The following is a 57,671-nucleotide window of genomic DNA, read 5'->3' as shown; positions in this document are numbered from 1 at the left end:
AAGGCGGCGACTCTGACTACTTAATGCCAGAACATCAGCCGGCAGTGAAGCGACAATTTAACCATGCTAAAGCACACATTATCGCTGGCACTGGTCACTGGTTACACGCCGAGAAACCGACAGAAGTAATGAGAGTCATTCGAAAATACATTTCGAGTTAACAAATTCGAAAAGCAACACTAGATTATTGAAATAACCCTTCTTGTAGTGCATTAACTTTACCGTTTAACAGTGGTATAGTGCGCCCAAGATTTTTCGGCATGAAGGGCTAAAATGCTTTACGACTATATGGATATGCTCGAGTCTATTGGACTCGATCTTCTTTTTGCTGCTATCTTTTTTTTCATCGGGATGGCGATAAAAGATGTGCTAAAGCAAGGCAATGTACCTGTTTTTGGTCGTCGTATTGTGTGGTTAGTCCTTTTCCTAGGCTGTGCTGGCTTTATTGCAAAAGGTGTAATTCAGCTAACTTGGGAAGGCTCAGGGTTAGGTTAAACCCTTAGTAGCATCGCCAATAACAAACAATGTAAAGGTATAGACTCTATGGCAAGTGTAGGTATCTTCTTCGGTAGCGACACAGGTAATACTGAAGCCGTTGCAAAGATGATTCAAAAGCAACTAGGTAAACATCTAGTTCACGTTCAAGACATCGCGAAAAGCAGCAAAGAAGACATTGATAACTTCGATCTTCTTCTTCTAGGTATCCCAACTTGGTACTACGGCGAAGCACAATGTGATTGGGATGACTTCTTCCCTGAGCTTGAGCAAATCGACTTCTCTACTAAGCTAGTGGCTATCTTTGGCTGTGGCGACCAAGAAGACTACGCAGAATACTTCTGTGACGCGATGGGCACAGTCCGTGATATCGTTGAATCTAAAGGCGGCACAATTCTTGGCCATACCTCGACAGAAGGCTACGAATTTGAAGCGTCTAAAGCACTTGTTGAAGGTGACGAAAGCCAATTCGTAGGTCTATGTATTGATGAAGACCGCCAACCAGAATTGACTGACGAGCGTGTTGAAAGCTGGGTTAAACAGATCTATGAAGAGATGTGTTTAGCTGAGCTAGAAGGCTAATCAAATTGAATGATGCAAAGACCTCCACTTGGAGGTCTTTTTGTATGTATTGTCACACAGCATCGGTAAGTACTTCCTCTTCGCGATACTGAGGTTTCTTTCTTACATAAAGCTTGCGTTGAACCTCTGAAACCACATTCCCCTGTTTATCTTTTACATGAGTAATAAACTCAGGAAAACACTTTTCTCCATTCCGTGTCATTTGATAAATGTTTTCCAGCATCCCTTCAGTGACCTCAAATTCTGCAAACAAATCACTTTGCCCCGGCTTAATAAAGTTAATGCTTGCCTCTTTATCCCACACATAATATTCCTCTCGTAGAATCCCCATCAGCATCAACGAGTAAATAGGATCAGTTAAAGAGAAAATACTGCCGCCATATTGGGTGCGATTGGCATTTTTATTCCACCAGCGAAGCTTTAAACGTACCTTTACAGTACGGAAGTCTTGAGAAATATGTAAGATTTTAATACCCGCCCCCCAAAAAGGAGGCCAAATATTGAGTGCGAACTTTACAATTCCTGGTTTGTATATCTTCGCTAGTCGCCTATTCATCGCTATCCCTGCCCTCTCCAAGCTTAATGTTACACAATTGTAACTGGTCAGAGCTGTAATATAATGGACCTGTTTCTAATTTACAAAAAGATTCTATTAACCCTTTGAAGTTCGTGGTTTAATGTTCCGAACGCTTATCCTATAATGGTAGGAAGATTGAATTCTGTTAAATCGCTGCAGATGATCCAACGGGAAAGTATATGTCAGATAATAATCAGGCGCTGAAGGATGCGGGTTTAAAAGTAACCCTTCCGAGGCTAAAAATTCTAGAAGTACTTCAGCAGCCAGACTGCCAGCACATCAGTGCTGAAGATTTGTACAAAAAGTTGATTGATCTAGGTGAAGAAATTGGCCTAGCAACTGTTTACCGAGTTCTAAACCAGTTCGACGATGCTGGTATTGTAACTCGTCACCACTTTGAAGGTGGAAAGTCAGTCTTCGAATTATCGACTCAACATCACCACGACCACCTAGTGTGCCTAGACTGTGGTGAGGTAATTGAATTTTCTGACGATCTTATTGAAGAACGTCAAAAAGAGATTGCAGCTAAGTACAATGTCACACTAACAAACCACAGCTTATACTTGTACGGCAAGTGTAGCGATGGTGGTTGTAAAGACAATCCAGATGCACACAAACCGAAAAAATAAGGGTTTGTTAATTTAAAAAGTAAACGCCAGCACATGCTGGCGTTTTTTGTTTCTAGAAGTAAGTACCTTAGACGTCAGCACTTTGGTTACAGAACAAAAGCTACTAAACGCCCATCTTTTTCTCCACAGTCTTGCACATCTATATAGCGCTCTGTGGGAGTAGGTATAAAAAATGCCAGCGTTTGCTGGCATTTTTTCATCATTCTCAGCATTAATCGAGATTATTGATTCTCAATTTTTGCCCAGGTATCACGTAGACCGACCGTGCGGTTGAATACTAGATTATCTGCTGAAGAGTCTTTCGAGTCTGCACAGAAGTAACCCATACGTTCAAACTGGTAACCTTTTTCTGCTTCTGCAGAAGCTAGGCTAGGCTCGACAAAGCCATTGATCACAACTAATGATTCAGGGTTGATAGTAGAAGCAAAATCTTCCGCTGCGCCTGGGTTTGGCACCGTAAATAAACGATCGTACAGACGAATTTCCGCTGGAAGAGCTTTATCAGCTGACACCCAATGAATAACGCCTTTCACTTTACGACCATCTGCTGGGTTTTTACCTAGCGTATCTGCATCGTAAGAACAGAAGATCGTTGTGATGTTGCCTTCGGCATCTTTTTCAACGCGCTCAGCTTTGATCACGTAAGCACCACGTAAACGAACTTCTTTACCTAGCACTAAACGCTTGTACTTTTTGTTCGCTTCTTCACGGAAGTCTTCACGCTCAATCCACAATTCACGCGTGAATGGCACTTCACGCACGCCCATTTCAGGTTTATTTGGGTGGTTGGCAACTGTCAAGTTTTCTACTGCGCCTGCTTCAAAGTTTTCGATAACAACTTTAACAGGATCCAGTACAGCCATTGCACGCGGAGCGTTCTCGTTTAGGTCATCACGAATACAAGATTCTAATGAACTAAACTCGATCATATTTTCTTGCTTCGTTACACCAATACGCTTACAAAACTCACGAATAGATGCAGGTGTGAAGCCACGACGACGCAGACCTGAGACAGTCGGCATACGTGGATCATCCCAACCATTAACCAGTTTTTCAGTAACTAGCTGGTTAAGCTTACGCTTAGACATCACTGTGTATTCAAGGTTTAAACGACTGAACTCGTATTGATGTGGACGGCTTTCGATCGTGATGTTGTCTAGAACCCAATCGTACAGACGACGGTTATCCATGAATTCAAGCGTACAAATAGAGTGCGTAATGCCTTCTAATGCATCAGAAATACAGTGCGTAAAGTCGTACATTGGGTAAATGCACCACTTATCACCAGTTTGGTGGTGCGTAGCAAAACGCACACGGTATAAAACTGGATCGCGCATGACCATGAATGAAGAACCCATGTCGATTTTAGCACGAAGACACGCTTTACCTTCTTCAAATTCACCAGCGCGCATTTTTTCAAACAACGCCAAGTTCTCTTCAACAGAACGGTCACGGTATGGACTTGGTTTACCTGGCGCCTTTAGTGTGCCGCGGTATTCACGAATTTGCTCTGGACTTAGCTCATCTACATACGCTAAGCCTTTGTTAATCAATTCAATTGCATATTCGTAAAGCTTATCGAAGTAGTTTGATGAGTAACATACTTCACCACTCCACTCAAAGCCCAACCAGTTTACATCTTTCTTGATAGACTCAACGTATTCGATGTCTTCTTTTTCAGGGTTTGTATCGTCGAAACGCAGATTACATTGACCCTGGTAGTCCTGAGCAATACCGAAGTTCAAACAGATAGACTTAGCATGACCGATATGCAGGTAGCCATTTGGCTCCGGCGGGAATCGAGTATGCACGCTAGTGTGTTTACCATCCGCTAGATCTTTATCAATGATCTGGCGAATAAAGTTTGATGGACGAGCATCAGCTTCACTCATCTATAGCACCTCAAAAATATTAGTATTGTCAGAGAAAACGGAACCCTGTATCCAAGTATGGTTTCACAGAGTATATTGTTCCTAATGATCCACAATTCTAAGCAATTAGACAACAAGAACTCGCTCTAAAACGACAATATTTATCGAGTTGGCGTGAAAGCAAAGCAGATTCAAAGGGCCTAAACGAAAAAAGGCCTCCTGCGGAGGCCTTTTGCGATGTTGTAGTATCAATTGTTTGCAATACCAATAACAAACAATCGCACCACTATTAAACAGTTAAGCTGGTAACTGAACACCACTTAAGTCTTCATCTTTAGATACATTCTTCATCTCACCAGCAACAATCTCTGCTAGTGGACCAAGGATAACTTGTAGGTTGTTTGTACCTAGCTTCACAACTCCCATAGCTCCAAGATCTTTCAGAGTTTTCTCATTGATAACGCTCATATCTTTCACAGAAAGGCGCAAACGAGTAATACAGGCATCGATAGAACTTAGGTTGTCATGACCGCCAAGTGCTTTCAAGTACTGACGAGCAAGCTCTGAAGAATTGCTTGATCCAGCCACGTTAGATGAAGCTTCTTCATCATCTTCACGTCCCGGTGTTTTAAGGCCAAACTTAACAATCACGGTACGGAACACGAAGTAGTAAACCGCAAAGAAACCAAGACCTTGTACAATGAGCATGTACCAGTTTACCGCTAGCGGGTTACGAGTCGACAATACTAAGTCGACTAAACCAGCAGAGAAACCGAAACCTGCAATCCACTGCATTGATGCCGCGATATAAACTGATAGACCAGTCAGCGCTGCGTGAAGAACGTACAGTCCTGGAGCAAGGAACATGAATGCAAATTCAAGTGGTTCTGTTACACCTGTAAAGAATGAAGCAAACGCAGCTGCAATCATGATAGATGCCACTTTCTCTTTATTCTTTGATTTCGCAGTATGGTACATCGCTAGAGCAGCGCCTGGTAAACCAAACATCATGATTGGGAAGAAGCCCGCTTGGTACATCCCCGTAACACCTACCGTTGCCGTGCCTTCAGCTAATGATTTCGCACCGCCAAGGAAGTTTGGAATGTCATTAATACCAGCAACATCAAACCAGAACACTGAGTTTAGTGCATGGTGCAGACCAACAGGAATTAGAAGACGGTTGAAGAATGCGTAAACACCTGCACCTGCTTCACCCATACCTTGAATGCTTTCACCAAAACTGACCAGACCGCCGTAAACTGATGGCCAAACGTACATCAGGATGAACGCAATAACGATACCAGCAAAAGACGTTAGGATCGGTACAAGACGCTTGCCAGAGAAAAACGCCAGTGCTTTGTGCAGCTCTACGTGAGAAAAACGGTTGTACAACTCAGCAGAAACAATACCAACCAAGATACCGACGAACTGGTTATTGATTTTACCAAATGCAGCAGGTACTTCACTTGGGTCAATGCCTTGAATTTGTGATACTGCACCAGGGGCCAAAAGCGTTGTGACAACTAAGAAGCCCACGAAGCCTGAAAGTGCAGCGGCGCCATCTTTGTCTTTAGACATTCCGTAAGCAACACCAACAGCGAACAATACTGACATGTTGTCAATGATCGCTGCACCAGCTTTAATAAGAAATGCAGCAAGTGCACTGTTTGCGCCCCAGCCATTTGGGTCGATCCAGTAGCCAATACCCATGAGTATTGCTGCTGCAGGAAGTGTGGCAACCGGCACCATAAGCGCCTTACCCACCTTCTGGAAGTATCCGAGAATGTTCACCTTAAGTTCCCCCTATAGGATTAGATGTTATGTTGAATGACTTATTTCAGCCGTCCAATTTAGTCATCCTAAGTTTATGATATTAATTTTGCTCCGCAAATTAAAAGCTCACCGTTTGTGATCATAATCACCACAATTTGCCCTTTCGGAAGGTTTTTGCTAGCGAGATCATAAAACTTATTTTATTATACGAAAAAATGGCGTTTTAAAGATAATATTCTCGCACTTTATGCAAGGCAGAATCAGTGTTATTTTGGTATCTAGGCGGGTAAATCACTGTAACTTTGCTCTGAAAAAGAATCATAAAAAACCATACAATTATTACTTTTCAGTTAGTTACTATGACAATAACATCGATAAAACGCGACTTGCTGTATGTGACTCGTTATCTAATTCAGTGATACAAACTAAGTACCCATATGACTGAAGCAGTCTCTACTTAGATAACGATATAGAAATTGAATTCTCATCTATAAGGACTAGCTGACTATGTACGCGCTAAGTAACTGTAAAATTTATACCGGTAGTGATGTTCTTACCGATCATGCGGTCATCATCGAAAACGATCTTATTCAATCTATTGTGCCGGTTTCTGAGCTACCTCAAAGCATCGAAGTAAAAGACCTTGCAGGCGCTAATCTAAGTCCAGGCTTTATCGATCTGCAGTTGAACGGTTGTGGCGGTGTAATGCTAAACGATGCAATTACCCCTAAAACCATGCAAATCATGCACCAGGCAAACCTCAAATCTGGCTGTACTAGCTTCCTGCCAACACTCATTACGTCATCTGATGAAGATATGCGAACTGCAATTGCCGCAGCTCGTGAGTACCACAACAAGTATCAAAATCAATCGCTTGGTTTACACCTCGAAGGTCCTTACCTTAACGTCGCGAAAAAAGGCATCCATAACGTCGATTTTATTCGCCCATCAGACGAAAGCATGATCGACCTTATCTGCGCAAACGCCGATATCGTAGCGAAAGTAACACTAGCACCTGAGCATAACGACCCAGAGCATATTGCGCGATTAAATGCTGCTGGCATCGTGGTTTCAATTGGCCATACAAATGCAACCTACGCCGAAGCACGTAAAAGCTTTGAAGCAGGCATTACTTTTGCTACACACCTCTTTAATGCAATGACACCAATGGTTGGTCGTGAACCAGGAGTTGTTGGTGCAATTTACGATACTCCTGACGTATACGCTGGCATTATTGCTGATGGTTTTCACGTCGACTACGCAAACATCCGAATTGCTCATAAAATCAAAGGTGACAAGCTTGTTTTGGTGACGGATGCCACAGCTCCAGCAGGTGCTAACATTGATCACTTTATTTTTGTCGGTAAGAAAGTATATTACCGAGATGGTAAGTGTGTTGATGAAAATGGCACGCTAGGCGGCTCAGCTTTGACAATGATTGAAGCAGTTCAGAATTCAGTTGAGCACGCGGGGATCGCTTTAGACGAAGCTCTACGAATGGCCACGTTATACCCAGCAACAGCAATTGGTGTTGAGGATCGCCTTGGCCGAGTTCGAAAAGGGATGGTTGCAAACCTGACTATTTTCGATCGTGACTTTAAAGTAAAAGCGACGGTTGTTAACGGACAATACGAGCAAAATTAAGCATGAATGGCGGACAGATTGGTAATGTAGATTTAGTAAAACAGCTTAACAGCGCTGCGGTATATAGGCTGATTGATCAGCAAGGTCCTATCTCCCGTATTCAAGTCGCGGACGTGAGTCAGCTCGCGCCTGCTAGTGTTACCAAAATAACCCGCCAACTTTTAGAGCGCGGCCTTATTAAGGAGGTCGCCCAACAAGCTTCAACTGGTGGTCGTCGTGCGATCTCTTTGACTACTGAAGTCAAACCTTTTCATTCGATTGCCGTTCGCTTAGGTCGAGATTACGTACAGTTCAGTTTATACGATTTAGGTGGCACCGCGCTGGCAGAAGATCAGCATGAATTGCACTACACTAACCAAGCAGACTTAATCGCAGGGCTTATCGATTTATTAAAAGATTTCGTAAGCCGTTGCGAAGACAAAATTGATCAACTCATCGCTATCGGCATCACTTTACCGGGCCTTGTTAACCCAACAACTGGCGTGGTCGAATACATGCCTAATACCGATATCGATAATCTTGCTCTCGGTGAAATTGTTGGAGAGAAGTTTAATACAGCATGCTTTGTTGGCAACGACGTACGTGGCATGGCGTTGGCTGAGCACTACTTTGGAGCAAGCCAAGACTGCCAGGATTCTATTTTGGTTAGCGTCCACCGCGGTACTGGCGCAGGTATTATCGTTAACGGCCAGGTTTTTCTTGGTTTTAACCGCAACGTCGGTGAAATTGGTCATATCCAAATTGACCCGCTTGGTGAGCAATGCCAATGTGGAAACTTTGGCTGTTTAGAAACCGTAGCTGCAAACCCAGCGATTATTCAACGAGTGAAGCAACTGATTACTCAAGGATACGAATCAAGCTTAACCGACCTTGAAAACATCACAATTGAAGCGGTATGTCAGCACGCAATGAATGGTGATGAACTTGCGAAACAGAGTTTAGTGCGAGTGGGCAACCAGCTAGGTAAAGCGATTGCGATTACGGTTAACTTATTTAATCCACAGAAAATTGTAATTGCTGGCGATATTACTGCAGCACAAGATATTGTTTTCCCTGCAATTCAACGCAATGTAGAGAATCAATCTCTTAAAACTTTCCATAACGACCTCCCTATCGTGGCTTCTCACATTGATAAGCAGCCAACGATGGGCGCATTTGCGATGATTAAACGCGCTATGCTGAACGGAGTTTTGTTACAAAAGTTACTGGAAGACTAAGTTTATACAACCAATTGAGTTACAATCTCGGGCTGTGTTTTCACAGCCCGTTTTTGTATATCAGGAATACAGCTTAACAGTATGGAAATTATTCTAATTACAGCCGCTTTTTTAGCTGGTTTTATTGCGCTTAAATGCAGCCTCCCTCCCCTCGTTGGTTTTCTACTAGCTGGATTTGGCTTGCATGCATTTGGTTACCAAAGCAATGACGTTATCGTCACTCTCGCAGATCTTGGTGTTACTCTTCTTCTGTTTACTATTGGACTCAAACTCGATGTAAAAACCCTGCTGTCCAAAGAAATATGGGGAGGGGCAACCGCCCACAACATACTCTCTACCGCTTTTTTTGCCCTAGCGTTATCCGGCTTAAAACTACTGGGCTTGACTTCGCTAGCCAGTATGGACGGCAGCCAAATCCTGCTTTTAGCTTTTGCACTATCGTTCTCTAGTACCGTTTTTGCCGTAAAAGCATTGCAAGAAAAAGGCGAAATGAACGCGACCTACGGCACACTCGCGATCGGTATCTTGGTTATGCAAGATATTTTTGCCGTAGTATTCCTGACTGCTTCAACCGGAAAAGTCCCAGAATGGTATGCCATCGGTTTGTTCGCACTGCCTTTCCTTCGTCCTCTATTCTATAAGCTGCTCGATAAAGTTGGCCACGGCGAAATGCTAGTGCTATTCGGTATTTTCTTCGCGCTTGTTATCGGTGCTGGGCTATTCGAGTTGGTCGGGATGAAACCAGACTTGGGCGCGCTAATTTTAGGCATGCTACTCGCAGGTCACCCAAAAGCCTCAGAACTATCCAAGTCATTATTCAATATGAAGGAGCTCTTTTTAGTCTGCTTCTTTTTAAACATTGGTTTATCCGCCTCATTGAGCGTGAATGGCGTCGTTCTCGCCCTGCTATTTATCTTACTGCTACCAATCAAAGGACTCTTGTACTTCGTTACTATTAATCATTTTAAGTTTCGAGTACGTACCTCTTTGCTCGCCTCTTTATCACTATTTAACTACAGTGAGTTTGGTCTTATTGTTGCAGGGTTGGCCTATAAAATGGGCTGGATGCCAAGTGATATGCTTGCTGCGATTGCGGTTGCGGTGTCGGTATCCTTTGTAATTTCCGCGCCACTTAACCGCCTTAGCCATAAAATTTATCAACATTCAGGTAAGTGGCTGCAAGAGACAGCGGTAGAAAAGCTCAATCAACGCGACCAACTCATCAACCCAGGTCATGCCCAAGTATTGATCTTAGGTATGGGGCGTATTGGGACGGGCGCTTATGATGAGCTACGCTCACGCTATGGCAAAATTTCATTGGGTATAGAAATTCGTGAAGACGCTGCACATCATCATCGTTCAGAAGGAAGAAATGTTATTTCTGGTGATGCCACCGACCCGGATTTCTGGGAGCGAATTTTAGATACAGGTCATGTAAAACTGGTTCTGCTTGCAATGCCACATCATCAAGGTAACCAAACAGCACTTGAGCAGCTTAAACGCAGAAAATATAAGGGGCAAATTGCCGCTATCGCCGAATACCCAGATCAATTGGAAGGCTTACTTGAAAATGGCGTTGACGCAGCATTCAATATTTATAGTGAAGCTGGTAGCGGTTTTGCTCGACACGTCTGTAAACAACTTCAACCTAAATTCACACCAATTAAATAAGCAACAGCACTGATATTTTTCGGAAGGCTTTCTATTGATAGAAAGCCTTTTTTGTATAGTTTTTATACCAAACCTTGATCTCATTCACCAAAACAACGGTTGAGTTAAATGTTTTCCATACAACAAGGCCTTTTATTATTTTTTTAATCACAAAACGTTGCTTTTTTTATTAGTAATGGCAAATTTAAACCATACCGATTAGAAATTGTTTAGTTTAGTAAGGATGTAGTATGTGTTCAGTATTTGGCATTTTAGACATTAAAAGCGATGCAGCCGCATTGCGCCCTATCGCATTAGAGATGTCGAAAAAACTTCGTCACCGTGGCCCAGACTGGTCTGGGATTTACTCTTCAGAGCGTGCTATTTTAGCGCACGAGCGCTTGGCGATTGTTGGTCTAAATAGTGGTGCACAGCCGCTATACAGCCCTGATAAGAAGCTCATCCTTGCCGTCAATGGTGAAATCTACAACCATAAAGAAATTCGTGCTCGTTACGAAGGAAAGTACGAATTTCAAACCGATTCAGACTGTGAAGTCATTCTTGCACTTTACCAAGATATGGGTGCAGATCTCCTTGAAGAACTAAACGGTATTTTCGCTTTTGTGCTCTACGACGAAGAAAAAGATGAGTATTTAGTCGGCCGTGACCATATTGGTATTATCCCTCTTTATCAAGGTCACGATGAGCATGGTAACTACTATGTGGCATCAGAGATGAAGGCTCTTGTTCCAGTATGTAAAACAGTAAGTGAATTCCCTCCTGGTAGCTACTACAGCTCTAAAGATACTGAGCCAACACGTTACTATGTTCGTGACTGGAACGAGTACGCAGCAGTACAAGGTAACAGCACTAGCAAAGAAGAATTGACTGAAGCGCTAGAAGCGGCTGTTAAACGCCAACTAATGACTGACGTGCCTTACGGTGTACTTCTTTCAGGCGGTCTAGATTCTTCTATTACATCTGCGGTAGCAAAACGCTTTGCAGCGATGCGTATTGAAGATGATGAAAAGTCTGAAGCTTGGTGGCCTCAACTGCACTCTTTTGCTGTTGGCCTAGAAGGCGCGCCTGACCTGAAAGCAGCTCGCGAAGTTGCCGACCAAATTGGTACCGTTCACCACGAAATGACGTACACGATTCAAGAAGGTTTGGACGCGATTCGTGACGTGATTTACCACATTGAAACGTATGACGTGACGACTATCCGCGCATCAACACCTATGTTCTTAATGGGTCGTAAGATCAAAGCGATGGGTATCAAGATGGTATTGTCTGGTGAGGGCGCTGACGAAATCTTTGGTGGCTACCTTTACTTCCACAAAGCGCCAAACGCGAAAGAGTTCCACGAGGAGACAGTGCGTAAACTGCTTGCTCTGAACATGTTCGACTGTGCTCGTGCTAACAAGTCGCTGGCAGCATGGGGAGTTGAAGGACGCGTACCTTTCCTAGATAAAGAGTTCATTGATGTAGCAATGCGCTTGAACCCAGCAGACAAGATGTGTGGCAACGGTAAAATGGAGAAACACATCCTTCGTGAGTGCTTCGAGCACTACCTGCCAGAATCGATCGCATGGCGTCAAAAAGAGCAGTTCTCTGATGGCGTTGGCTACAGCTGGATCGATACGCTGAAAGAAGTAGCAGAACAGAAAGTGACAGACCAGCAGATGGAAACAGCTCAATATCGATTCCCATACAACACGCCAACGACAAAAGAAGGCTACGTGTACCGTGAAATCTTTGAAGAGTTATTCCCACTTCCATCAGCAGCAGAGTGTGTACCAGGAGGCCCTTCAGTAGCGTGTTCTTCAGCGAAGGCGATTGAATGGGATGAATCGTTCCAAAACTGTGTTGACCCATCAGGTCGTGCAGTACAGACCGTTCACAACGACTCATACTAATTCTCTACGATAAAGATAAGGGTCGGTTCGTCCAACCCTTTTAAAACAGACAAAAAATTAGATACGATCAAAAAGAGGTGCTTTTGCACCTCTTTTTATGTTTGATGGAATTAGGCTATTTTAAATCTAAATCACTATTGTCTATGCTGACAGGCACACGCTTGGTGATCATCTGAACTAGCATAATTGAGCGTTTCTCACCATCTTGTTCTTGGAATATGGCATCTATGCCCGCAAATTGACCGCTTTTAACTCTAATTTGATCGCCTGGTTTTGGCATGCATTCAGAAACGGTATTGTCATTACAACACTTTTCTAGCTTCATCAATTCGAAGACCAAATCACCTTGAACTTCTTTCGGTTGAGCACCAAAACGCACAAAGTCAACAACACCTCGAGTAGAGCGGACTGAGGTGAAGTTTGGCCCTTGCTCATAATCAAAGTAAGCGAATACGTAACAAGGAAACAGCGGTTCCTCGACTTTTTGTCTTTTACCGCGCAAAATCTTCTCAACTTCTACAGTTGGATAAAAGCACTCCACACCTTGGTTTTCAAGGTGTTGTTTCGCCCTAACCTGCTCCCCACGTTTACAATAAAGTAGATACCAACGTTTCATCTTTTTACTAGCCAATTCTATTTTGTTTTTATCCTAGCATTAAGCCAAAGTTGAGTCATTGATATTCAGTTTATCTATAAAAGTATGATTATACATCGCTCGCATTAACGACATTTTTTCAGCAACTTACGATAAAGAAGTCCATAGGCAAAAATGGAAATTAAGTTTGTAACACCACCAATACACCATCATATAATCTGCAAATCCAATCAAAAACAGCTACTTAACAAACAAAAATAGTCGAATGGCAAAATTTTATTATTTGTCACTCGTTGAATTGCATTGTATACGTAGAAGTCGTTAAAAAATGTAATAACTATTATTAGAAGAGCTTATGTCAAACCAACATCAATATTTTGGTCATCCACGTGGCCTGTTCTTATTGTTCGGTACAGAACTGTGGGAACGCTTTTCTTACTACGCAATGCGTGCCATTCTCGTGCTTTACCTCACCGATACAACAATGAACGGCGGCCTTGGCTGGTCAACCAAAGACGCATTAGACCTATACGGCATATACACAGGGCTTGTGTATATCACGCCTCTTATCGGTGGTTACCTAGCAGATAACTATTTAGGTCAACGTCGCTCAATTTTGCTTGGTGGCGCGTTAATGGCCATCGGCCAGTTTACTCTTGCACTTCCTGCTGATGCTTTAGGTATTGGTTCGCTACACAGTTTCTATTTAGGTCTTGGCCTACTTATCACTGGTAACGGTCTCTTTAAGCCAAATATCTCAACCATGGTTGGCGACCTTTATCAAGAAGGTGACAACCGTCGTGACGGCGCATTCACTATCTTTTATATGGGTATCAACTTAGGTGCATTACTTGCCGGCGTCGTTTCTGGCTCTGTGACAACCTCTTACGGTTGGAAAGCAGGCTTTGTTGCCGCTGGTGTGGGTATGCTGGTTAGCCTAGTGATGCAAATGGTACTGGCTCAATCATGGCTTGGTGATATTGGTCGCGAACCAGCGGCGAAACGAGATCTAAACAACAAAAACGCCACCACGAAGCAGCCACTCAACAAAGAAGAAGTGAATCGACTAAAAGTAATTCTGGTCATGAGCTTATTCACTATTGTCTTCTGGGCAGGCTTTGAACAAGCTGGTGGTCTGATGAACATCTACACTCAACAATATACTGATCGCATGATTGGTGGTTTCGAAGTTCCTGCTGCGTGGTTCCAATCACTAAACCCATTTTTCATTATTACTCTAGCGCCAGTTCTGGCTGTCCTTTGGGTAAAATTGGGTAAACGTGAACCTACTTCGCCAGTGAAATTTGCGATGGCACTATTTTTCTTGGCGATTGGTTTCCTTTGTATGGTTGGCGCAGTGCTAGAACAAGGTGGAGATACAACAGTAAAAACATCGATGTTATGGTTGGTCGGCGCTTTCTTCTTCCACACATTAGGCGAGCTGTGTTTATCACCAATTGGTCTTTCATTGGTGACTAAATTAGCACCGCTTCGCTTAGCTTCACTTATGATGGGTGCATGGTTTGGCTGTAATGCGATTGCTAACTATGTTGCGGGCTATGTGGGCTCTCACGTAGGCGAGTTAGGCGCTATGGCTATCTTTAGTGGTATTGCGGTCAGCGCAACCGTAAGTGGCGTAATTTTGCTCCTATTCTCTAATACACTCGTTCGCTGGATGCATGGCGCTGAAAATACGCACAGCACGGCAGAGCAAGTAGAAGAGCAGCAAGTACAAGTTGCTTGATCGCTCAACTAAACGTAGAAAGGGTCGCTATTGCGACCCTTTTTTGTATCTAAAGTTTAGATTGAACTAACTCAACCATCATCTCGATATGAAGTTCACTATCGTTCAAACAAGGGATGTAGGTAAAGTTTTCACCACCAGCTTCAAGGAAAATCTCTTTACACTCTTCCGAGATCTCTTCCAACGTCTCTAAACAATCTGACGAAAATGCAGGGGTCACAACATTAATATTTTTCACACCCTTTGCAGGAAGTGCCTCTAGGGTCTTGTCGGTATAAGGTTGAAGCCACTCTTCTCTCCCAAATCGGGACTGATACGTCATGCCAATTTGTTGTTCGCTTAAACCTAACGCTTCCCCAAGCAAGCGAGTCGTCTCTTCACAATGCTGTGGGTAAACATCACCATTGTCAGCATAGCGTTTTGGAATACCATGATAAGAACACAGCAGGTAATCTCCCTGACCATTCTTTTGCCAATGTTCACGAACTGAATGCGCTAACGCTTCAATATATTTCGGGTGATTGTAATAATCATGAATAAAGCTAAAGCTTGGCATCACAGGCAGGTTTTTAAATGCTTTAGTGATTCCGTCAGAAACCGCTGCCGTTGTTGTTCCCGAGTATTGCGGATACAACGGTAAAACAATGACTTCATCAACGCCTTGCGCCAATAGGGCTTCAAAGCCTGATTGTAAACTTGGGTTACCATACGTCATACCAAGCTCTACAGGTATATCAAGCTTTTGTGCTAACTTTTCAGTTTGGCGTTTAGAGTACACCATCAACGGCGAGCCCTCTTCCATCCATACTGATTGATAGAGTTTGGCAACTTTAGGAGCTCGGATAGGAAGGATAACGCCGTGCAATAGTGGACACCAAAGCCATCGAGTCATGTCTACCACTCGGTGATCATGAAGAAACTGACTTAAAAAGCGCTTTACGGCAGGAGCGGTTGGTGCGTCAGGAGTTCCCAGGTTAACTAGGAGTACACCCTGTTTATTATTCTCTTTCATAACATCCTATTCATGGTAAACGGCTTGGTTCATATATTTAAGTAACCTCGAAGTAACGAATAGCCGAGCTGAAGTTAATTAGATATATGTTTACGAGTAAACTAAAAAAAGCGACCACTTGGGCCGCTTTCAATATATCAAAATATTAAATTTTTGACTTCAGCAAATTAAGATAGTGCTTTCTCGATATCCGCACTAACTTCAGCTACTTGCTTAGTACCATCAAACTTAAGGTACTTAGTCTTGCCTGCTTCAGCTTCTTTGCCGTAGTAGTTGATTAGCGGTGCAGTTTGCTCGTGGTAAACACCTAGACGAGCACGTACTGTTTCTTCTTTGTCGTCATCACGAACAACAAGATCTTCACCAGTTACATCATCTTTACCTTCCACTTTAGGCGGGTTGTAAACCACGTGGTAAGTGCGACCAGAAGGAAGGTGAGCACGACGACCAGCCATACGCTCAACAATTACATCGTCTGCAACGTCAAATTCGATAACGTAGTCTACGTCTACGCCCATTTCTTTTAGGCCGTCAGCTTGAGGGATAGTACGTGGGAAACCATCTAGTAGGAAACCGTTTGCACAGTCTTCTTGAGCGATGCGCTCTTTGATAAGACCAAGGATGATTTCATCAGAAACTAGCTGACCAGCGTCAATAACAGCTTTGGCTTGTTTACCAAGCTCTGTACCTGCTTTGATAGCAGCACGAAGCATATCACCAGTAGAGATTTGTGGAATACCGTATTTTTCCATGATGAAGTTTGCTTGTGTGCCTTTACCTGCACCTGGAGCACCTAGAAGAATGATGCGCATGATTTATCCTCTTTAATATTTAAGATTTATACCGAAGCTCACAATAGCTGACCTCTTAGACATCAAACCTGAGAAGCACCTGCAACGATAAGTTTCGGTATAACGTATATAGGCGAGCAAAAATACACGCCTTATTACTCACATTCAAGTCGCAGATTCTATCACAGGTTCTCTGAGCAAAGAGTGTATTAAGACTAAAGAATGTTAACAGTACCCTCTTTCACGCCCTATTGATTATTAACTCAGCACTTGAGATGCAAAATTTTGCGACAACAAACAAAAAGCTCGCGAAATGCGAGCTTTTTGATTTGCAGAGGTTATTACACCTTAGTCAAAAGTTGATTAACGGCTCCTAAGAACTCTGTTGGATCCTCAATAGAGCCTCGCTCCGCTAGCATTGCCTGACCAAGCAGAACTTCAACCCAGCGACCAAACGCTTCTTCATCGGCTTCGTCAGCCATACGCTTAACCAATTCGTGCTCAGGGTTTAGCTCAAAGATGTATTTCACTTCCGGCACAGCTTGACCAGCTGCCGCAAGAAGCTTCGCCATTTGAGTGCCCATTTCGTAATCGTCCGTTACCACAACAGCAGGCGTAGATGCGAGTTTGAAGGTCGTACGAACTTCTTTCACACGATCGCCTAGGTAAGACTTCGTGCGCTCTACAACCGACTTGAACTCTTCTTCGGTTTCTTTTTGCTTCTCTTTTTCTGCTTCATCTTCAAACTGACTTAGATCAAGCCCAGCTTTAGTGATTGACTGGAACTGTTTACCATCAAACTCAGTTAAGTAGTTCATCAGCCACTCATCAATGCGGTCGTACATCAAGATAACTTCAATGCCTTTCGCTTTGAACTGTTCTAAGTGAGGGCTGTTTTTCGCAGCTGCATAGCTGTCTGCCGTCAAGTAGTAGATCTTATCTTGACCTTCTTTCATGCGCTCAACGTAAGACGCCAAGCCCACAGTTTGCTCAGAAGAGCCCACTTCAGTTGAAGCAAAGCGCAATAAACCTGCAACTTTCTCTTTGTTTGCAAAGTCCTCCGCAGGGCCCTCTTTCATCACAAGACCAAACTCTTTCCAGAATGATTGGTATTTCTCTTCGTCATTCTTGGCCATACGCTCGAGCATCGTTAGCACGCGCTTAGTACAAGCATTACGTAGAGACTGAGTCACTTTATTGTCTTGTAAGATCTCACGCGATACGTTTAGCGGTAAATCGTTTGAGTCTATTAAACCACGTACGAAGCGTAAGTATGACGGCATAAATTGCTCTGCATCGTCCATAATGAATACGCGCTGTACGTACAGTTTCAAGCCTGATTTGTGGTCGCGGTTCATCATATCCCAAGGTGCTTTCGATGGGATGTATAGTAAGCTCGTGTAATCGTTTTTACCTTCTACACGGTTATGACTCCAGACCAATGGATCGGCAAAGTCATGTGATACGTGCTTGTAGAACTCTTGATACTCTTCTTCTGAAATGTCAGATTTGTTACGCGTCCACAGTGCTTGGGCTTTGTTGATTTGCTCCCACTTCTTCTCATCTGTTTCCTTGCCTTCGTCATCACGAACGACAGTTTGGATTGAAACAGGAATGCCGATGTGATCAGAGTACTTACTGATAACGTCACGTAGACGCCACTCATTCAAAAACTCTTTACCCTCTTCACGCATATGAAGAATGATGTCGGTACCACGTGACTCTTTGGTAATGTTTTCGATGGTGTACTCACCTTCACCCGCTGAGTGCCATTGTACCGCTTCATCAGCGGCTAGACCCGCAGCGCGAGTGCGCACGGTAACGGCGTCAGCAACGATAAATGCCGAGTAGAAACCAACACCAAACTGACCAATAAGCTGAGAGTCTTTGCTCTGCTCTTCAGATAGCTTTGAGAAAAACTCAGCTGTACCAGATTTTGCGATTGTTCCTAAGTGCTCAATCACATCATCACGGCTCATACCGATACCGTTATCAGAAATGGTTAAGGTATTTGCGCTTTCATCAAACGACAGTTTCACGCAAAGGTCTGCATTACCTTCGTATAGATCTGGGTTAGATAACGCCTGAAAGCGCAGTTTGTCTGATGCATCTGATGCGTTAGAGATCAGCTCGCGCAAAAAGATCTCTTTATTTGAATAAAGAGAATGGATCATTAAATGCAGTAGTTGTTTTACTTCTGATTGAAAACCACGAGTTTCTTTATTTTGAGATACGGTTTCGCTCATGTGTGCTCCATAACATCTAAACTAATTGGCTTTTTCATAGGGACAAGTTTGTGACTTTCCCCTTGAAATCACCTTACCGAGATGTCATTTAACATGTGGCTGACAAATGTAAATTCAAGGTCAATATTGCTAAAAACGGTGTTTTTTTAGAAAATTTTAATTATCCTACCCGTCTAAAAGCATCTAAAATGTCGTGCGCACTCCAAGCGCCCCGGTAATTTTGTGACATAAATCACCATAATTACAACATCATCCATCTAAGAAGAACTAAATGACTAACATTGGCACCAAATTTCTACTTGCTCAAAGGTTCACCTTTGATCCAAATAGTAATTCGCTCGCTGACCAACAAAACGGCAACGACGTTGTACGATTAGGAAGCAACGAAAGCCGTATACTTCTGATGTTGGCAGAGAGACCAAACGAAGTTTTAACCCGTAACGAGCTTCACGAGTTTGTTTGGCGTGAGCAAGGTTTTGAGGTGGATGACTCAAGCCTGACTCAAGCGATTTCTACTCTGCGTAAGATGTTGAAGGATTCAACAAAATCTCCAGAGTTTGTTAAAACGGTACCTAAACGTGGCTACCAACTCATTTGTTCAGTGGAACGCTTGAGCCCATTTTCTACTGACTCTAACACTGACGTTGAAGAAACCGCTTCTGAACAAGAAGCGCCAGCAGTGGAGTTAGAAGCGAGCGATACACCACCAACAGAGATAGTGACCGATACTACTGCTGATCTTGAGCCTCAAGTAGAGCCGACTAAAACTCAGCCGAAGCCAGCATCTAACACGATTAACTGGCTACCGCGTGTCATTATCTTTTTGTCTCTGCTGCTTCCTGTTTGCGTATTGTTATTCACGAACCCTGCGGAATCCCAATTCCGTCAGATTGGTGAGTATCAAAGTGTACCGGTGATGACACCTGTAAATCACCCTCAAATCAACAACTGGTTGCCTTCAATAGAGCAATGCATTGAGCGCTACGTGAAGCACCATGCAGAAGACTCGTTGCCAGTTGAAGTGATTGCCACTGGTGGACAAAATAACCAGCTGATTCTGAACTACATTCATGACAGTAACCACTCTTACGAGAACGTAACACTGCGTATTTTCGCAGGTCAAAACGATCCAACAGACATCTGCAAATAAAGGAGGCCAATATGAAGATTAAATTAGCATCTGCGGTTTTGGCCGTATCCGTTCTTTTCAGTAGTTGGTTGTATTGGGGAAGTGACCTAAAAGTGGAGCAGCTCCTCACAGCAAACGAATGGCAGTCGACCATGGTGACAGTCATTACAGACAGCTTGCCTGACGATACTGTCGGCCCACTACGCCGAGTTAATGTTGAATCAAACGTGAAATATCTCCCTAATGGTGACTATATTCGCGTAGCAAATATAAAACTATTCGCTCAAGGTTCAACCGCAGAATCAACGATAAATATCTCGGAAAAAGGCCGCTGGGAAGTAAGTGACAACTATTTGTTGGTCTCGCCTTCGGAGTTTAAAGATATTTCATCTTCTCAATCAAAAGACTTTTCCGAAGCACAGCTACGTTTGATTACTCAAATTTTTAAGCTAGATGCGGAGCAAAGTCGTCGTATTGACGTCGTGAACGAAAAAACACTATTGCTCACTAGCTTGAACCACGGTTCTTCGGTACTGTTTAAAAACTAATTTTGATTGGATGATAAGGGGGCAAGACGCCCCCTTTGTTTTGCTTATGGATTGGCTAGATACCCTTACCCTTTTTTTCGGTTCACTAATCGCCAACACGCTGGCTTCACTTTCCGGTGGCGGAGCAGGCTTGCTTCAATTCCCTTTACTCATCTTTCTCGGCTTACCGTTCTCCGTTGCGCTAGGCACACATAAGGTGGCTTCGGTCGCTTTAGGCTTAGGCGCAGCAAGCACGCATTTAAGATCAGGCACTATTAAATGGAAAGTCGCGCTCTACCTTATCTTGTCCGGTAGTACTGGCGTGATTTTAGGGGCTAACTTAATTGTACAGATCCCTGATGGTATCGCGGAAAAGATGCTCGGCACGATGATCCTAGCGCTGGGTATCTACTCGCGACTTAAGACATCGCTAGGCCAAGCTGAAGTAATACGCAACCGTCATCCTATTGGTTGGGTTATTGGTGGAATTGGCTTACTGTTTATCGGCATCATTAACGGATCTCTTACCGCAGGTTCTGGTTTGCTCGTGACACTATTTTTGGTGCGCTGGTTTGGTTACGACTACAAACAAGCCGTTGCTTACACCATGATTTGTGTCGGCCTGTTTTGGAATGGCATTGGAGGCATTGCCGTCGTACAGGCAGGGGCGCCTATTCACTGGGCTTGGTTACCTGTTTTATTGTTAAGCTCATTTCTAGGCGGCAGTTTAGGCGCATGGGCCGCGAGTCGATACAGTAACAGAGTGATTAAAGTTGCATTCGAAATTCTCACGTTTGCCGTGGGCATCAAGTTGCTGGTTTAAAAAGATTAAAAGGAAAGTTTCATGGATAAAGCAATCATTGATATTTATTACTGCCGCCAGTGCAACTGGATGTTGCGTTCAACCTGGCTATCGCAAGAATTACTGCATACTTTTAGCGAAGAAATAGAAACAATCAGCTTACACCCAGACACAGGTGGTCGCTTCGAAATTTTCTGTAATGGCCAACAAATTTGGGAACGGAAAAAAGACAGCGGCTTTCCTGAAGCCAAGGTGCTAAAACAGCGCGTTAGAGACATTATCGACCCAGAACGCGATTTAGGACATTCAGACACAAAATAGGGAGCAATTCGCTCCCTATTTTTTTACTTAGTAAAACCGTTAAATCATGGTTTGTGCTAATACTTCGCCTTCTGGCGTTTTTACCGTTAGCTTATTGTCTTCTAGAGTACCAAAGCTTCTCGGTAAGCCATTACGTGGGAATGTCATCGAGCCTGGGTTGAATATAATGGCTCCGTCTTGCATCTCTGCGACGGGAACATGTGTATGACCGTGGGCGATGATATCACCTTCACGCAGTGGCGGCCGTTTTTCAGAGTTGTACAAGTGACCATGAGTCAAAAAGATTCTCTTGCCAGATTCAAGTAGCACCCATGAGTAATCCATCATCATTGGAAACTTCAATAGCATTTGGTCCACTTCACTATCACAGTTGCCACGTACAGAAATAATTTGATCACTGTATTGGTTCAATAAGTCTGCTACCTGTGGAGGGTTGTAGCCTTCTGGAATAGGGTTTCGCGGCCCATGGTTTAGCGTATCTCCTAGCAAAATCAGGTGGTGCGCACCAGAGGCCAAAAATAGATCAATGGTTTCTTTAGTTGCTGGCAAAGAGCCATGCAGGTCTGAGGCAAAAAATAGTTTCACGACATCGTCTCCTCAAAAAGTATGAGGTCATTCTACGGCATTTTTTTAGCAGCTCAACCTACGACGGTTTGAATACTACTGATAGCGCAATGATTCAATGACCATAGGCAAAACATAGAACCATGCTGCATACGCTGTTCCAACCAACACCAGTATCCAAAACACCATCGACATAAATTTTGATTTGGCTAGATGGTGCAGCGGATCGGGCTCTCCGCATCCTGGACATGCATGAGCGCGTTTTGAGATTTGTTTCTCACACACGGGGCAAGAGACTAAAGGCATGATACAGATTCCTCGACATTAGGCTTAGGGCGCAAAGAATAATGGTGAATTAATACATATGCAACCTAACATATATTAAATATTTTAGTTCTTTGTAACAGTCGCTGACTTGAGAAAAAATTCGTTGATTTTTCATTTATATCAACCTATTACACTTCTTCTCGCACCATACCGTTGATGACAATATTGTTATAACTCACCATCCCAATGACCTCGCCACTTTCAATGACCGGCGCTCTGCTTATGCCAAATCGCTCAAACAAACGTGCACAATATTTTACGTTCATATCTGGTTCGACACACAAAGCGGGCTTGGTCATGATTTCATAAATATTTGTGCGCTGAGGAGAACGATTATTCGCCAGCACCTTTTTGGCGATATCATTCATCAACACGATGCCATATTCATCATTATCATCTCGCTTTTTCACCACCAGCGCTTTGACTTGGTATTTTTTCGCTAGCGTTATGCCTTCGTATACGGTCATCAGTCCATCAACCATCACATACGTTGCCGCCATAACATCTCGAACTCTAATTATCGTTTGATCACTCATAATTCATCCTCGACCACTTTGGTCAATGTCTCGACTTGATGCGCGACACCGACTGCATCTTCAATATCGATCTGAATAGCAATCCCCTGTCCCGACTCTCTGTCAAATTCACCAACCTCATTAATGGTTTCTAATATGTGTCGAGAGAGATGTTCCTCGACCACAAACAGCAGCACATCTTTTTGCACTTCTAGCGTTAAACCAAAAAACGTTCGCTTTTGATTTAAACCTTGCCCGCGAGCATTGTTAATCACTGTTGCACCGGTCGCACCAGCATCGCGTGCAGCGTCCAGCACCTTGTCTGTTTTGCTGTCTTCAACAAACGCAAGTATCAATTTAAAGCGCATTTTCTTCTTCCTCCGAGACGTTTTTATTCAGCCACTGGGTTATTTGCGCATAGCCCATCACAGAGATCATAGGAAATAGACTGGCAAACGCGATCAAGCCAAAGCCATCAATCATTGGGTTTCTTCCAGGGACGGTCGAAGCAAGCCCTAACCCTAATGCAGTTACAAGTGGGACAGTGACGGTAGAAGTTGTTACGCCTCCAGAATCGTAGGCGAGTGGAACAATAAGCTTAGGAGCGTAAAACGTTTGAATCACAACGACGATGTAACCCGCGATGATGTAATAATGAATGGGATCGCCCACGACAATCCGGTAACTCCCTAATGCAATACCAATTGCCACCCCAAACGCAACGGCTACGCGCAAGCCGTTAATACTGATACTGCCTCCAGAGACTTGGTTTGCTTTTATCGCTACAGCGATTAAAGAAGGCTCTGCAATCGTGGTACTAAAGCCTATAAAAAAGGCGAAGGTGTAAACCCAATAATAGTCGACCCACATTAAGGCTTTCCCTACCGATACTTTGAACTCTTGTAAAAACTCCGGCGCCGTTAATTGCACAGCCATCGTCTCCCCAAGTGGAAACAACGCCATTTCTAATCCAAGTAAAAAAAGAGCTAACCCGAAAATCACATAAACGAACCCAAGCAAAACTTTCTTAAGGTTGCTAACAGGACGCCTTAACACGGCTAACTGAAAACCAAAAATAATGCTGGCGATGGGAACGACGTCTCTAACGGTCGATAATAAAGTGTCTAGGAAATGATCAATTGAAATCATGTTACGACCATTCCGTAAACCATCACAAACATCATCGGTAACAGCGAGGCAAAAGCAATTAAACCAAAGCCATCCACCATAGGGTTGCGCCCTTTAATAGAAGACGCTAAACCGACGCCCAGAGCAGTGACCAAAGGTACTGTTATGGTGGACGTGGTTACACCTCCGGAATCGTAAGCGACGCCAATAATGGCTTCAGGTGCAAACCACGTCAGTATTACAACGCCTACATAGCCACCAATGATCATGTAATGAATTGGCCACCCTTTTAAGATGCGCAGAACGCCAATAACGATAGCGATCCCCACAGAAAGTGCCACCGTTACTCGTAGCCCTTGTCCATAATCCTGCATGGATTGCTCTGAGTTTGTGATCATCCCTCCTTCTGCCGCAACTTCTGATGCTTCTTCTGCTACCGCGGTTAATGCAGGTTCAGCTATCGTGGTGCCAAACCCCAAACAAAACGCAAAGACTAATAACCAAAACACGCTGCCTTTTTTTGCAAAGGCTTGAGCCATACTCTCTCCGATAGGAAAAAGACCAAGTTCTAGGCCAAAGATAAAAAAGGTTAATCCTAAAACGACAAGCAACAAGCCAAAAAGAATGGAGACCAGGTTGGGCAGCGGCTCTTGCAAAACGACTAATTGGAAAAAAGTGATAACAATGATGATGGGTAATAAGTCACGAGCACTATTGAGGAGCGCTCGAAAAAGCGCAACAAATGCTTCCATGCCTATCCTCCTTGATTGTGCAAACTGATTACGCTCGTTCCAATGAGCGATAACTTCTAGTCTGGCATAGATTTCACTCTTCTACCGTGAATACACTAGCGCCATCTATAACATTTAGTTACATATTTACTAATATGTGAAGTTAATAGCCTCTCTGTCAGCTTGTCACTATCCTAGAAATAATGGTGTTGAGATGATCAAGCTAAGCACAAAACGACTATAATGTTCTAATACGTGTACATTCAAAGAGATAACATGAAGATATTACTCACAGGTGGCACTGGGTTTATTGGCTCGGAGTTGCTCAAGCTGCTATCAACTCACCAAGTTATGCTACTTACACGCTCTCCAGAGCGAGCAAAACAACGCCTACAGCATGCTGATCTGGGTAATATCGAATACCTTGACTCGCTCGAATCGTTCGCCGATCTCAATCACGTTGATGCCGTCATTAATCTTGCAGGTGAGCCTATTGCGGATAAAAGGTGGACCAGCGAGCAAAAAGAAAAAATCTGCAAAAGTCGTTGGAAAATTACCGAGCAAATTGTTGAGCTGATCCACGCAAGTACCGAACCTCCCTCTGTTTTTATTAGTGGCTCGGCAGTTGGCTACTATGGTGATCAACAAGATCATCCGTTTGATGAGTGCTTACATGTTAATAGCGACGACTTTCCTCACGAGGTTTGTGCAAAGTGGGAGCAAATAGCTAAGCGCGCAGAGTCGGAACAAACACGGGTTTGTCTAATGAGAACTGGCGTGGTACTCGGCCTTAATGGTGGTGCGTTGGCAAAGATGCTATTACCTTACAAGCTTGGCGTAGGCGGCCCACTTGGGAACGGTAATCAGTACATGCCTTGGATTCACATCCTAGATATGGTCCGCGCCATCATGTACTTGCTTGAAACACCACATGCTCACGGTGCATTCAATATGTGCGCCCCCCATCCTGTGACTAATCGTATATTCAGCGGCACACTAGCTAAAACGCTAAAACGTCCGCATATCTTGTTCACGCCTAAATGGGCGATGGAACTCCTAATGGGAGAATCTTCCTGCTTATTGTTTGATAGCATGAGAGCCAAACCCAAAAAACTCACCGAACTGGGCTTTAAATTTAGCTACTCCAGAATAGAGCCAGCACTCAAGCACTTGCTTCATGACCGGAGCTGATGAATGATGGCTCCAATCAATGTTTCTGAGTCTTAAATTAAATTATGAAAAAGTCGATTCTTATTACGGGTTGTTCAACCGGCATCGGTTACGTGTGCGCTCACGCCCTACAAAACAAGGGATTTAATGTCATTGCATCTTGTAGGAAAGAACAAGATGTCCAGCGCCTAATTAATGAAGGGCTAACCTGCATCAATCTAGACCTAAATAGCCCAGAAAGCATTTCTTCGGGCGTGAAGCAAGCGCTAGAGTTAGCAGAAGGTAAGCTTTACGCAGTGTTCAATAATGGTGCCTATGGTCAGCCCGGAGCACTGGAAGACTTACCCACCGAGGCTCTTCAAGATCAATTTCAGACCAACTTTTTTGGTTGGCACCAGTTGGTCAGAGAAGTGCTTCCTCATATGCGCCTGCAAGGCGAAGGACGCATCATACAAAACAGCTCTGTTCTTGGTTTTGCCGCAATGAAATACCGTGGTGCCTATAATGCATCAAAATTTGCCTTAGAAGGCTGGACAGATACGCTCAGGCTAGAGCTTGCGGATACGAATATCAAAGTGGCATTGATAGAACCAGGACCGATCGAAACTCAATTTAGAAACAATGCATTACGAGCCTTTGAGAAGTGGGTTGATATTGAATCTAGCCCCCATCGTCATGCTTATGAAGGACAAAGAGAGCGACTCAACAACGACAAGTCTAATAATCGATTTGTTTTGCCTGCAGAGTCTTGCATCGCACCAGTTCTTCATGCATTAACTAGCGTTTCACCGAAAATTCGTTATCGAATTACTACACCGACTAAATTATTCGCAGTCTTGAAAAGACTATTACCAACCCGTGTACTTGATAAAATTTTGCGACAGGCTGCATAAAAAAGTTTTGTCGAAATGTAATTTCACCGTAACAATGTGATGTCATTATGAACATGTAGGTTAAAAAAACCTCAACTAAACGAATCAATTTCTACGCAATTCAGCGGGGATTCTTTCGCCCAAAGTGATTGAGTTGCTTAGATTTGGTATCGCCACCCATTACGTTTTGTAGCAATGTTTATACTACTGCGAGGCAACAATGACATTAAATCAGCTTAACTGGCTTAGTGTGGGTGTAGTGTTGACCATGTTCATCCTATTTTGATACCGCACTAACAAATAGCATTAGAATTGCGCTGCTTCGGCAGCGTTTTCTTTTTATCTAACACCTGAGCAGCAATAACCTCACTCTATTACCTCACGTTTTCTCAAAATAGAATGATTCATTATTGATGGTGAATGTCGCTTGAATTTCACCTAAATCAACTCCATATCTAATATCAACGACAAGACACAAGGCAAGGATACTCTGATGCAATCCCCATTTATCGTTGAGATAACAGAACAGAACTTTCGCGAAACGCTTGAAGGATCAATGAACACGCCCGTTTTGATCCACTTTTGGGCCAACGCTCAGCCAGAAAGCGCACAGATACTCCCTGAGTTGCAATCTCTTGCTCAACAGTACAACGGTGCATTTACGCTTGCTCTACTAAATTGTGAAGATCAGCCAGCTTTAGCGTCTCAATTTGGCGTGCAAGTATTGCCAACTATCGCGCTGTTTATAAATGGTCAAGCCGTCGATGGTCTGGGAGGCCCCCAGCCAATTGATGCCATTGCTACCATGCTACAAAAGCATTTGCCAAGCCCAGATGAACAACTATTAAAACAAGTCAGTGAACTTCTTCAGCAAGGTGAGCATGCTCAGGCTTTGAGTATCATCCACACTTTGCCGCCAGAGCTGCAAGAGCGTGGTGATGTGAAACTCGCGATGGCTGATTGTTTGCTAGAAACCAAACAATTTGATATTGCCCAAGAACTACTGAACGCTATCCCTCTCGAGTATCAAGATAACTACTACAAGAGCCTAATAGCCAAGCTCGAGCTGCATTTGCAGGCTGCAGATAGCCCTGAGTTACAGCGACTAGAACAAGCATACGCAGCAGACATGGCAAACTTCGAACTCGCTTGTGAATTGGCGGTACAATACAACCAAGTTGGTCGGGATGAAGAAGCGTTGGAACTGCTGTGGAATATTCTTAAAAAAGACTTGGGCGCCCAAGACGGTGAAGTGAAGAAGACTTTTATGGATATTCTCAGTGCGCTAGGTCAAGGTAACGCATTAGCAAGCAAATATCGTCGCCAGCTTTACTCAATTTTGTACTAAGCGTCGCATTCTTCTAGGAAGAAGACAACAAAGGCCGGGATTTCCGGCCTTTGTTTTTTGTTAGAAGTCGCTATACAACGTTGGTGCTACTGGCGGATACTCTATTGGTTGCCAACGATCATTAAAGGTGTACTTGGCATAAAGCATGAAATGGTTTGGTGTATAAAACTCAGAACGTTGTACATCGACTAACGCACCAAGATACCAACGTTTGCTGACTCGCTTTTCCACCGCCGCTTGCAACGACGTACCAAAACCACCACCTTTGTCTGACTCCGCTACTGTCGATAAGTATGGCGCGTCTTCCTTAGTCCAAGAGTTAGAGACGGATGCACTCAATTGATATGACCAAGAACTGTTGTATCGGCCATAAAAGTTGATAGGTAAAGACACCGAGAAGTAACTTTGCGGACTGTAGTAGCCACCGTGACCTAGCGTGTACTCACCCAGATTTTTGTCGTAATCAAGGTACATTAAGTTCGTACCTATACTTAAACGTTGGTCATCCGTTGCAATTAACTTGTAGTACGCTCCACCTAGCACGCCTAAACGAGTGTTGTCCTCAACCTTTTCACCAGTCAAAACATGATACTGCAAGCTACTCCAAAAACCGTAAGGGCCACCAATGTCCCAGCTTGAGCTCAACTTCACACCTGTACGAGCAACTCCGCCCCATTTAGTCCCTTGAGGGTCAGTCGTGCCGCTAGGGACAGACATTCCAGCATAAGAAAGCGCGCTACTGGTCTCTGGGCGACGCGAAGCTTCTGCCGTCCAACCGAACTCACCCAGGTCCCCATTGATGCGCACACCACCAACCCATGTGGTATGGTCGAAACCAATTGGTGTCGTGCCGATATCGACCAACCAATCTTCAGCCTGCCAGCCCACTCCAAATGCCATACCTGATGCGTCATTTTGGAACGAAGTGCTGTCAGAATCGGTGGTTTTTTCATAATAGTCCAACTGACCTGAATCGATAGAAACATAATCAGCTTTTAGCAACAGGTGTCCATCCCAGCTCTCTATCGGGATTCGGGCTTCTATGGGCACTTGATTCGAAGTATTACGGCCATCTCGTGCACTGTAATCCCAGCCAATCATGACATGCCCATCACTCCGATCATGCAGTTTATCGATGTCCGATTTGACGTTACGAGTCAACCAGTAGTCGTCAGCAGTATCATATAGCTCGCGTAAGCTTAGGGGTTCTTTTTTCGCCTCTTCAGGTTCACGATTTTTATCCATTCGGTCACGATTTAAGGCTTGATAGGCGCGTGTTTCAGCTAAGGCCCACTGTTGATTTATCATTGCTATAGACATGCTATTGCGAAACGCTAATGCATCAGCATCAGGCATCGCATCCAACAACTGATTTAGCGCATTAGCGTCATTCCGATAGCCTTGTTGATTAAACACCGCGACCACTGTCATCAACTGTGCCGCAGTTAAGCTATCGCGCTTTTTATTCAAAATGAGGTGCATGTCGTGATACGTCGCTTCATCTCCAGTCAAAGCACTGGCTTGCAACATGCCAATTTCTGCTTGAGTTTTAAATGGCTCAGGCTTTAAAGAAACTTGTTCATACAAATCCAACGCAAGCTTAGGCTGTTGATTAACCAGCATCAGATCCGCTTGACTCAACAGTCGACGGGTTTTGAGTTCATCAAGCTGTAATACTTCCGAAGCACTTAAATCTTGTGTTGCGGAATTTAATGCTAAGTCCGCGTACCAACGATCAAAATCTTCAAAGTGATTCAAGCTTACCATCATGCTGCCGTAAGCCAGTTTGTCATCGGTTGACCAATCTTCTGAAAGCGAAATGTTTTGGAAAATCCTCTCAGCTTCCTTAACTTCATCAATGTCTAACCACGCACTCACTAGACGAGCGAGCGGTTGAATTTGACCTTGATAATCCGACTCTAGCGCACGTAATATCGCCATTACTGATTCGGGAGAAGCTAAGTAACGCGTTTGAATGTCTCTCAACTGAGCATCAAGCTTCAAGCGGGTTAAATTGCGCTGCATTGCGTCTGTCATGTCATGTTGTGCGATACTCTCTAGCTCAGCGATGGCCTCATTCACGTTGAAGTCCTGCGCGAGATAAAGCGCGTAAGCAAATTTCATTTCAGGGTCATTACTAGATGTAGCCCAATCGGACATCAGCGTATCCGCGCGTACTTTGTCGCCCATTGAATGAACCACGTCAGCAATATCAAGCCTTAACCATGGGGAGGTTGGCTGTAGCGCAATCAATTCCTCTACGGACGCTTTCATCGTTGCCTGATCATTTTGAGCGATTGCGATCCGCAGACGAGTCAAAATAACTTCCGACTTGATGCTCGCTATTTTTTCAGCGACCACTTTCTGCTGTGGGGCTGAGTAACTGCGCGCGAGTGCTTCCGCGCCAGACCAATCTTGCTGCTGAATGCGAACATCTAAGCGACCACGCAATGCAGAGCTATTGCTGCTATCCAGTTGCAAAGCTTGTTTGAAAACCTTCTCTGCCGCGGCATAATTTTCTTGTACCAGATACAAAGAGCCTAATGATGAATAAGCATAAGGTTGGGATTTATCTACTTGAATCGCTTTTTGATAAGCGCTTTCTGCTTGCTTAAACTGGCCTTTTTCGACCAAGACATCACCTTGATCAAGATACGCCCAATATTGAGAAGTCTCGATTAGCGCTGCCCATTTTGAGGCCGAGTCAGGATTATGATCTAAGTGCTGAGCCTGTTTAAAGTATCCGAGCGCTTTTTGTTGCTGCCCTCTACGTAGATAAACCTTACCCATAGCACCAAGCAATTCAGGATCTCGCGGACGAGTCGTCAACGCATAACGCAGCTGAGCTTCTGCTTGGTCGGTTTTATCTTCCTCGAGCAACGCTAACCCTTTGAGCTTGGCGAGATAAGTGGGGTCTTTGCGTAGTTCCTTTTCCTTTTTCCAGCGATCTTTCGCGCTTTGATTCGCTCTTTGTATCTCCATGTCAGACGGGTAGTAGCTAGCTAAGATGGCATATTGCTGAACAACTTGATCTGAAATAGGCAATTGATCCAATGCACGCAACCACGACGTTGCCGCATTTGTTCCAACCGAAGGAGCAAGCGCTAACTTTTTATAGGTATCGAGAATCCATGGATCAGCAGGATTCTCTTTGCGAATGTGGTTGGCTAACGCGAGTTGAAAAGACGGAACACTAGGATAATTTGCATTTAAACGTTCCAGTCCCTGTTTTACCGAGCTCCAACTGCCTGGCAAATTACTTTGCAACTGTAGGAATTCCAGTTGTAACGCTGGTGATGGCATTCCATTTGGGAAAAGGGCTTTGTAAGCTTGAATCGCTTCATCGTAACGACCAGATTTTGCAAGCAACTGAGCGCGCTGATAATCCGCTCTTTTCTCTCCCTGAATAGCCATAATCGATGACAAGTTTTTCGCTTGAGTCGAATGAGGCGCCTGTCTGATTAAGCGCTCAAATACCGGTTTTGCTAATTCTGGCTGCTTACGTTTCAGATACATATTCGCTTGATAGAAAAGCCCCGTTGGATTGCTTTCTTCAATCGCGAACAGCCTCTCCAGAGTACTCTCGACAATATCATCTCGGCCAATCGCATCCGCCAGTTTTAGCTGCTCAACCAACCACTCAACCGAGTCAACTCGTGCTAATGATGTGGAAAATTGAACCAGCTCGATAGGCTTGTAGACCTGTGCGAGCTGCGACTTTGACAGAGGTGTTGAGCTAAAGCTTTCTGCATGCACAGTGCCGACGCCACCAGCCGCCAAAGCAACCAGTGGAATCCACCATAACACGCGTCCTGTTACTGACATCTCTCGCTCCATACAGGAAGCAATTCACCTTGCACACCAAAACGGTAACGTTCTTCATGCCAACCAAGCCCAAATAGACTTAATACGTTGTCGTAATAATGATCGTTTTTGTCGACCACAAGTTCATTTTGAGCACGACGAAACTGCGTCTCCAACAGCGTAGATTCACCAGAAGCCGCGAGTAACGGAAGAGCCGCAGCAGAAAAACCTACGCTTCCTGCTTGGGTATATTTACCCGTTTCAGTATTTACTTCTCTCGCTGGCGCACCAAGGGCTTTGGTTGCCGCGACAAACGGCTGCATTTTTTGTACTAATACTGCTTTTTCTGAAACTTGGTCATTTAGCATACCCGCCCAAAGATAGGTGCGGATGGCGTTGTAACTGCCCATCGGCCCTGTAACCACATCTGAGCTATAACGACCATTTCTCAATACTGCCCAGTCTGGGCTAAAGCCAGCTGGCATCGTTTTCTCTAGCATGTGAACACTTGCCTTATACATTGAGTCCCAGTTGTATTGCGGGTACAGCGACTGCATACGAGCAATCAGTTGTAACGGAACATAACTCGGATTCACACGGTACTGGCCGTCGGCATCAAAGCCCGTTGGAGCTGGCAACAATACCGTTCCAACTCCCGCTATGTTGACGGTTTCTTCACGTAAAATACGACTCGCGATCAGATGTCCAAGGGTCTGATAGTAGTAGTTATTCCATAATCTCCCCGCCTCAACAAGGGAGTAAGCTATCCACAAATCAGAATCTGACGCTGGGTTAGAATCCAAGACTCCGAACTGACCATTTTCTTTTCTTCCCCACAACCAAGCAGGAAGCCTTGCCGTCAAATCCCCACCAGCCAAATGTGATTGAGTCCATTTTAAAACCTGATCGAAGGTTTTAGGGTCATTGGCAACCAAGGCAAAGAACAATGCGTAAGATTGACCTTCCGAGGTCGTAATCATACGCTCATCACTGCCATCAACGACTCGGCCTTGCTCCATGTATACCGACTTAAATGTTTCCCATTGTGGCCACTCGCAGGTGTTAGCCCACAAGTAAGGAGACACGAACAACATAAGGAACGAGATGAGTTTTTTCATTATTCCTCTTCCTCAGTTTTTTCTAAACGTCTAGACGCGACTTGACGTAATACGCGCCAAAGCACAATGGTTACGATCACCACTAGCAAGGCGGCAAAGCACGCAACGATGACTGGGTGATTAGAGAAGTGATACCAAACGAGCTGCCACACAGGAAGCTTACCAACATAGTAGTGCGAACCCACGTTGTAGCTAGCTACTTCGTTATTTCTCAACGTCACTACCGAGCCAAACATGTGCTCCACTTTACCGGAGTCAGCCAACGCGCGATCAACCGACGAAAAATCTGACGGGTGAGCCGCCATAATAGAAATGACGCTGCGTTTTTTCGTAAATGGCGATTCTGCACCATAAATAGCAGCAAAAGAGCCTTCTGCCTCAACAGAAACATAATCCGCGGCCACTTGACGAGCATCACTTGGACTCATCCAGTTCATTCCGAGCTGCTTTTCATTTTTGCTTGGCAGGCGAATTTGTCTCTGACCTTCTTTAACCACTAAGTTAACTTGGTCAGGGTTATTAGCGGCTTCTTCTAGTGCATCCACAACACCAATCGTCAGGATGTCTTTATTTTTTAGTTGCTCAGCATTCCATTTATCTGTCAAAAGCACCTGAATACCTGGGTACCCAGAATCACTTCCTAACGAGCCCATGACGTTTAAGAAGGTCTGCAACACTTCTTTTGGAGCTCTCTCTGGAACAACAATCGCAGTTTCTGACAAATCGGCCATGCGTGTGTAAGGGAAGCCAGAAGTAGCAAAAGCGCGCATATTTGGCATTTCGATGTAGTGAGGGAAACCACTAAAATCAACCGTAGAGTCACCATCAATGACCGCGTATTGCTTACTTGGCTGCGTCACCTGACATTGCCCATCAGTCACCGACGCAAAACCAAACTCAAACTCGATTTGGTTTTTACTGCCAACTTTAAATGCCGGAATACGAACAAGCGCATCACCACTCAGAATACTGTCATCTAACAGAGGAACACGCACACGGTTAGACTCACCACCTTGGCCTTTTGTGGTTAAGTTAAACGCCTCAATGAACTGGTCATTGATGCTCAAAGTCAGGCGAGAACCAGAATGATCCGCAGCAGGTGGCGAATACCTATAGTTAAGATCCATCGGTATACCACGGCTCTGCCAAGTAAAGAGATCGGGTGGTAAGCGCAAACTCACATTGATTGGAGGAGGCGTTCGGCCTTCCACTTGCAACATGCTTTTTTGTTCGACTAATTCAGATAATGCAACGGGACGAGCCGTACTCACCCAGTTTGGCGCATCGTACGGGACTCGTGGTTTGATTTGTTTGACTTCATTAATCTTCGCGATTGGCCCAGTAAGAAGTTGGTTTCCCAACGCCAAACCTTGCACCGCAACGTTAAGATCCTTACTGTCACGGCCTATCACTAGAAGAAGCTTCACGTACGGGTCAGTTGGGTGAGTGATGACTTGAAGACGAGGCCCATCCGTGTCTGGAAAATCTCTCAGAAACTCAGGTTTGTTGTCATTGGTAACAAAGACAATGGCGTTGCGCTTAGGTAACGTGTCGACACTAAAAGGGAATTGAGCGCCACGCCAACCCGCAAGAGCACCAAAGTAAGAGCTCAAGACACCGGCAGCTTTGACATCATCCAGATCGTATTTGCCGCCCATAACGACAGGCAGATTTAACTGGCTGAAATCACGGACATCAAAAAACGGCGCTGGCAACAAGCTCAAGTCACTTTCCAACATTGTCTTTTGGGCGAACATTTCAATTCGACTGCTTTGGCTGATCTCAGCCCAAATGCTCGAGTCATTTGGATTGGCACACTCTTTCTGAGTATTCCCAATCAACTCAAAGCGAATTTGGTTGTAGTTACTGAAGTAACGAGTATCCAGCGGCATCGATAAGCTCAATTTTTTACCTTGCTGACCATCGACGATTGACGCCACTCCCATAAGCTCGTTGTTCAAATACACTTTGACGTGAGAAACCAAAGAGAGCAACGCTGGTGAAGGTGTGATGTCAAAGTACAACGTGGCATTAGACACCACCTCATCAAGTCGCGAACCGAAACCAATATAAGCACTGGCCTCACTACCTTGAATAGCAATTGAACCACTGTAACCCAATTGACTAAATGGAATGACACGCTTAAATACGGTCGAATTTTCAGCATCTTGCTGTGCCAAAGGCGTTGGTTGTTGCTGACTTACTTCTTGTGCCGCGAGACTGCCCGACATACACATGAGAGTGATAGCCGTCGTCAACGCTGTTAGTTTTTTATTATTTAGCATGACTTGAGGTCCTGATTGGGACATAACGAGGTCTTAGTGACCAAATAAATTCGATACAAAATAAAAGTGCATCCACACTGGCCTGAACAAATTTAGGGCAATGTTGCAACAAGCGTTTGTATCCATTAAAGCCGACTTGCAGTACAGCCTGCATACTCGAGAGAGGCTTATCTGATTGATAGCCTTGTTGCCATTTCGCCCACGTATCTGCACGTGCAAATGTACATTGGACGTATTGGATTTGTTGTTGATGAGACAATTCGTTGAGTTGTAAACCAAATATCCCCTTATGAGCATAGGCAACCGTCATCGGGAACACGAACTCTTGACCACCGCGATTGAGGATCACTTCTAAGGTTTGGCCAAGTAGGTACGCACAGGTTGGTTCATCGACTCCGTCTATTTCAATGCGCACGCCACCCAAAGAGAAATCCTTCATCTGCGCTTGAATCAAGTGTCCTGAGTGAAGCCTTACCGCGACAGGAATCGCCACCTCTACTCGGTGATCTTTTCGCACTTGCTTGGCTTCTACCGCAACGGCGACAGCAGCACCTAAAATCAACAAGTTGTACATCGTCCAAACGAGATTCACGATAACCGTACCGATTTCGTCTTGAGGCCCCCACCCCATTCGGTAAATCCCTACAGCGAAGCCCAGAATGTTGAGTGCAACCAAAACCAAATATGGTCGGGAGATCACCCAATCGTAGTGAGACTTTTCAACCAAACCGCCTTTTGCCGTTACGTTGAATGTCCCTTTATGGGGCGCAAACAAAGCCACCGTTGTTGGCCTTGCGATATACCAAGCAAGCACGGTTTCGTATACCTCACCCCAAAACGAATAACGGTAGTCACCCTGCATACGAGAGTTGGTCATGCTGGCGTGAATCATGTGGGGTAATACGTACAAAATGATCGCCAGCGCTGGTGCATAAATCACGTAGGAATGCAGCAACAAATAAGCCAAGGGTGCGATCAGGAATACAATCCTCGGGATACCAGATAGAAAGTGCAACATGGCATTGACGTAACAAAGCCGTTGAGAGAGCTTAAGCCCCTTTCCAGTCAATGGATTATCTACCCTAAATATCTGCGCCATCCCGCGAGCCCAACGAATGCGTTGCCCAACATGTGCAGACAATGTTTCTGTCGCCAAACCAGCAGAAATCGGCTGCTTAAGATATGCAGAACGATAGCCTAAACGGTGCATGCGCAGAGACGTGTGCGCATCTTCCGTCACGGTTTCGACTGCAATACCACCGACTTCCTCTAAAGGCTCTCGACGTAAAATAGCGCACGAGCCACAGAAGAAAGTCGCATCCCATAAGTCGTTACCATCTTGAATCAGGCCGTAAAACAAGTTGCCTTCGTTTGGTACGTTACGAAAGTTCGATAAGTTACGCTCAAAAGGATCCGGTGAGAAAAAATGGTGCGGCGTCTGAATAAGCGCCAACTTTGGATCTTTCAGGAACATCCCCATTGTGAGCTGAAAAAATGCTCGTGTAGGAATATGGTCACAGTCAAAAATCGCAACAAACTCACCGCTGGTCTGCTTCAACGCATAGTTAATGTTACCGGCTTTCGCATGTTCATTCGTTGGGCGGCGGATGTAGTTCACCCCTACACTTTTGGCGAAATCTCGGAAGCTATCACGCTTGCCGTCATCCAGAATGTGGATGTTGAGTTTGTCTTTCGGCCAATCGACACCTAACGAGGCATAAACCGTCGCTTTCACGACATCAAGATCTTCGTTGTAAGTAGGGATCATCAAGTCAATAGTTGGCCAAGTTGACTGATCCGGTGGCATCGATACTGGTTTGCGATTCAATGGCCAGATATTTTGGAAATAGCCAAGCATCAGCACAATCCAAGAATACGTCTCAGCTAGAAGTAAAACGCCCCCTAGAAACAAAGCAACAGGATCGTCCCAGTTCAGGGTAGACGAATAACGCCACCACAAGTATCGACATGAGGCCGTAACCGACAAGATGATCAAAAGCATGGTAGGAAAACGACCCGGCATGCGACGAACCATCATCGCTAATGCCCAGAGTAACAACACAAAGACAGTCTGAGCCTGATAACCAAATGGCACCGTAAAACACAGCAAAGCGATTAACACCACGAAAAACAGCAAGGTGTAGTTCAACGCCATCGCTGACTTACTTGCTTTAATACGCTCTCGAACTTGCGGATCTTTGATGTTGTTCGCTGTCTGTTCTAACCAGCGGACGCTTTTTGCAATCAATTCAAATGGCAAGTAGAACGCATTGCGAATTTGTTCGGCTAAAGTCATCGCTAAGCTGCTGGTTTTTTTGGACCATGCTGTATTTACGTTTTGCTTGAAGCAAAGCAACCAAACGCTTTGGATAATAAAACGTACAGGATCAAACCATCTTGGCGCAGCAAAATTAACGTTTGGATAGTAAACCAAAGGCAGTTTCCATGAGGGAACACCCGAAATAGCCGGCTTTAAAAATACAAAACTCAATGAAAACCAAAAAGACAAAGCACACTCACCAACCCAGTTTGTTTTGCAATTCCAGGCTTGCTCGTAAGCGTTCTTCTGCAGTCTGAATTGGTCCACTATCCAACGTTGGAAAATCAGATTAAGACTTCGCATAAATTAGCTTTGGTCCTGAGCGCTTGATAACGCTGATACACACCAAAAAGCAAAAGACTGAAAATCTTTTGCGGCTTGGCTCGATGGCGAATAGTGTTGAACGGTCGTCAGGTTTGCCACACATTCAAGCAATGCCGTATCTCGATGAATCGAAACAGGAATCAAGGATTCGCTAAGTTCCTTTTTCAGCACCAACATGAAATCACGACCAATTTCGGTTTCTGGCTGATACTTATTCACCAAAAAACGTAATTTGTCAGAGCGAAGCAATCTCGATAGCTCTTCATGTTGTAGCCAAGATTGAAGAGTGAGATAACTCAGGGCGTCTGCCGTTACCACCACCACAATCATATCCATTGAGTCGACAAAAGATCGCACTTCAGGATCAGTAAGCTCTGCTAAGTCGGCGTGAAAAAGCAGCCACTGCTCACCACGGTTTTCGCTCACTTGCAACGTCATTTCACCTAGCATTGACAGGTAGTGAGAACGCTCGTTAAAAAACGCTTTTAACTGCTCAGAATTCAGATGGCCAAACGGTAAAAAAAGTGCACCTTGTGGGCTTTCATAACCAGCCTGGGTCCAAGGTTTATCTGAAAGAAGTTGTTTCGCCCAGCCATCTTTCTCTTCCTGCGGCAAGCCAAGATGAGTTTGCAGTAAACTGTTAGACACCACCTCAATGGCCAGTACCTGTTTGTTTATCTTAACTAATGCTTGTGCCAAGTTCGCAGCGACGGTCGTTGAGCCACAACCACCTTTTAAACTAACAAAAAGAAGGCGTTTCATATCGCTTCAGTCTCTAAACCTGTCTGCTTAATACGCACTTGAAACAGAGCATTGCGAGCACCGTTGGCTTGAAAGACCAACCACTTATTTTTAGCTTGCACGTAAGACTCGTTTTCTGTTGTTTCAATATACTTATGTTGAGTTAAGTTATAAGAAGAGTAGATCGAATTAATATCTTTTGCAGACTCAGTCACAACATTTTTTTCACAATATAACGGTGTTTAAACTGCGGTAATGGCAATCCCGCCAATTACTCTTTGCAGTATAAATTCCATTGTTAAAAAATTGACGCATCGAACTATGCGTCTCATATTTACAGAATGCTAATGAATGTGAACAGGGCTGTTTATTAGTTCACATAATTAATAAATCCCTAAATGATGTTTGACTTCAGAAACAGGGGTTATGAAGGTGAATTGTAATTATCCATTTACGACATATAAGTGAAATAAATAATTTACAGCAAAATCATAGGCTTGAAAATTATTGAATTTAAACTTATAAACATCATATGAAGCAATGCTATAACTATTTTAATTTTTGATCAATTTCGTTTAATATCTTGGCGTCATTTTCTTGTCGCCAAGAAAAGTTAACATTGTAACGATTAGCATACAGCGGATTGTAAGCCACAACGCAAAACGACAGTAAACTATTGAATATAAGGCCTTTTGATGTCAGCAATCTCCGGGTTATCCGCTATTACTTCTGAAAAAGAGATAAGTTCTGTTTATGTAAACTTGTTTACACATAAGCAAATGGTCATTGATTATTTGTTCAGTACGCTACCAGAAAATAACAACACTTCACTTACAAGCTTTACAGACAAGGAAACTTTTTTGTCTGCATTGAATGATGAAGCCTTATGCAAATTCAATGAGTTATCCACACTCCATATTGAACAGTGTTTCTTTCTTAGCAACAAATTCACAAATAAAGCGCCGAACGCTATAAATCTTGTGAAAGACATTCACCAAACAAATATAAAGAAACTCTCCACATATATATTAGTAGTTCCAGATTCACTACTATCATCAAGTGATGATTATTTTGTAAGTGTTTTCCTACGAAACTTAAATGAACTAGCAAGTAATAAAAAACTCACTATTAGTGTTTGTATATATGGGCATCTGACGACTTCACTATTAAAGCCCATTCTTATTTCTCATAATAGATACATCGCCGGTTTGGCGACCATGACATCATTTGATGATGCTCGCTACTGCTATCTTGTGGATTTTTGGTCCAATAAACACGGTGTAATTTCCCAAGACGAATACCTTCTCTCTAACACTAAAGATAAGAAGCTAAAAGCAACGTCTTACGAAACCCATCAGCCTCGTGCCATACAGGAAGACAAATCGGATAGTGATAGAATATATATCAGCAGAGGAGCCTTCAGAGAAAGCGAGAAAGCCCCAAAAGGGATGAGTATGGCTGAGAGTAATCAAGAGCTCATAGCGATGTTAAACAACCCTCGCTCTTCAACTATTGTTTTCAGCTGTGATAACCAAAGCGAAGTTCAACAGATCGCGTTAGATTGCTACCGTTTAAGGTCCGCGTATGGCCGTCAGCTAAAGATTATTGTCAGGGAGACCCAACAATGTCTGAGATATGCAGATGAAAAGTTCTTACTTCGCTCGGGGGCAAACTTCATTTCTCACGCGCAAATCCCCCCAATGCGCTTTATGACTCAGGTTGAAGCAATTCAAGGCCAGATGCTTACGCGTCCAATTCCTGACAGTTTAGAGGCGCTCTTAAAGTATGACCTTAAGTTTGGTAGCAAAGGCTACTTACAAAACCAGGACTTTAGCCAATACTGTATTGACGTCATTTCCCACTCAACACACTCAAATGTGAACTTTGCGCTTATCAAGCTGAACTTATTACCAGGCATGACGGCAGAGGAATGTTTACGTCTTTGCCATATTCGAAGAGATGGCGACGTTGTGACAGCCTGCAACAAAGCTCTGTATGTCTTGTTCAGTGCTATTCGACATAGCGATATTGACATTGCACTCAACAATATATTTGAGTTCCCAGTGAGAGACTTATTTCACTCAACTCACACGTTTGATACTCAATTAGATATCGAAACAGAGTTAAAATTCATCGTTCAAGATGAAGCCGTCATATCCGACGACGTTTCAGCTCTGGCGACAGAGAGGAAAATATTCCATAACACCATTAATTCTATGGTTGATGTTCCTCCTTTGTTTGCTGTGAAAAAAACCATTGAGCTCAAGGAACGTTCATGAATATTAACGATTTTTTACTGACCGTGTGTATCAGTTCAGGTATTGGCCTACTCCTAGGATACTTTCTACGTGACCTAGTAAACGCTACCCGACGCTTTTACCACAAACACTTAAAACGCTCGCGCTATTTTGAGCTAGATACATCAGCCACTAACACCAAGAAGCTTAAGTAATGACATCGCATTCTCATGACTCTACCCCCCTCACTATAGGATTGGGCTGGTGGAACATTTACTTTATCGCAAAAACAGCGCTCTATTTTCAAGGAATCATCGATTTCCATCCAATGGAAAACTTTGCGCTGTTGATCTTCATCTTGCTTCCTATCTCGATGAAAAGCCTAAATGCGGTGCGCCATATCGTTTCATTTGTCGCCGCAGCGTGGCTCTTGCATTACGATTCTTATCTCCCTCCTCTAGACCGTCTTTGGGCTCAAGCGGGACAGTTAATGCAGTTTGAATTGAGTTATCTGGTCGAGCTTTTGGGACGATTTTTATCATTCCAAGCAATACTCGGATTGCTCGCTTTGTGTGGTGCGTACTTTATTTTGAGCAAGTTTGTTAGGGTTTCAGTCTTTGTGGTTATTGCGATGATCTATATAAGTATTCCTATGACGACTGAACCTCAGACAACAGTGGCTGCAGAAGTAGCCCAACAACAGCCAACAACCGAGGTTACTGCTAGCAAACAACCTCAAATAACGGAAATTAATGATGCCAGTCTCAACACGTTAACTGCAGATTTCTTTTCTAAAGAAGCTTCTCGACGTGTGGCATTCGATACCAACAGCGCAATGGATGCTCCTTTCGATTTGTTGTTCTTGAGTATTTGCTCGGTCGCGTGGGATGACATCGAAATTGCAGGACTGGCCGATCATCCTCTATTCAAAGAATTTGACATCATGTTCGACAACTTTAGCTCTGCAACGTCATACAGCGGGCCTGCGGTCATTCGTCTGTTACGAGCCAATTGTGGTCAACAGGAACACAGTCAACTGTTCCAGCCAGCACCATCAAAGCAGTGCTACTTGTTCGAAAGTTTGAAAGAGCTAGGCTTCACAGAAAATTTACTGATGAACCACAATGGTGTCTTTGATAGCTTCCTTGAATTGATCAAAAAAGACGGCGACTTACAAGCGGCTCTTATGTCTCAAGAAGACTTAACTCCTTACCAAAAATCTTTTGATGGCTCTTCGATCTTCCGCGATAAGCAAGTATTGGATAACTGGTGGCAGCAAAGACTTAACAGTAGTGACGACAAAGTCGTGGCACTCTACAACTCAATTTCACTACATGATGGCAACAGGATCATCAATGCGAACTCAAGCACATCTATTGCTAGCTACAAAATGCGCCTTAAGAATTTGCTTGATGACCTCCACGCGTTCTTTAAAACCTTAGAGTCCTCAAAACGCAACATCGTTGTCGCTTTGGTACCAGAACATGGTGGTGGTATGCGAGGAGACCGCATGCAAATTTCAGGTATGCGAGAAATTCCTGCACCGACAATCATTCATACACCGGTAGGAATTAAAATCTTCGGAGAAGGAATTCAGCGTCAGGGCGACACCGAACACGTAAGCGAGCCATCTAGCTATCTGGCATTGTCGCAGCTCGTTTCGAATATCCTGGATAAAAACATTTATCAAAGTAAGACGTTTAGCCCTTCAATATTGACAGAGAACCTACCAGAAACACGAATTGTCGCGCAGAACTCAGGCTCTACTGTGATTGAAGTACAAGGGAAGTATTATGTTTCTCTTGATGGTTCAAGTTGGATTGAATACCCCGCGAAATAGCGAGAATAAAACCATGCAATGACAAAGGCCGGTGTTTCCGGCCTTTGTCATATAAAAAACCAATAACCTCTCAAAGGTCTCAGAACTTCAATTGTCTATTGTCTATAAATAGGTAAAAATGGATCGAACATTATGCACTTAAGGGAATAACTCATGCCAATTGATTCACTGATCACCATCGGTATTTTCGTCGTTCTTGCTGTCGTTATCTTATCTTCAGCCATTAAAACGGTTCCGCAAGGAAACAACTGGACAGTTGAACGCTTCGGACGCTACACCCACACATTAAAGCCGGGTTTAAACTTGATCATTCCATTTGTTGATAAGATAGGGCAAAAAGTCAACATGATGGAGCGCGTTCTCGATATTCCTGCGCAAGAGGTCATTTCAAAAGATAACGCTAACGTGGTTATTGACGCTGTCGGATTTGTTCAAGTGATCGATGCTGCCAAAGCGGCTTATGAAGTCAACGACTTAGAACACGCTATTAGAAACTTGACCCTTACCAACATTCGTACCGTTTTAGGTTCAATGGAACTGGACGAAATGCTGAGCCAACGCGACATGATCAACTCTAAGCTGTTGGCGATTGTTGACCAAGCAACAAACCCTTGGGGCGTAAAAGTCACACGAATTGAGATTAAAGATGTCCAGCCACCAGCCGATCTGACCGCTGCAATGAATGCGCAAATGAAAGCCGAGCGTAATAAGCGTGCGGAAATTCTTGAAGCAGAAGGGGTTCGCCAAGCTGAGATATTAAAGGCCGAAGGTCATAAACAATCAGAGATATTAAAAGCTGAAGGCGAAAAGCAGTCTGCTATTCTCCATGCAGAAGCACGTGAGCGTGCCGCGCAAGCAGAAGCAAAAGCGACTTACATGGTTTCCGAAGCCATTGCAAAAGGTGACATGCAAGCCGTCAATTACTTCATTGCACAGGGTTATACCGAAGCGATCAAGAGCATTGGTCAAGCCGAAAATGGTAAAATCATTATGCTTCCATTAGAAGCAACCGGACTAATGGGCTCGGTTGCAGGGATAGCAGAGATGTTTAAACAACAAGATAAAGAATAATTTATGGACTTTTTTAGTTTGTTGGAAGGTATCTCTTTCTGGCATTGGCTAGCGTTTGGCTTTGCTCTTTTAGCAGTTGAGCTACTTGGTACCGCTGGGTATTTTCTCTGGCTCGGGATGTCTGCACTTATCGTTGGAGCAATCATGACCGTTTTGCCAATGAGCTGGCAATTGCAATGGCTTTGCTTTGCAAGCTTCAGCTTAATCACCACCTGGCTTTGGTGGCGACGACAATGGTCTAAAGACAAACAAGAAGACCAAGAAAGAGATCTGAACCAAAAGTACAAGCAGTTAATTGGGCGTACTCTTATCCTTGAAGAAGACTTTTCCGTCGGACTCAATCGCATCAAGGTAGCCGATACCACATGGTCCGCACAATCGGATCAAGCACTTCCAGCCGGTACCCGCGTAAGAGTCACTGATGTGGAAGGTATTATTTTAATCATTGAGCCTGATTCTAATTAATTTATGCCAAAGTAATGGGGCAAATCATGCTCCATTACTTTAATCTAAACAACTGCTTTCATTTCATTACCTTAATTAAAATCGAGAAAAAAATAAGTATTAGTAATATTATTAATATCCTACCTCACATTTCCTATTATTTAATTATTCAACACACGACAATCAATAAGATAGAAATATATCTAGGTAAATTATCGATCTAAATTTATTTTAAAAAATAAAACTTTATTGAATTATTTTTTGATCTTTTTATCCTCGGATACATACTTAACGCATAAGCATTTAAGTTAAGTGCTTTTTATTTGGTAAGTAAGAGGATGTACTATGAATAAGCTTCTCTTTTTAATGTTGTGCGGTATTTTTTCTTTTTCTTCCTTTGCCTACAACAACGGAAACGGCGGTACAACTAATTTGGGACCTATAGTCGAATGTAAGATGCCAAGTGGCGACGTTACGAATATTCCAAGTGAAATGTGTCAATTTAGAGGTGGTGAATGGGAATAGTAAAGAAGTAAGAGCTTAGTTTGATATAAGAGCCCTATTCAACCTTGCCTTTCTGCGTAGTCACGGTTTATATCAGTACGTAAATATTTAAAGTTTATATTAAGGTGATTATTATGAGATTTTTATCTGGTCTATTAGTAATATCTTTTGCCATAATTCCGTTAACCACTCATGCTAATGGTGCATCCGGTGGTCGTACGTTAGGCCCAGAGATAAAGTGTGAGTTGCCAAACGGTAATGTACATATGTTGCCACCGTTATATTGCAAAATATACGACGGCCGAGAAGTGAAATAGAAAAGGAGCCTAGCGGCTCCTTTTATTATCTCATTAAGTATTAGTGGAAGCTGTAAGGGATAAGAACTTGTAGACGTAAGTCTGTTTCATCCGCATCGCCAGCACCTGCGTACTCATCACGTTCTAGGATTGTACCGTGTAAACGAATGGTAGAACCTTTAAGCGCGCCACTTTGTAGTGAGTAAGATACTGTTGCGTTAACTGCGTATTCGCTTTCGTAATCCCAGTCACCTGATGCTCCGCTTGCTGCAGAGTCAGCGCCAGTACCGTAACCAAAGCCTAGGTAGTAGTTCCAGCCGTTACCTTGGTTGTAAGATAGACGGTTGTACCATGCTAGCTCACCCGCTTTGTTCCAGTCAGACAGCGCGTCCCACCACTGAGACCAAGTACCATTGTTCATACCATATGTATGAATAGTACGAGGAACGAAGTCCGCACGGTTATCTGTGTCTGTGTAGCGCAACTCAGACATCCAAGCTAGCTTGCCGAAAGATTGATTCAAAGATAGACCAGTGTGGAAACCTAGACCATCGTATTTCACATCATCGTCAACACCGTAGAAATCAAATGCTAGAGTTGTACGGTCACTAACAGTGTACTTCAAGTAAGCCTTGTAAGAAGTGTTGTCAGTTTCGTTGTGGTAGCTAGTTACTTGACCTGCCCCCCAGTCAACACCATTTGCATATTTAACGCCAGTAGCTTGACCCAAACCAAGTTGCATAAACAAGCTGTCAGTTAGGTTACCGTTTAGGCCTAGAGAGTGTAGGTAGCTCCATGACGTGTCAGACCAAAGCGCTGGTGCGTAATCATCTTCGTGAAGCAGCCAAGGTGCTGTAAATTGGTCTGCGCCAAAGTAGCTTAGGTTGAAATCACCAAGTTTAGCGTTCAGTTCGAAACCACGGTAAGTACCAGGTACAAAGCTCCAAACGTTACCGATTGTACCGTTACCACCAGCCTGTAACATACCGAAACGAGCATTAAAGTTTTCGTTTGCTTTGAATTTCAGCGCTGCTTTGTAAACTTTAAGCTGCTGACCATCACCTGCACCCCAGTCTAGGTTGTTACAAGTTGAGATTTCGTTACATAGGTAGCCTTCGTTTGAATTGTAAAGACTATCGTTGTAAAGATCGCCAGAGTAGTAAGCCGCAACATCTGCGCCCACCCAACCATCGTGGTAGCCAGAAGTGAAGTCTAAAATTGCGTTGTAAGAAGAGTAGTTTAGACGACTCCAACGGTCACCATTTTCACCGCCGGGCTTACCTGTTGTACGAGTTCGTGAACGAGTATCAACTATGAATAATGCATTCAGACTTGAGTCTTGCATAAATTCGTTCACTTTCTCTACGTACTCGCCACCTGCTGCACTTTCAGTAGACGCTGTAGCTGGAGCGACAGCAACAACACCAAACATTGCTGCGGTTAACGCTGAAACCTTAAAAAATTTGTCCATGGAAAAACTCCTAAAAATGGATATAGCTGTATTTTTCTATCTCACCTTTAGTTGGCCGCCGAAGGAGAGAAGTAAATTCCTGATCAAACCTCATTATTTCTAATTTGGCTTTTTTTAGTTCCTGCATACACACCGTGTATCCACGTGATTAAGACTAACTTCGCAGCTAAAAACATCCAAATGGAACTTATTTTTTTTCTAAAAAAATATGAGCCACTCCAAAGTTCCATATAACTTATTGATCCAGATCTTATTTTTAACAACATCAACACAACACAATAAATTATTATTTAAAATCAAACACTTAATTTGAACTTAAAAGTATCAACTTGAAGTCACTCGCAGACTAAAAAAGCCAAAAAAACCAATAACCCAAGGTTCGATCTTGATCACTGAAAAGAACAAAGGCATCAATTACTCAATAAAAAAACACTTAATTATGAACAAGAAAAAGCCCCGCATGCTTACCATACGGGGCTTTTAGTTATTTTTTAGCTTTTTTGAGAAGACTTAATTCATCAGTTCGAGTAAGTCTTGTTCTGTTTTAATTTCGATACCCAGTTCTTGTGCCTTTGCGAGCTTCGAACCTGCATTTTCACCAGCAAACAAAATATCGGTTTTCTTAGAAACACTACCCGTCACTTTAGCCCCCAGTGCTTGGAGGGCTTCTTTGGCTTCTGTACGCCCCAGTTGAGAAAGTGTTCCCGTTAATACTACTGTTTTACCTTCTAATGGTAATTCCCCCACCTGCTCAGTAGTATTAATCTCTGGCCAATGAATTCCTTGTTCAAGCAAATCTTTAACCACCGCTTGGTTCTGTTCTTCACTAAAGAAAGTCGTAATATGTTGAGCAACCACAGCACCGATGTCTTGCACTTCAATCAACTGCTCTTCGGTAGCATTTTGGATCGCTCCCAACGTTTTAAAGTGCATTGCTAAGTTTGCTGCGGTTGCCTCGCCAACTTCACGGATCCCCAGTGAATACAAAAACCGAGGTAACGTTGTCTCTTTGGATTTTTCTAACGCATTCACAATATTCTGCGCAGACTTTGGCCCCATGCGATCTAGTACGGTTAAAATCCCCGCTGATAACTTAAATAAGTCAGCAGGAGTTTTCACCATCTCACGATCAACAAGCTGCTCGATCACTTTATCGCCTAAACCGTCAACGTCTAACGCTTTACGAGAAACAAAGTGTTTTAGCGCTTGTTTGCGTTGGGCTTGGCAAACTAAGCCCCCCATACAACGTGTTACCGCTTCTCCTTCGATCCGCTCAACATGCGAACCACAAACAGGACACTGAGTTGGGAAAACAATATCTCGAGCTGTTTCTGGTCGACGCTCTTTGATGACAGATACGACTTGGGGAATAACATCGCCAGCACGGCGGATCACAACGTGATCACCAATCTTGACCTGCAGACGTTCTATCTCATCTGCGTTATGAAGCGTCGCATTACTTACCGTTACCCCGCCAACAAATACAGGCTCTAGTTTAGCAACAGGTGTAATCGCACCAGTGCGACCGACTTGGAACTCCACTTCATTCAGTGTCGTCATTTCTTCCTGTGCTGGGAATTTGTAGGCAATCGCCCAACGTGGAGCGCGAGCAACAAACCCCAGACGCTCTTGCACGGCAATATCGTCAATTTTAATAACGACACCATCGATCTCATAAGGGAGGGCATCACGACGCTGCAATATATCTTGGTAGTAAGCTTTTACATCCGCCAAGCTTTCAACTCGCTTAGTTTCCGGACACATTGGCAGTCCCCAAGATTTGATTTGCAAAAAGCGTTCGTAATGACTTGCTGCCAATTCTGCGCCTTGCACCACGCCTACACTGTATGCATAGAAGCTAAGCGGACGAGAAGCTGTAATACGTGAATCCAATTGTCGCAAGCTACCTGCCGCAGCGTTACGTGGATTAACAAAGATTTTCTCGCCTTTCTTCCTTGCTAATTCATTGAGCTTTTCAAACCCAGCTTTCGGCATAAAGACTTCACCACGAACTTCAAGACGATTTGGCCAGTCATTACCTCTGAGTTTTAAAGGAATGGCTTTAATCGTACGCACATTCTCTGTGATGTTTTCACCCGTAGTACCATCGCCTCGAGTGGCCGCCTGAACTAATACGCCATTCTCATATAACAAACTTACGGCGAGTCCATCCAATTTAGGCTCACAACAGTATTCTTTCACACTCTGGCTGCCCACGCGCTCTTGTGCGCGCTTGTGGAAACTATCAAGTTCACTATCATCAAACGCGTTATCAAGCGAAAGCATCGGTACTTCATGTGTCACTTGGCTAAACGCAGAGAGAGGTTGTCCACCGACACGTTGGCTTGGCGAGTCTACGGTTATTAAGTCAGGGTTCTCAGCTTCAATATCCAGTAACTCTCGCATTAAACGGTCGTACTCGGCATCAGGGATCTCTGGGTTATCTTCCACGTAGTAACGCACAGCGTGGTAATGCAACGACTCTTTTAGTTCTTCTAGTCGCTGAAGTACTGATTCAGACATAGTAAAGCCCCGTGTATTTTCAATCGGTGAGGTTGGGAAATCCAAGAAAAAGGGCTCCATCCGGAGCCCTATTATTATTTGCTGTTAAGATTATGCGTTAGCGGCATTAAACTCAACTATTTGACGTCGATAAGATGCTAAACGATCTGGCGTCATTAAGTTGCGCTGGTCATCAAGTACGTTACCACCTAAGTCATCAGCAATTTGCTGCGCAGTTCGGAGCATTAAGTTGAAGTTCTGTTCAGCCTCGCCATAACAAGGCAATGTCATGAAGAATGAAATACCCTTCGTTGTAAACTCAGCAGGATCAGCATGCTCAAACGTACCAGGGTGCATCATATTAGCGACGCTAAACAGCACTTTGCCGTTACCGGACAAGTCAACATGACGATGGAAAATATCCATCTCGCCATAAATTAGACCGTTTTGTTGCATACTTTCAAATAAAGCAGTACCAACAAATGGCTCTTCACCAGCACAGTGCACATTCAATACAATCACTTGCATTTCAGGTTCTGGCTTTGGCTCTTCCTTAGGCTCTGCAACGACAGGCTCACTAACCGTTTCGACTTGCTGTTCTTTCTCCGTAACATCAAACGCGGCGGGAATAACGTCTTCTTCCACAGCAGGCTGGAATGGCTCTTCAGCTACTGTTGCTTGAACAACAGGCTCAACGTCCTCTTCTTTATCTTTTTCTGCAACAAATGAAGGGATGTCATCCGGCTCCTGCTGCGTCTGTTTGACTTCAGATGGACCACCGAATAACGGGTCAGATTCAAACTTGTTGTCGAAAGAGCTCGCCATCCCAAAATCTGGTTCTTTGCGATCTTTGCGAATGATCTCAAAGTCATCTTCAGGAGCGGGAGCGAAGTCTCGTTCTTTCTCAACAAGATCATTTTTGTCTTCTTGGTCAACATCCAGCTTACCAAGTGGCTTGTTACCAAACTTTGCTTTGCCTTCTTTTTTACTGCTCCATAAACCATGAAACAGTAATGCCGCGATGGCTAATGCGCCAACAACAATGAGTACGAATCGCAATTCCTGCATTATTTACTCTCAATATACTTGTTTTTACTACTCGCAGTTCCTTGAGCAGCAACCCAAGTGCAATAAATCTGAATGATACGTTTACTTTACCAAAACTATATGTAGATTTAGAACAACTTAATGCAAGAAGTTCCGTTTTTTGTTGTGATTCTTGCCACGATTCCACTTAACAAGACGTCATTTGTCAGGGCATTGAAAGAAAAGTCCTCACAGGTACAATGAGTTTTCATTTACACGAAGCCAAAATAGACATGAAGCAAAACAATCAGCAGAGAACCGGGTTCGGTTATTTTCTATACGGGATACAATTGGCACTTGCCCCTAAAATCAGACGCTTTGTCATCTTACCTCTACTTGCAAATATCTTGCTTGTGGGTGGTGCCATCTTCTATCTATTTTCAAACCTTAATATATGGATCGAAGACTGGATTGGGCAGCTGCCTGAGTTTTTATCCTGGTTAACTTACATTCTTTGGCCTTTACTCGCTCTGACGATACTCGCTACCTTCTCCTATTTTTTCAGCACGCTCGCGAACTTTATCGCCGCGCCATTCAATGGCCTCTTGGCTGAAAAAGTGGAAGAGTACTTAACGGGACAAAAAGTAAATGATGATGGTTTCACTGCCGTCCTGAAAGATGTTCCTCGCGTTTTAGCTCGTGAGTGGAGAAAGCTCCTTTACATATTACCTAAAGCAATAGGCCTATTCCTATTATTGCTCATCCCTGCCCTTGGACAAACAGTAGGCCCATTTTTATGGTTTATCTTTACCGCCTGGATGCTCGCGATTCAATATTGTGACTACCCGTTTGATAACCATAAAATTCCATTTAACGACATGCGTTACAAATTGAAACAAAAGCAAGGTAAGGCCTATGGCTTTGGGGTATTGGTGTCTGTATTTACGACGATCCCAATTTTGAACCTCATTGTCATGCCTGTAGCAATATGTGGTGCAACCGCTATGTGGGTCGCGGAGTTTAAGCACCAACGATAGTCGATTAGAGATTAAGGAAAGGGATCAGCGCCAGCTTTTCCCTTTTCTTTTATCAAGTTCTGGGCCAACCTAATAAGATATAACTTTTTAATCCTTTTCCCTTTTTTTCATACCGCATATTCTTCTATCCATATTCACACAACGTGTAATGAAGGAACATCACTATGAGCAAAATCTACGAAGATAACTCTCTTACTATTGGTAATACACCTCTCGTTCGTCTAAACAAAGTAAGTAAAGGCAAAGTTCTCGCGAAAATTGAAGCGCGTAACCCTAGCTTCAGTGTTAAGTGCCGTATCGGTGCAAACATGATTTGGGAAGCAGAGAAAGCGGGGCTTCTTAAGCCAGGTGTAGAGCTTGTAGAACCTACCAGTGGTAACACAGGTGTTGCTCTAGCATTCGTAGCGGCTGCTCGCGGTTACAAGCTAACATTGACCATGCCTGAATCAATGAGCCTAGAACGCCGTAAGCTACTAAAAGCACTAGGCGCGAACCTTGAGCTGACTGAAGCGGCGAAAGGCATGAAAGGGGCGATTGCTAAAGCAGAAGAAATCGTAGCAAGCAACCCTGAGAAGTACCTACTTCTTCAACAATTTGACAACCCAGCGAACCCAGAAATCCACGAAAAGACTACGGGCCCTGAGATTTGGGAAGCGACAGACGGTGAAATCGACGTATTCGTTGCTGGTGTTGGTACGGGCGGTACTATCACAGGTACAAGCCGTTACATCAAAGGTGAAAAAGGCAAAGCCATCACTTCTGTTGCAGTTGAGCCAGCAGAGTCTCCGGTTATTGCACAAGCACTTGCTGGCGAAGAAATCCAACCTGCCCCACACAAAATTCAAGGTATCGGTGCTGGTTTCATCCCTGGTAACCTCGATTTAGACATTATTGACCGTGTTGAGCAAGTTACCTCAGAAGAAGCGATTGAGATGGCTCGTCGCCTAATGGAAGAGGAAGGTATCCTAGCTGGTATCTCATCTGGCGCAGCGGTTGTTGCAGCGAACCGACTTGCGGAACTACCTGAATTTGAAGGAAAAACAATTGTAACTGTCTTGCCAAGTTCCGGTGAGCGTTACCTAAGTACAGCACTCTTTGCAGGTATCTTTACCGAAAAAGAGAACCAACAATAATATGTGTTCAAATCAATTTTTAGTTTAAAAAAGCCCCGTTTAGGGGCTTTTTTGTTGATCCCTGCCCTACCTTTGGTAATATCAGGGTGTTTTATTTCTAGCTTCAAAATAAAGAAGCAGAACACAAAAAGGTTTCAAAGTGATTACGCACGCAAACAGTTGCGTAGTTACCAAACTTTTGACTAGTATCAGAACTGACGCGCTTTGAACTCTTCCCGTGCTAGCGCACAAGATGTAAAGCAGTTAAGCTAAAATCTGGTCACAAACTAACAAAAAAATACATTTATTGGGGTATATCACATGTACGAGAAGCAAGTAGAAATCACAGCAGAAAACGGCCTTCACACTCGTCCAGCTGCACAGTTTGTTAAAGAAGCAAAAGCATTCGACGCAGACATCACTGTGACTTCTAACGGTAAAAGCGCTAGCGCTAAGAGCCTGTTCAAACTACAAACACTAGGCCTAGTAAAAGGTACTCAAGTTACTATTTCTGCTGAAGGCCCACAAGCTCAGCAAGCAGTTGACCACCTAGTTGCTCTAATGGACCAACTACACTAATCCGGTCTCCTACTCCAGAAGCCATTTTGTGAAAGCAAAATGGCTTCGTTGGAAATAGGCTCAAAACTAAGCTAAAACTATTCGTTAGCGCACCCATTATTCTCCCGTTTTATAAAGTTGACCAAACTTAAGGTAAGGCTATGATTTCAGGCATCCTAGCATCTCCTGGTATTGCAATCGGTAAAGCACTACTACTTCAAGAAGATGAAATTGTCCTAAACACAAACACTATTTCTGACGATCAAGTAGAAGCTGAAGTTCAGCGTTTCTTTGACGCTCGTAACAAATCTGCAGCTCAGCTAGAAACTATCAAGCAAAAAGCGCTTGAAACGTTTGGCGAAGAAAAAGAAGCGATCTTTGAAGGTCACATCATGCTTCTTGAAGACGAAGAGCTAGAAGAGGAAATCCTAGCACTTATCAAAAACGACAAGATGACTGCTGATCACGCTATCCACTCAGTGATCGAAGAGCAAGCATGTGCTCTTGAGTCTCTAGACGACGAATACTTAAAAGAGCGTGCAACTGACATCCGCGATATCGGTTCTCGTTTTGTTAAGAACGCACTAGGCATCAACATTGTTTCGCTTAGCGATATCAACGAAGAAGTAATTCTTGTTGCTTACGACCTAACGCCATCTGAAACTGCACAAATCAACCTAGACTACGTGCTTGGTTTTGCTTGTGATATCGGCGGTCGTACATCTCACACTTCAATCATGGCTCGCTCACTCGAGCTTCCAGCTATCGTTGGTACTAACGACATCACGAAGAAAGTTAAGAATGGCGACATGCTGATTCTTGACGCAATGAACAACAAGATTGTTGTTAACCCATCAGAAGCTGAGCTAGAAGAAGCGAAAGCGGTTAAAGCAGCATTCCTAGCTGAAAAAGAAGAGCTAGCGAAACTGAAAGACCTACACGCAGAAACGACTGACGGTCACCGTGTAGAAGTTTGCGGTAACATCGGTACAGTGAAAGACTGTGACGGTATCCTTCGTAACGGCGGTGAAGGTGTTGGTCTGTACCGTACTGAATTCCTATTTATGGACCGTACTGCGCTACCAACTGAAGAAGAACAGTACCAAGCGTACAAAGAAGTTGCGGAAGCAATGAACGGTCAAGCTGTGATCATCCGTACTATGGATATCGGCGGCGATAAAGATCTCCCATACATGGATCTTCCAAAAGAGATGAACCCATTCCTAGGCTGGCGCGCTGTACGTATCAGTCTAGATCGTCGTGAAATCCTTCGTGATCAGCTACGTGGCATTCTACGTGCTTCTGCACACGGCAAACTGCGTATCATGTTCCCAATGATCATCTCTGTCGAAGAAATCCGTGAGCTTAAGAAAGCGATCGAAGAGTACAAAGAAGAGCTACGCGCTGAAGGCCACGCGTTCGACGAAAACATCGAAATCGGTGTTATGGTTGAAACTCCTGCTGCTGCTGCGATCGCACACCACTTAGCGAAGGAAGTATCTTTCTTCTCTATCGGTACAAACGACCTAACTCAGTACACACTAGCGGTTGACCGTGGTAACGAGATGATTTCTCACCTATACAACCCACTATCACCTGCTGTACTTACTGTGATCAAGCAAGTTATCGACGCTTCTCACGCAGAAGGTAAATGGACTGGTATGTGTGGTGAACTTGCAGGTGACGAGCGTGCAACACTTCTACTTCTAGGTATGGGTCTGGACGAGTTCTCAATGAGCGGCATTTCAATCCCTAAAGTGAAGAAAGTAGTTCGTAACTCTAACTTCGCAGAAGTGAAAGCAATGGCTGAAGAAGCCCTTTCTCTACCGACAGCAGAAGAAATCGAAGCCGTGGTAGAAAAGTTTATTGCTGAGAAAGCTCAGTAATCGGTAGTACCAAGTAATTCAATACTTAATGGCCATTAGACGGCGAAAAAAGTCGTCTAATGAGCTATATTGGTATACTATAATTCGACAGAATAAAACCAAACCTTAGGAGCATGACACAATGGGTCTGTTTGACAAACTTAAGAAGCTTGTATCTGATGACAGCGCTGACGCTGGTGCTATCGAAATCATCGCGCCACTTTCTGGTGAGATTGTAAACATCGAAGACGTGCCAGATGTTGTTTTCGCTGAGAAAATCGTTGGTGACGGTATTGCTATCAAGCCAGCAGGCAACAAAATGGTAGCTCCTGTAAACGGTACTATCGGTAAGATCTTCGAAACTAACCACGCGTTCTCTATCGAGTCTGACGACGGTGTTGAGCTTTTCGTTCACTTCGGTATCGACACAGTTGAACTAAAAGGCGAAGGCTTCACGCGTATCGCTGAAGAAGGTCAAACTGTTAAAGCTGGCGACACTGTAATTGAATTCGATCTAGCTCTTCTAGAAGAGAAAGCGAAGTCAACGCTAACTCCAGTTGTTATCTCTAACATGGACGAAATCAAAGAGCTAAACAAGCTTTCTGGTTCTGTAACTGTTGGTGAAACTCCAGTTCTACGTGTAACTAAGTAATTTTTACTTAATCGAACACGAAAAAACGCTGCCATTGGCAGCGTTTTTTATTACCTGAAATTTTGTTTCTGATCGACTTACATCAATGAAATCCGCTCAGCTAAGTAATCCAAGTGCCGAACTCGGCCTTTGCTTTGCCTGAGCCAATAATGCTGTTGTCGCATCTTGGAGCACTTGAGAACGCACCATTTCCGTAGATTCTCTTGCGAAGTCTGTATCTCTTATTCGACTCTTGGATTCTGTAACACTCCGATTCACAGTATTTAAGTTATCCATCGAGCCGTTTACACGGTTCTGAAAGCTGCCAATTTCACTCCGGTGCGAATCAACATACTTAATTGCTGCATCAATCACCCCAATTGAAAGCTGCGCCTTACCTGCCGTCGACATATCGATGTCATCCATTGTGACTAATTGACCAGCGCTCACATCAAGCTCATCCGCTAAACTCCCATCGAGAACCACACCCTCTGGCGCCTTCATCGTAGAAGCGAAGAATTGCAGTTCGTTGTTTTCCGTTACTGAAGCATTCACTATCGATTGTTGAGCATTGATGTAAGTGGCGACCTGTTCTATACGGTCACCCAATTTGAGTCCAATGGATTCCGTTTGGGTTTGCCCTTTACTGTCTTGGTATTCGACTTTTAGGGTTTGGTTATCTTTAGTGACTCGCCAATCTTTATCGACCGCATCACCAACATAATGCTGCCCTCCCATCTCTGGGATATGGCTACGCATGTTACGTAACGTCAAAGAGATTGAATTAGCGTTCGCGCCAATATGGAAACTTTGTGAACCGTAAGATCCATCAAACAGGTTTTTATCCGCAAATGTTGTCGTGATCGCGACACGATCAAGCTCATCTTGCAGCGCTACGACCTCATATTGAATACTTTGCCGATCACTTGAGTCATAACTGCCGTTTGCTGCTTGAAGCCCCAGAGAGCGTAAGCGTTGCAATATGTCACTGCTTTCGTGCAATGCTCCCTCCGCTGTTTGAGCAACAGAAAAAGCGTCGTGTGCATTTCTTAAGGCGACATCAAGCCCTCTCGCTTGTACATGGAGAGTATTCGATATCTGTAAACCTGCCGCATCATCGCTCGCCGAGTTGATTCGAAATCCCGAAGTTAGGTTGCGTTGTGACTCAACATTTTGCGCAGCTGCTTGACTCAGGTGTCTCTGCGCCACCATCGCAGAAACATTGGAATTTAAAGAGATCATCTAATCGATATGAATGCCTTATCGAACATACTGTCAGGACACATCTGAATCGTTATAGCCAATAAGCAAAAAGCCAGGGATGAGCCTGGCTTTGGTTTCTTGCTTTGTTAAATTGATTAACCTAGCAGACTTAGCGCTGAGTTAGGCGCTTGTTTCGCTTGCGCTAGAATTGAGCTTGACGCTTGCGATAGAATTTGTGATTTGGTCATTGCCGTCGTTTCTTTCGCGAAATCTGTATCTTTGATACGGCTCTTCGACGCATTCACGTTCTCGTTAATGTTGTCCAAGTTGCTGATTGCGTGGTTGAAACGGTTCTGGAAAGCACCCAGCTCTGCGCGGTGGCTATCTACGTATTTCAGTGCCGCATCGATGATAGCAACAGATTCTTGTGCGCCACCAACTGAGGTTACGTCGATAGTATCTACCGTTACTTTTTTGCCTTCGCCCAGACCTAGTTCACCAGATAGACCGCCTGAAAACTCGACCTCGCCCTCAACTTTGTTGTTGCCTGCGAAGATTTGCAGTTTACCATCTTGGTCTACTGATGCTTTCACTAGGTCAGTTTGGCCGTTAATGTAAGTCGCAAGCTCTTCGATATCGTCACCCGCTTTTGCGCTGATGTTGATTTCTTGCTCTTGGCCGTAGCTGTCCGTTAGGTTGATTTTTAGGTCATTCTTGCCTTGGGCAACGTTCCAATCTTTACCTTTACCGCTTTCTGCTTGGTAGCTTACACCGCCCATCATTTTGTTGTCTGAGCGCATGTCTTTTAGCTCAAGCATTACCGCTTCGCCGTTATCCGCACCGATTTGGAACGATTTCGCACCGTGAGTACCGTTTAGCAGCTTGTTCCCACCGAAAGAGGTTGTTTCTGCAATGCGGTTTAGTTCGTCGTTGAGTGCGGTCACTTCTTCTTGAATCGCAACACGTTCTGCTTTCGAGTTTGAACCGTTTGCTGATTGCAGAGACAAGTCACGCATACGTTGAAGAATGTTAGTGGTCTCATTCATTGCACCTTCAGCAGTTTGTGCAATCGAGATACCGTCGTTCGCGTTGCGAACCGCTACATC

General features: G+C 43.9%; 51 protein-coding genes (1 of these 51 running past the window's edge). 28 read left to right on the top strand and 23 right to left on the bottom strand.

Features of this window, described 5'->3' with window-relative positions:
* From R7Q38_RS12095 to fldA, 3 genes are all read left to right on the top strand, one after another.
* Nucleotides 1-161, top strand: the 3' end of a protein-coding gene (locus R7Q38_RS12095) for an alpha/beta fold hydrolase (protein ID WP_017819953.1). Its footprint begins 607 nt before the window's first position; the window shows 161 of its 768 coding nt (coding positions 608-768); its start codon lies beyond the left edge, outside the window; the stop codon is at nucleotides 159-161.
* A 112-nt stretch (nucleotides 162-273) separates the two neighbouring features.
* Nucleotides 274-495, top strand: a complete 222-nt coding sequence (locus R7Q38_RS12090) for a DUF2788 domain-containing protein (protein WP_005393038.1) — start codon at nucleotides 274-276, stop codon at nucleotides 493-495.
* 48 nt (nucleotides 496-543) lie between these two features.
* Nucleotides 544-1,077 carry a flavodoxin FldA gene (gene fldA / locus R7Q38_RS12085; protein WP_005382146.1) on the top strand — a complete coding sequence of 178 codons (534 nt, stop codon included), beginning with the start codon at nucleotides 544-546 and terminating at the stop codon, nucleotides 1,075-1,077.
* Nucleotides 1,078-1,129: 52 nt separating this feature from the next.
* Here fldA and R7Q38_RS12080 read toward each other — a convergent pair whose 3' ends face one another.
* Nucleotides 1,130-1,633, bottom strand: coding sequence for a DUF4442 domain-containing protein (locus R7Q38_RS12080; RefSeq protein ID WP_005382144.1), 504 nt, complete (start codon nucleotides 1,631-1,633; stop codon nucleotides 1,130-1,132).
* 200 nt (nucleotides 1,634-1,833) lie between these two features.
* Between R7Q38_RS12080 and fcrX the strand changes: the two genes are divergently transcribed.
* On the top strand, nucleotides 1,834-2,283 hold the full coding sequence (gene fcrX / locus R7Q38_RS12075; protein WP_005382141.1) for a ferric iron uptake transcriptional regulator FcrX: 450 nt from the start codon (nucleotides 1,834-1,836) through the stop codon (nucleotides 2,281-2,283).
* 221 nt (nucleotides 2,284-2,504) lie between these two features.
* Here the strand turns inward: fcrX and glnS are convergent, their stop codons facing one another.
* Both glnS and nagE read right to left on the bottom strand, forming a co-directional pair.
* On the bottom strand, nucleotides 2,505-4,175 hold the full coding sequence (glnS, locus tag R7Q38_RS12070; protein WP_005382124.1) for a glutamine--tRNA ligase: 1,671 nt from the start codon (nucleotides 4,173-4,175) through the stop codon (nucleotides 2,505-2,507).
* A gap of 276 nt (nucleotides 4,176-4,451) precedes the next feature.
* Entirely contained in the window at nucleotides 4,452-5,945 is a 1,494-nt protein-coding gene (gene nagE / locus R7Q38_RS12065; protein ID WP_005384985.1) for an N-acetylglucosamine-specific PTS transporter subunit IIBC, read from the bottom strand.
* A gap of 489 nt (nucleotides 5,946-6,434) precedes the next feature.
* Here nagE and nagA point away from each other — a divergent pair, with 489 nt between their 5' ends.
* The 4 genes from nagA to asnB all read left to right on the top strand — a co-directional run bounded on the left by nagA (nucleotide 6,435) and on the right by asnB (nucleotide 12,354).
* Nucleotides 6,435-7,571 carry an N-acetylglucosamine-6-phosphate deacetylase gene (gene nagA / locus R7Q38_RS12060; protein ID WP_239938475.1) on the top strand — a complete coding sequence of 379 codons (1,137 nt, stop codon included), beginning with the start codon at nucleotides 6,435-6,437 and terminating at the stop codon, nucleotides 7,569-7,571.
* A 2-nt stretch (nucleotides 7,572-7,573) separates the two neighbouring features.
* On the top strand, nucleotides 7,574-8,788 hold the full coding sequence (gene nagC, locus R7Q38_RS12055; RefSeq protein ID WP_005382105.1) for a DNA-binding transcriptional regulator NagC: 1,215 nt from the start codon (nucleotides 7,574-7,576) through the stop codon (nucleotides 8,786-8,788).
* Nucleotides 8,789-8,869: 81 nt separating this feature from the next.
* A complete protein-coding gene (locus tag R7Q38_RS12050) occupies nucleotides 8,870-10,459 on the top strand; it encodes a cation:proton antiporter family protein (protein WP_047102890.1) in 1,590 nt (529 codons plus the stop codon).
* 230 nt (nucleotides 10,460-10,689) lie between these two features.
* Nucleotides 10,690-12,354, top strand: a complete 1,665-nt coding sequence (asnB, locus tag R7Q38_RS12045; RefSeq protein WP_005384979.1) for an asparagine synthase B — start codon at nucleotides 10,690-10,692, stop codon at nucleotides 12,352-12,354.
* Nucleotides 12,355-12,469: 115 nt separating this feature from the next.
* Here asnB and rfaH read toward each other — a convergent pair whose 3' ends face one another.
* Complete coding sequence (gene rfaH, locus R7Q38_RS12040) at nucleotides 12,470-12,970, bottom strand: transcription/translation regulatory transformer protein RfaH (RefSeq protein ID WP_213870012.1); 501 nt, start codon at nucleotides 12,968-12,970, stop codon at nucleotides 12,470-12,472.
* A 334-nt stretch (nucleotides 12,971-13,304) separates the two neighbouring features.
* Between rfaH and R7Q38_RS12035 the strand changes: the two genes are divergently transcribed.
* The gene (locus R7Q38_RS12035; RefSeq protein WP_213874636.1) at nucleotides 13,305-14,693 is read left to right on the top strand and encodes a peptide MFS transporter; all 1,389 of its coding nucleotides are present in this window, start codon (nucleotides 13,305-13,307) and stop codon (nucleotides 14,691-14,693) included.
* Between the two features lie 49 nt (nucleotides 14,694-14,742).
* Here R7Q38_RS12035 and hemH read toward each other — a convergent pair whose 3' ends face one another.
* The 3 genes from hemH to htpG all read right to left on the bottom strand — a co-directional run bounded on the left by hemH (nucleotide 14,743) and on the right by htpG (nucleotide 18,742).
* The gene (hemH, locus tag R7Q38_RS12030) at nucleotides 14,743-15,705 is read right to left on the bottom strand and encodes a ferrochelatase (protein ID WP_318114244.1); all 963 of its coding nucleotides are present in this window, start codon (nucleotides 15,703-15,705) and stop codon (nucleotides 14,743-14,745) included.
* 167 nt (nucleotides 15,706-15,872) lie between these two features.
* Nucleotides 15,873-16,517 carry an adenylate kinase gene (adk, locus tag R7Q38_RS12025; RefSeq protein WP_005382094.1) on the bottom strand — a complete coding sequence of 215 codons (645 nt, stop codon included), beginning with the start codon at nucleotides 16,515-16,517 and terminating at the stop codon, nucleotides 15,873-15,875.
* A 320-nt stretch (nucleotides 16,518-16,837) separates the two neighbouring features.
* Nucleotides 16,838-18,742, bottom strand: coding sequence for a molecular chaperone HtpG (htpG, locus tag R7Q38_RS12020; protein ID WP_213874635.1), 1,905 nt, complete (start codon nucleotides 18,740-18,742; stop codon nucleotides 16,838-16,840).
* 271 nt (nucleotides 18,743-19,013) lie between these two features.
* On the opposite strand from htpG, the gene R7Q38_RS12015 reads away from it, so the two are divergent.
* Genes R7Q38_RS12015 through R7Q38_RS12000 form a run of 4 tightly spaced genes read left to right on the top strand, consistent with a single transcriptional unit; the run spans nucleotide 19,014 to nucleotide 21,521 of the window.
* Nucleotides 19,014-19,892 carry a transcriptional regulator gene (locus R7Q38_RS12015; RefSeq protein WP_005382092.1) on the top strand — a complete coding sequence of 293 codons (879 nt, stop codon included), beginning with the start codon at nucleotides 19,014-19,016 and terminating at the stop codon, nucleotides 19,890-19,892.
* Between the two features lie 11 nt (nucleotides 19,893-19,903).
* Nucleotides 19,904-20,419, top strand: coding sequence for a transmembrane regulator ToxS (gene toxS / locus R7Q38_RS12010; protein ID WP_005382091.1), 516 nt, complete (start codon nucleotides 19,904-19,906; stop codon nucleotides 20,417-20,419).
* Between the two features lie 46 nt (nucleotides 20,420-20,465).
* Nucleotides 20,466-21,221: a sulfite exporter TauE/SafE family protein gene (locus R7Q38_RS12005; protein ID WP_213967006.1), complete on the top strand. Its 756-nt coding sequence runs from the start codon at nucleotides 20,466-20,468 to the stop codon at nucleotides 21,219-21,221.
* A gap of 21 nt (nucleotides 21,222-21,242) precedes the next feature.
* Entirely contained in the window at nucleotides 21,243-21,521 is a 279-nt protein-coding gene (locus R7Q38_RS12000; RefSeq protein ID WP_005382088.1) for a SelT/SelW/SelH family protein, read from the top strand.
* Nucleotides 21,522-21,560: 39 nt separating this feature from the next.
* Here the strand turns inward: R7Q38_RS12000 and yfcE are convergent, their stop codons facing one another.
* The 6 genes from yfcE to R7Q38_RS11970 all read right to left on the bottom strand — a co-directional run bounded on the left by yfcE (nucleotide 21,561) and on the right by R7Q38_RS11970 (nucleotide 24,807).
* Nucleotides 21,561-22,106, bottom strand: a complete 546-nt coding sequence (gene yfcE, locus R7Q38_RS11995) for a phosphodiesterase (RefSeq protein ID WP_005389637.1) — start codon at nucleotides 22,104-22,106, stop codon at nucleotides 21,561-21,563.
* A 75-nt stretch (nucleotides 22,107-22,181) separates the two neighbouring features.
* Nucleotides 22,182-22,391 carry a hypothetical protein gene (locus tag R7Q38_RS11990; protein ID WP_005382086.1) on the bottom strand — a complete coding sequence of 70 codons (210 nt, stop codon included), beginning with the start codon at nucleotides 22,389-22,391 and terminating at the stop codon, nucleotides 22,182-22,184.
* Nucleotides 22,392-22,540: 149 nt separating this feature from the next.
* Complete coding sequence (locus R7Q38_RS11985) at nucleotides 22,541-22,948, bottom strand: CBS domain-containing protein (RefSeq protein WP_005382085.1); 408 nt, start codon at nucleotides 22,946-22,948, stop codon at nucleotides 22,541-22,543.
* Entirely contained in the window at nucleotides 22,945-23,295 is a 351-nt protein-coding gene (locus tag R7Q38_RS11980; protein ID WP_005382084.1) for a P-II family nitrogen regulator, read from the bottom strand. Before R7Q38_RS11980 ends, R7Q38_RS11985 begins: the two co-directional genes overlap by 4 nt.
* Nucleotides 23,285-24,076, bottom strand: a complete 792-nt coding sequence (locus R7Q38_RS11975) for a DUF1538 domain-containing protein (protein ID WP_005382078.1) — start codon at nucleotides 24,074-24,076, stop codon at nucleotides 23,285-23,287. Before R7Q38_RS11975 ends, R7Q38_RS11980 begins: the two co-directional genes overlap by 11 nt.
* On the bottom strand, nucleotides 24,073-24,807 hold the full coding sequence (locus tag R7Q38_RS11970) for a DUF1538 domain-containing protein (protein ID WP_017634823.1): 735 nt from the start codon (nucleotides 24,805-24,807) through the stop codon (nucleotides 24,073-24,075). The genes R7Q38_RS11975 and R7Q38_RS11970 overlap by 4 nt, the downstream gene beginning before the upstream one ends.
* 255 nt (nucleotides 24,808-25,062) lie before the next feature.
* On the opposite strand from R7Q38_RS11970, the gene R7Q38_RS11965 reads away from it, so the two are divergent.
* The 3 genes from R7Q38_RS11965 (at nucleotide 25,063) to R7Q38_RS11955 (ending at nucleotide 28,176) form a co-directional block, all read left to right on the top strand.
* Nucleotides 25,063-25,977 carry a TIGR01777 family oxidoreductase gene (locus R7Q38_RS11965; RefSeq protein WP_047102894.1) on the top strand — a complete coding sequence of 305 codons (915 nt, stop codon included), beginning with the start codon at nucleotides 25,063-25,065 and terminating at the stop codon, nucleotides 25,975-25,977.
* 44 nt (nucleotides 25,978-26,021) lie between these two features.
* A complete protein-coding gene (locus R7Q38_RS11960) occupies nucleotides 26,022-26,849 on the top strand; it encodes an SDR family oxidoreductase (RefSeq protein ID WP_239938476.1) in 828 nt (275 codons plus the stop codon).
* Nucleotides 26,850-27,321: 472 nt separating this feature from the next.
* Nucleotides 27,322-28,176 (top strand): co-chaperone YbbN, encoded by an 855-nt coding sequence (locus R7Q38_RS11955; RefSeq protein WP_054578026.1) that lies wholly within the window; start codon nucleotides 27,322-27,324, stop codon nucleotides 28,174-28,176.
* A gap of 60 nt (nucleotides 28,177-28,236) precedes the next feature.
* On the opposite strand, the gene R7Q38_RS11950 is transcribed toward R7Q38_RS11955, so the two are convergent.
* Genes R7Q38_RS11950 through bcsQ form a run of 5 tightly spaced genes read right to left on the bottom strand, consistent with a single transcriptional unit; the run spans nucleotide 28,237 to nucleotide 38,789 of the window.
* The gene (locus R7Q38_RS11950; RefSeq protein ID WP_239938477.1) at nucleotides 28,237-32,001 is read right to left on the bottom strand and encodes a cellulose synthase subunit BcsC-related outer membrane protein; all 3,765 of its coding nucleotides are present in this window, start codon (nucleotides 31,999-32,001) and stop codon (nucleotides 28,237-28,239) included.
* Nucleotides 31,992-33,098, bottom strand: coding sequence for a cellulose synthase complex periplasmic endoglucanase BcsZ (gene bcsZ / locus R7Q38_RS11945; RefSeq protein ID WP_213867058.1), 1,107 nt, complete (start codon nucleotides 33,096-33,098; stop codon nucleotides 31,992-31,994). The genes R7Q38_RS11950 and bcsZ overlap by 10 nt, the downstream gene beginning before the upstream one ends.
* Entirely contained in the window at nucleotides 33,098-35,383 is a 2,286-nt protein-coding gene (bcsB, locus tag R7Q38_RS11940; protein WP_213867057.1) for a cellulose biosynthesis cyclic di-GMP-binding regulatory protein BcsB, read from the bottom strand. Before bcsB ends, bcsZ begins: the two co-directional genes overlap by 1 nt.
* Nucleotides 35,373-38,006, bottom strand: a complete 2,634-nt coding sequence (bcsA, locus tag R7Q38_RS11935) for a UDP-forming cellulose synthase catalytic subunit (RefSeq protein ID WP_213962897.1) — start codon at nucleotides 38,004-38,006, stop codon at nucleotides 35,373-35,375. The genes bcsB and bcsA overlap by 11 nt, the downstream gene beginning before the upstream one ends.
* A gap of 3 nt (nucleotides 38,007-38,009) precedes the next feature.
* The gene (gene bcsQ, locus R7Q38_RS11930; protein WP_005388623.1) at nucleotides 38,010-38,789 is read right to left on the bottom strand and encodes a cellulose biosynthesis protein BcsQ; all 780 of its coding nucleotides are present in this window, start codon (nucleotides 38,787-38,789) and stop codon (nucleotides 38,010-38,012) included.
* Nucleotides 38,790-39,463: 674 nt separating this feature from the next.
* Here bcsQ and bcsE point away from each other — a divergent pair.
* The 7 genes from bcsE (at nucleotide 39,464) to R7Q38_RS11895 (ending at nucleotide 45,181) form a co-directional block, all read left to right on the top strand.
* Nucleotides 39,464-41,047, top strand: a complete 1,584-nt coding sequence (gene bcsE / locus R7Q38_RS11925; RefSeq protein WP_239939304.1) for a cellulose biosynthesis protein BcsE — start codon at nucleotides 39,464-39,466, stop codon at nucleotides 41,045-41,047.
* Complete coding sequence (locus R7Q38_RS11920) at nucleotides 41,044-41,220, top strand: hypothetical protein (protein ID WP_172797322.1); 177 nt, start codon at nucleotides 41,044-41,046, stop codon at nucleotides 41,218-41,220. The genes bcsE and R7Q38_RS11920 overlap by 4 nt, the downstream gene beginning before the upstream one ends.
* Nucleotides 41,220-42,845, top strand: a complete 1,626-nt coding sequence (bcsG, locus tag R7Q38_RS11915; RefSeq protein WP_239939305.1) for a cellulose biosynthesis protein BcsG — start codon at nucleotides 41,220-41,222, stop codon at nucleotides 42,843-42,845. Before R7Q38_RS11920 ends, bcsG begins: the two co-directional genes overlap by 1 nt.
* A 153-nt stretch (nucleotides 42,846-42,998) precedes the next feature.
* A complete protein-coding gene (locus R7Q38_RS11910) occupies nucleotides 42,999-43,916 on the top strand; it encodes an SPFH domain-containing protein (RefSeq protein WP_213886802.1) in 918 nt (305 codons plus the stop codon).
* A gap of 3 nt (nucleotides 43,917-43,919) precedes the next feature.
* Entirely contained in the window at nucleotides 43,920-44,381 is a 462-nt protein-coding gene (locus R7Q38_RS11905) for an NfeD family protein (RefSeq protein WP_167415062.1), read from the top strand.
* A 324-nt stretch (nucleotides 44,382-44,705) separates the two neighbouring features.
* Entirely contained in the window at nucleotides 44,706-44,885 is a 180-nt protein-coding gene (locus tag R7Q38_RS11900) for a hypothetical protein (RefSeq protein ID WP_239939336.1), read from the top strand.
* A 113-nt stretch (nucleotides 44,886-44,998) separates the two neighbouring features.
* Nucleotides 44,999-45,181: a hypothetical protein gene (locus tag R7Q38_RS11895; protein ID WP_021707681.1), complete on the top strand. Its 183-nt coding sequence runs from the start codon at nucleotides 44,999-45,001 to the stop codon at nucleotides 45,179-45,181.
* 40 nt (nucleotides 45,182-45,221) lie between these two features.
* On the opposite strand, the gene R7Q38_RS11890 is transcribed toward R7Q38_RS11895, so the two are convergent.
* From R7Q38_RS11890 to zipA, 3 genes are all read right to left on the bottom strand, one after another.
* Nucleotides 45,222-46,631: an OprD family porin gene (locus tag R7Q38_RS11890; RefSeq protein ID WP_137281778.1), complete on the bottom strand. Its 1,410-nt coding sequence runs from the start codon at nucleotides 46,629-46,631 to the stop codon at nucleotides 45,222-45,224.
* A gap of 510 nt (nucleotides 46,632-47,141) precedes the next feature.
* Entirely contained in the window at nucleotides 47,142-49,154 is a 2,013-nt protein-coding gene (gene ligA / locus R7Q38_RS11885) for an NAD-dependent DNA ligase LigA (RefSeq protein ID WP_017819968.1), read from the bottom strand.
* A 90-nt stretch (nucleotides 49,155-49,244) separates the two neighbouring features.
* On the bottom strand, nucleotides 49,245-50,201 hold the full coding sequence (gene zipA / locus R7Q38_RS11880) for a cell division protein ZipA (protein ID WP_239939077.1): 957 nt from the start codon (nucleotides 50,199-50,201) through the stop codon (nucleotides 49,245-49,247).
* 251 nt (nucleotides 50,202-50,452) lie between these two features.
* Between zipA and cysZ the strand changes: the two genes are divergently transcribed.
* The 5 genes from cysZ (at nucleotide 50,453) to crr (ending at nucleotide 55,383) form a co-directional block, all read left to right on the top strand.
* On the top strand, nucleotides 50,453-51,196 hold the full coding sequence (gene cysZ / locus R7Q38_RS11875; RefSeq protein WP_031780324.1) for a sulfate transporter CysZ: 744 nt from the start codon (nucleotides 50,453-50,455) through the stop codon (nucleotides 51,194-51,196).
* 164 nt (nucleotides 51,197-51,360) lie between these two features.
* The gene (gene cysK / locus R7Q38_RS11870; RefSeq protein WP_005382045.1) at nucleotides 51,361-52,329 is read left to right on the top strand and encodes a cysteine synthase A; all 969 of its coding nucleotides are present in this window, start codon (nucleotides 51,361-51,363) and stop codon (nucleotides 52,327-52,329) included.
* A 300-nt stretch (nucleotides 52,330-52,629) separates the two neighbouring features.
* Nucleotides 52,630-52,887, top strand: a complete 258-nt coding sequence (locus R7Q38_RS11865; RefSeq protein WP_005382043.1) for an HPr family phosphocarrier protein — start codon at nucleotides 52,630-52,632, stop codon at nucleotides 52,885-52,887.
* A gap of 140 nt (nucleotides 52,888-53,027) precedes the next feature.
* Complete coding sequence (ptsI, locus tag R7Q38_RS11860; RefSeq protein WP_005389298.1) at nucleotides 53,028-54,752, top strand: phosphoenolpyruvate-protein phosphotransferase PtsI; 1,725 nt, start codon at nucleotides 53,028-53,030, stop codon at nucleotides 54,750-54,752.
* A gap of 121 nt (nucleotides 54,753-54,873) precedes the next feature.
* Nucleotides 54,874-55,383 carry a PTS glucose transporter subunit IIA gene (crr, locus tag R7Q38_RS11855; RefSeq protein ID WP_005382041.1) on the top strand — a complete coding sequence of 170 codons (510 nt, stop codon included), beginning with the start codon at nucleotides 54,874-54,876 and terminating at the stop codon, nucleotides 55,381-55,383.
* Nucleotides 55,384-55,479: 96 nt separating this feature from the next.
* On the opposite strand, the gene R7Q38_RS11850 is transcribed toward crr, so the two are convergent.
* Nucleotides 55,480-56,604, bottom strand: a complete 1,125-nt coding sequence (locus R7Q38_RS11850) for a flagellin (RefSeq protein WP_239939076.1) — start codon at nucleotides 56,602-56,604, stop codon at nucleotides 55,480-55,482.
* Between the two features lie 116 nt (nucleotides 56,605-56,720).
* On the bottom strand, nucleotides 56,721-57,671 hold a 951-nt coding region (locus R7Q38_RS11845), incomplete at its 5' end, for a flagellin (protein ID WP_318114243.1).

Source organism: Vibrio sp. Vb0598, from assembly GCF_033338935.1.
GTDB classification, from domain to species: domain Bacteria; phylum Pseudomonadota; class Gammaproteobacteria; order Enterobacterales; family Vibrionaceae; genus Vibrio; species Vibrio alginolyticus.
The sequence above is the reverse complement of the archived record's forward strand: the minus strand, read 5'-3'. Positions and strand labels throughout refer to the sequence as shown.

Coding starts and splice junctions, on each gene's coding strand:
- R7Q38_RS11950 (WP_239938477.1), bottom strand. CDS start 32,001: ATGTCAGTAACAGGACGCGTGTTATGGTGGATTCCACTGGTTGCTTTG.
- bcsG (WP_239939305.1), top strand. CDS start 41,220: ATGACATCGCATTCTCATGACTCTACCCCCCTCACTATAGGATTGGGC.
- R7Q38_RS12050 (WP_047102890.1), top strand. CDS start 8,870: ATGGAAATTATTCTAATTACAGCCGCTTTTTTAGCTGGTTTTATTGCG.
- R7Q38_RS12015 (WP_005382092.1), top strand. CDS start 19,014: ATGACTAACATTGGCACCAAATTTCTACTTGCTCAAAGGTTCACCTTT.
- crr (WP_005382041.1), top strand. CDS start 54,874: ATGGGTCTGTTTGACAAACTTAAGAAGCTTGTATCTGATGACAGCGCT.
- htpG (WP_213874635.1), bottom strand. CDS start 18,742: ATGAGCGAAACCGTATCTCAAAATAAAGAAACTCGTGGTTTTCAATCA.
- R7Q38_RS11850 (WP_239939076.1), bottom strand. CDS start 56,604: ATGATCTCTTTAAATTCCAATGTTTCTGCGATGGTGGCGCAGAGACAC.
- R7Q38_RS11955 (WP_054578026.1), top strand. CDS start 27,322: ATGCAATCCCCATTTATCGTTGAGATAACAGAACAGAACTTTCGCGAA.
- R7Q38_RS11895 (WP_021707681.1), top strand. CDS start 44,999: ATGAGATTTTTATCTGGTCTATTAGTAATATCTTTTGCCATAATTCCG.
- bcsA (WP_213962897.1), bottom strand. CDS start 38,006: ATGCGAAGTCTTAATCTGATTTTCCAACGTTGGATAGTGGACCAATTC.
- zipA (WP_239939077.1), bottom strand. CDS start 50,201: ATGCAGGAATTGCGATTCGTACTCATTGTTGTTGGCGCATTAGCCATC.
- bcsB (WP_213867057.1), bottom strand. CDS start 35,383: ATGCTAAATAATAAAAAACTAACAGCGTTGACGACGGCTATCACTCTC.
- R7Q38_RS12080 (WP_005382144.1), bottom strand. CDS start 1,633: ATGAATAGGCGACTAGCGAAGATATACAAACCAGGAATTGTAAAGTTC.
- cysZ (WP_031780324.1), top strand. CDS start 50,453: ATGAAGCAAAACAATCAGCAGAGAACCGGGTTCGGTTATTTTCTATAC.
- R7Q38_RS11990 (WP_005382086.1), bottom strand. CDS start 22,391: ATGCCTTTAGTCTCTTGCCCCGTGTGTGAGAAACAAATCTCAAAACGC.
- toxS (WP_005382091.1), top strand. CDS start 19,904: ATGAAGATTAAATTAGCATCTGCGGTTTTGGCCGTATCCGTTCTTTTC.
- cysK (WP_005382045.1), top strand. CDS start 51,361: ATGAGCAAAATCTACGAAGATAACTCTCTTACTATTGGTAATACACCT.
- R7Q38_RS12000 (WP_005382088.1), top strand. CDS start 21,243: ATGGATAAAGCAATCATTGATATTTATTACTGCCGCCAGTGCAACTGG.
- rfaH (WP_213870012.1), bottom strand. CDS start 12,970: ATGAAACGTTGGTATCTACTTTATTGTAAACGTGGGGAGCAGGTTAGG.
- ptsI (WP_005389298.1), top strand. CDS start 53,028: ATGATTTCAGGCATCCTAGCATCTCCTGGTATTGCAATCGGTAAAGCA.
- fcrX (WP_005382141.1), top strand. CDS start 1,834: ATGTCAGATAATAATCAGGCGCTGAAGGATGCGGGTTTAAAAGTAACC.
- R7Q38_RS11910 (WP_213886802.1), top strand. CDS start 42,999: ATGCCAATTGATTCACTGATCACCATCGGTATTTTCGTCGTTCTTGCT.
- R7Q38_RS11890 (WP_137281778.1), bottom strand. CDS start 46,631: ATGGACAAATTTTTTAAGGTTTCAGCGTTAACCGCAGCAATGTTTGGT.
- R7Q38_RS11865 (WP_005382043.1), top strand. CDS start 52,630: ATGTACGAGAAGCAAGTAGAAATCACAGCAGAAAACGGCCTTCACACT.
- R7Q38_RS11905 (WP_167415062.1), top strand. CDS start 43,920: ATGGACTTTTTTAGTTTGTTGGAAGGTATCTCTTTCTGGCATTGGCTA.
- nagC (WP_005382105.1), top strand. CDS start 7,574: ATGAATGGCGGACAGATTGGTAATGTAGATTTAGTAAAACAGCTTAAC.
- bcsQ (WP_005388623.1), bottom strand. CDS start 38,789: ATGAAACGCCTTCTTTTTGTTAGTTTAAAAGGTGGTTGTGGCTCAACG.
- ligA (WP_017819968.1), bottom strand. CDS start 49,154: ATGTCTGAATCAGTACTTCAGCGACTAGAAGAACTAAAAGAGTCGTTG.
- R7Q38_RS11980 (WP_005382084.1), bottom strand. CDS start 23,295: ATGCGCTTTAAATTGATACTTGCGTTTGTTGAAGACAGCAAAACAGAC.
- fldA (WP_005382146.1), top strand. CDS start 544: ATGGCAAGTGTAGGTATCTTCTTCGGTAGCGACACAGGTAATACTGAA.
- R7Q38_RS11975 (WP_005382078.1), bottom strand. CDS start 24,076: ATGATTTCAATTGATCATTTCCTAGACACTTTATTATCGACCGTTAGA.
- R7Q38_RS11965 (WP_047102894.1), top strand. CDS start 25,063: ATGAAGATATTACTCACAGGTGGCACTGGGTTTATTGGCTCGGAGTTG.
- bcsE (WP_239939304.1), top strand. CDS start 39,464: ATGTCAGCAATCTCCGGGTTATCCGCTATTACTTCTGAAAAAGAGATA.
- nagA (WP_239938475.1), top strand. CDS start 6,435: ATGTACGCGCTAAGTAACTGTAAAATTTATACCGGTAGTGATGTTCTT.
- R7Q38_RS11970 (WP_017634823.1), bottom strand. CDS start 24,807: ATGGAAGCATTTGTTGCGCTTTTTCGAGCGCTCCTCAATAGTGCTCGT.
- R7Q38_RS11900 (WP_239939336.1), top strand. CDS start 44,706: ATGAATAAGCTTCTCTTTTTAATGTTGTGCGGTATTTTTTCTTTTTCT.
- adk (WP_005382094.1), bottom strand. CDS start 16,517: ATGCGCATCATTCTTCTAGGTGCTCCAGGTGCAGGTAAAGGCACACAA.
- R7Q38_RS12005 (WP_213967006.1), top strand. CDS start 20,466: ATGGATTGGCTAGATACCCTTACCCTTTTTTTCGGTTCACTAATCGCC.
- hemH (WP_318114244.1), bottom strand. CDS start 15,705: ATGAAAGAGAATAATAAACAGGGTGTACTCCTAGTTAACCTGGGAACT.
- R7Q38_RS11960 (WP_239938476.1), top strand. CDS start 26,022: ATGAAAAAGTCGATTCTTATTACGGGTTGTTCAACCGGCATCGGTTAC.
- R7Q38_RS11920 (WP_172797322.1), top strand. CDS start 41,044: ATGAATATTAACGATTTTTTACTGACCGTGTGTATCAGTTCAGGTATT.
- bcsZ (WP_213867058.1), bottom strand. CDS start 33,098: ATGAAAAAACTCATCTCGTTCCTTATGTTGTTCGTGTCTCCTTACTTG.
- glnS (WP_005382124.1), bottom strand. CDS start 4,175: ATGAGTGAAGCTGATGCTCGTCCATCAAACTTTATTCGCCAGATCATT.
- R7Q38_RS12090 (WP_005393038.1), top strand. CDS start 274: ATGCTTTACGACTATATGGATATGCTCGAGTCTATTGGACTCGATCTT.
- asnB (WP_005384979.1), top strand. CDS start 10,690: ATGTGTTCAGTATTTGGCATTTTAGACATTAAAAGCGATGCAGCCGCA.
- R7Q38_RS11985 (WP_005382085.1), bottom strand. CDS start 22,948: ATGAGTGATCAAACGATAATTAGAGTTCGAGATGTTATGGCGGCAACG.
- R7Q38_RS12035 (WP_213874636.1), top strand. CDS start 13,305: ATGTCAAACCAACATCAATATTTTGGTCATCCACGTGGCCTGTTCTTA.